The following is a 42,962-nucleotide window of genomic DNA, read 5'->3' on the forward strand; positions in this document are numbered from 1 at the left end:
GCCCCGGCGCCCGCCCCGCCCGCCGCCCGGCCCCGGCCCGCTCCGCGGCACCCAAGGTGCTGCGCCTCGGCAGTCCACGCCCCCGGCTGCGGATGATCAGCCTGGCGCTGACCCTCGTGCTGATCGCGTTCGTGGTCAGACTGCTCCAGGTGCAGGCCGTCGACGCCAGCGAGTACGCGGCCAAGGCGGGGCAGAACCGCTACGTCGGCCACGTCCTGGCCGCCGAGCGCGGCGGCATCACCGACCGCAACGGCGTCGCCCTCGCCACCAGCGTGGACGCCTACGACCTCACCGCCGACCCGACGATGTTCGACCGCGAGCACCTGAAGATCGACGATGGTCCCGAGCAGGCCGCTGCCCTCCTCGCGCCGATCCTCGGCGTGGACCAGGAGGCGCTGCTCAAGAAGCTCCGCCCGGCCAACAAGGCGCTGCGCTACGTCCTGCTGGCCCGCCGCCAGACCCCGCAGGTCTGGACCCAGATCAAGGAGCTGCGCAGCGCGCTCGCCCAGAAGGCCAACAGTGACTCGTCCACCGTCAACGTGCTGGCCGGGGTCTTCGCCGACCCCAGCAGCAAGCGCGTCTACCCCAACGGCGACCTCGCCGCCGGGATACTGGGCTGGGTCAACGACGAGGGCAAGGGCGGCGGCGGCATCGAGCAGCAGCTCAACGGGCGGCTCTCGGGCAAGGACGGCAAGATCCGCTACGCCCAGTCCGGCGGTCGCCTGGTGCCCACCGCAGGGTCCACCGAGACGCCCGCGGTGCCCGGCAACGACGTCGAGCTGACGATCGACCGCGACATCCAGTGGGCCGCCCAGAACGCCATCAGCGAGCAGGTCGCGAAGTCGAAGGCGGACCGGGGCTACGTCATCGTCCAGGACACCCGCACCGGCCAGATCCTCGCCATGGCGGACTCGCCCGGCTTCGACCCGAACGACCTCTCCAAGGCCGACCCCGCGGCCCTCGGCAACGCGGCCCTCCAGGACGCCTACGAGCCCGGCTCCACCGCCAAGGTCATGTCCATGGCCGCCGTGCTGGAGCAGAACGTCGCCACCCCGCAGACGCACGTCGTGGTGCCCAACCGGCTGCACCGCGGCGACCGCCTCTTCAAGGACGACATCGACCACCCGACCTGGAACCTGACGCTCAACGGCGTCCTCGCCAAGTCCAGCAACATCGGCACCATCCTGGCCACGGGACAGCTCGGCAAGACCCAGCCCGAGGCCAACAAGGTCCTCTACAGCTACCTGCGCAAGTTCGGCCTCGGCGACTACACCGGGCTCGGCTTCCCCGGCGAGACCAAGGGCATCCTGGCCCCGCCGGACACCTGGTCGACCTCGCAGCAGTACACGATTCCTTTCGGCCAGGGCGTGTCCATCAACGCGCTCCAGGCGGCCTCCGTCTACTCCACCATCGCCAACGGCGGCGTCCGGGTCGCGCCCACCCTGGTGCGCGGCGAGAAGGGGCCCGACGGGCGCTTCACCCCGGCCGCCGAGCCGGAGAAGACCAGGGTGGTCAGCGAGAAGACGGCCAGGACCGTCGCCAGGATGCTGGAGTCCGTCGTCGACGACGAGCAGGGCACCGGCACCAAGGCCCGCATCCCCGGCTACCGGGTGGCGGGCAAGACCGGTACGGCCAACCGTGTGGATCCGGCCACCGGCAAGTACCGCGGCTACACCTCGTCGTTCGCCGGGTTCGCCCCCGCCGACAAACCGCGGATCACCGTCTACTGCGCCATCCAGAACGCCACCGAGGGCGGGTACTTCGGCGGCCAGATCTGCGGACCCATCTACAAGGAGGTGATGGAGTTCGCGCTCAAGACCCTCCAGGTCCCGCCCACCGGGGCCAAGGCAGCGAGCCTGCCCGTCACCTTCACGCCCTGATCAGCGCGACCAGTCAGGAACGATCCGTGACCATGATCACCCCCGACCCGGGGAACCGGGCGGGCACCGGCCCCTCGCTTCGCTCACCGGCGGGTCAGCCCGGTACGCTCACCGCCGTGCCACACGCTGATCACTCCCAAACCACCCAGAAGGGCGCTTCCGTGACCTATCCGGGACCGCCGCGACCGGTCCAGGTCTCCGCCACCTCCCTGGCGGAACTCGCCGATCAGCTGGCCGCCGCCGCGCCGGCCGGCGCCGCCGGGGTCACGGGCATCACCCATGACTCGCGCGCCGTGCGCCCCGGCGACCTGTACGCCGCCCTGCCGGGCGCCCGGCTGCACGGCGCCGACTTCGTCACCCAGGCCGCCGGACTCGGCGCGGTCGCCGTGCTGACCGACCCGACCGGCGCCGAGCGCGCCGCCGCCACCGGACTCCCCGTCCTGGTGGTCGACGACCCGCGGGCCGGGATGGGCGAACTGGCCGCCACCATCTACGGCCACCCGGGGCGCGACCTGCTCCAGATCGGCATCACCGGCACCTCGGGCAAGACCACCACCGCCTACCTCGTCGAGGGCGGTCTGAAGCGGGTCCGCAGCACCGGGCTGATCGGCACGGTCGAGATGCGCATCGGCGACGAGCGCATCAAGTCCGAGCGCACCACCCCCGAGGCCACCGACCTCCAGGCCCTCTTCGCGGTCATGCGCGAGCGCGGCGTCGAGGCGGTCGCCATGGAGGTCTCCAGCCACGCGCTGGTCCTGGGCCGGGTCGACGGCTGCGTCTTCGACGTCGCCGTCTTCACCAACCTCAGCCCGGAGCACATGGAGTTCCACTCCGACATGGAGGACTACTTCCAGGCGAAGGCGCAGCTGTTCACCCCCGCGCGCAGCAGGCTCGGCGTGGTCAACAGCGACGACGAGTACGGCCGGCGGCTCGCCAAGGAGTCCGGCGTCCCGGTCGTCACCTTCTCCGCCGAGGGGCACCCGGACGCCGACTGGCGCGCCGAGGACGTCCGGGTCGGCCCGATGGACGCCACCTTCACCGCGGTCGGCCCCGAGGGCGAGCGGATCACCGCGCGCTCGCCGCTGCCCGGCCCCTTCAACGTGGCCAACACCCTCGCCGCGATCGTCTCCCTGGCCGCCGCCGGGATCGACCCGCAGACCGCCGCCGACGGCGTCGCCGCGGTGCCCGGGGTGCCCGGCCGCCTGGAGCGGGTGGACGCCGGGCAGCCCTACCTCGCGGTGGTCGACTACGCCCACAAGACGGACGCCGTCGAATCCGTCCTGCGGGCCCTGCGCAAGGTCACCGAGGGGAGCCTGCACATCGTGCTCGGCTGCGGCGGTGACCGCGACACGACGAAACGCGAGCCGATGGGCGCCGCGGCCGCCCGGCTCGCCGACACCGCCGTGCTCACCTCGGACAACCCCCGCTCCGAGGACCCCCTCTCCATCCTCGCGGCCATGCTCAGGGGCGCCGCGTCGGTGCCCGCGCACGAGCGCGGCGAGGTGCAGGTCTTCGAGGACCGGGCCGCCGCCATCGCCGCGGCCGTCGCCAGGGCGCGGCCGGGGGACACCGTGCTCGTCGCGGGCAAGGGCCACGAACAGGGCCAGGACATCGCCGGGGTGGTGCGTCCCTTCGACGACCGCCAGGTGCTTCGCGAAGCTATCCAGCAGACCCAGGGATGAACTTGTGATCGCCCTCTCCCTCGCCGAGATCGCATCAGTCGTCGGCGGGCAGACGCACGACATACCGGATCCGTCCGTCCAGGTCACGGCCCAGGTCGTCCGGGACTCCCGCGAGGTGGTGCCCGGCAGCCTCTTCGTCGCCTTCACCGGCGAGCGGGTGGACGGCCACGACTTCGCCGAGCAGGTCGTCGGGGCGGGTGCCGTCGCCGTCCTGGGGTCCCGCCCGGTCGGCGTCCCGGCGATCGTCGTGGACGACGTCCAGGCCGCCCTCGGCGCCCTCGCCCGGCACGTCGTGCACCGCCTCGGCGCGACCGTCGTCGCCCTCACCGGCTCCGCGGGCAAGACCAGCACCAAGGACCTGATCGCGCAGGTGCTCCAGCGCGCGGCCCCCACGGTGTGGACGCCCGGATCCTTCAACAACGAGATCGGGCTGCCGCTGACCGCGCTCAGCGCCACCGACGAAACCCGGTTCCTGATCCTGGAGATGGGCGCCCGGGGCATCGGGCACATCCGCTACCTCACCGGTCTGACGCCCCCGAAGGTCGGCCTCGTCCTGAACGTCGGGACCGCCCACATCGGCGAGTTCGGCGGCCGGGAGCAGATCGCCGTCGCCAAGGGCGAGTTGGTGGAGTCGCTGCCGGCCGACGGCACCGCGATCCTCAACGCCGACGATCCGTTGGTCCGGGCCATGGCCTCCCGAACCCAGGCGAAGGTGCTCCTTTTCGGAGAGTCGGCCGAAGCGGACGTTCGCGGCGAGAACGTGCGACTCACGGACAGCGGACAGCCCGCCTTCAGGCTCCACACACCCTCCGGTGCAAGCGATGTGACCATGCGCCTGTACGGTGAGCACCACGTGTCGAACGCGCTCGCCGCGGCAGCCGTCGCCCATGAGCTGGGCATGTCCGTAACAGAGATCGCCACCGCGCTCTCCGAGGCGGGCTCCCTCTCCCGCTGGCGGATGGAGGTCACCGAGCGCCCGGACGGTGTGACGATCGTCAACGACGCCTACAACGCCAACCCCGAGTCCATGCGGGCGGCCCTGCGCGCGCTCGCGGCCATGGGCAGGGGACGGCGGACCTGGGCGGTGCTCGGCAAGATGGCCGAGCTGGGGGACGAGGCGCTCACCGAGCACGACGCGATCGGACGGCTCGCCGTCCGGCTCAATGTCGGGAAGCTCGTCGCGGTCGGGGGCAGGGAAGCGTCCTGGCTGCAACTGGGCGCATATAACGAGGGTTCGTGGGGTGAGGAGTCGGTGCACGTGTCCGACGCACAGGCGGCGGTCGACCTGGTGCGCAGCGAATTGCGCCCGGGAGACGTCGTACTCGTGAAGGCGTCCCGGTCGGTCGGTCTGGAGAGTGTGGCGCAGGCTCTCCTGCAGACCGGTGCCGAGGGTGAGGTCGCTGCCCGATGATGAAGCAGATCCTGTTCGCAGGAGTCATTGGTCTGTTCCTCACGCTGATCGGCACCCCGCTGCTGATCAAGCTGCTGGCCCGCAAGGGCTACGGGCAGTACATCCGCGACGACGGCCCGCGCGAGCACGCCAGCAAGCGCGGTACGCCGACGATGGGCGGTATCGCCTTCATCCTGGCGACCGTCGCCGCGTACTTCCTGTCCAAGGTGATCACCACCTGGACCACCGACAAGGCGGCCACCCCGACCTTCTCGGGCCTGCTGGTCCTCGGCCTCATGGTCGGCATGGGCATGGTCGGCTTCCTGGACGACTACATCAAGATCGTCAAGCGCCGCTCGCTCGGTCTGCGGGCCAAGGCCAAGATGGCCGGCCAGCTCACCGTCGGCATCGCCTTCGCGGTCCTCTCGCTCCAGTTCGCCGACGCCCGCGGCAACACCCCGGCCTCCACCAAGCTGTCGTTCATCACCGACTTCGGCTGGACGATCGGCCCGGTGCTGTTCGTGGTCTGGGCGCTGTTCATGATCCTCGCCATGTCCAACGGCGTGAACCTCACCGACGGCCTGGACGGCCTCGCCACCGGCGCCTCCGTCCTCGTCTTCGGCGCCTACACCTTCATCGGCGTCTGGCAGTACCAGGAGTCCTGCGCCAACGCGCAGACCCTCACCAACCCCAACGCCTGCTACGAGGTGCGCGATCCGCTCGACCTCGCGGTCGTCTCGGCCGCGCTGATGGGCTCCTGCCTCGGCTTCCTGTGGTGGAACACCTCGCCCGCCAAGATCTTCATGGGCGACACCGGTTCGCTGGCGCTCGGCGGTGTGGTCGCGGGCCTCGCGATCCTCTCCCGCACCGAGCTGCTCGTCGCCATCATCGGCGGCCTCTTCGTCCTCATCACCATGTCGGTCGTCATCCAGGTCGGCTCCTTCCGGCTCACCGGCAAGCGCGTCTTCCGGATGGCGCCACTCCAGCACCACTTCGAACTCAAGGGCTGGTCAGAAGTGCTCGTGGTGGTCCGGTTCTGGATCATCCAGGGCATCTGCATGATCGTCGGCCTCGGCCTCTTCTACGCGGGATGGGCAGCGGACAAGTGACCTCCTCGGTGTCCTACGGACCGCCGGAACTCCAGGGCAAGCACGTCACCGTCGCCGGGCTCGGCGTCTCCGGCGTCCCGGCGGCCAGGGCGCTGCACGCGCGCGGCGCGCGGGTCACGGTCGTCAACGACGGCGACGACGACCGGGCCCGCGCCCAGGCCGCCGAGCTGGAGGCGCTCGGCGTCACCGTCCGGCTCGGCGACGGCGCCACCCTCCCCGAGGGCACCGACCTCGTCGTCACCGCCCCCGGCTGGCAGCCCGGCAAACCGCTCTTCACGGCGGCCCGCGCGGCCGGGGTGGAGATCTGGGGCGACGTCGAGCTGGCCTGGCGGCTGCGCGGCCCCGGCGCCGCCCCCTGGCTCGCCGTCACCGGCACCAACGGCAAGACCACCACCGTCCAGATGCTGGCCTCGATCCTGGCAGCGGCGGGACTGCGCACGGCCGCCGTCGGCAACATCGGCGTCTCGCTGCTCGACGCGGTCCTCGCCGACGAGCCGTACGACGTCCTCGCCGTCGAACTCTCCAGCTACCAGCTGCACTGGGCGCCCTCGCTGCGCGCCGACTCGGCCGTCGTCCTCAACCTCGCCGCCGACCATCTCGACTGGCACGGCTCGATGGAGGCGTACGCCGCCGACAAGGGCCGTGTCTACGAGGGCAATCGGGTCGCCTGCGTCTACAACGCCGCCGACCCGGCCACCGAGGACCTGGTGCGCGCGGCGGACGTCGAGGAGGGCTGCCGGGCCGTCGGGTTCACCCTCGGGCCGCCCGCGCCGTCCCAACTCGGCGTCGTGGACGGCATCCTGGTCGACCGCGCCTTCGTCGAGAACCGTCAGAAGAACGCGCAGGAGCTCGCCGAGGTCTCCGACGTCCGGCCGCCCGCGCCGCACAACATCGCCAACGCGCTCGCCGCGGCCGCCCTCGCGCGGGCGTTCGGCGTGCCCGCCAGGGCCGTTCGGGACGGGCTCAGGAACTTCGCCCCGGACGCCCACCGCATCGCGCACGTGGCCGACGTGGACGAGGTGGCCTACGTCGACGACTCCAAGGCCACCAACACCCATGCGGCACAAGCCTCGTTGGCGGCCTACGAGTCCATCGTGTGGATCGCGGGCGGCCTCGCCAAGGGCGCGACCTTCGACGAACTGGTCGTCGCGTCCGCGAAGCGGCTGCGGGCGGTCTTGCTGATCGGCGCCGACCGGGCCCTGATCCGCGAAGCCCTGGCGCGACACGCCCCGGAAGTACCCGTCGTCGACCTCGACCGGACCGACACTGGGGCGATGCTCGCGGCCGTCCGCGAGGCGCGCCGGCTCGCGCAGCCGGGCGACACGGTGCTGCTGGCCCCGGCCTGCGCCTCGATGGACATGTTCGCCAACTACAACAAGCGCGGTGACGCGTTCGCGGAGGCCGTCCGCGGACTCGGCGCCTGACCCGGCCGCCTGCCGGGCGACCCTGGGAGGGACGCGTGGGATCGTCGAGGCCGACGTACAGCGGAGGACCCGATGCCCGGTAGCCGCACCGGACGGCCGCCCGTGCAGCGGGCCGCGCGACGGCCCGCCGCCGCCCGCAGGCCGCCGCGCGAGAACCCCGTGCGCCGGACGTACCTCAACGCCAGACGGGCCTGGGACCGGCCGCTGACGGCCTACTACCTGATCCTCGGCGGCAGTCTGCTGATCACCGTCCTCGGTCTGGTGATGGTCTACTCGGCCTCCCAGATCACGGCGTTGCAGATGTCCCTGCCCGGCTCCTACTTCTTCCGCAAGCAGCTCCTCGCCGCGGTGATCGGCGGCGTGCTGATGTTCGCGGCCTCCCGGATGCCGGTGAAGCTGCACCGCGGCCTCGCCTACCCGATCCTGGCGGGGTCCGTCTTCATGATGGCGCTGGTGCAGGTGCCCGGGATAGGGATGTCGGTCAACGGCAACCAGAACTGGATCTCCCTCGGCGGCTCCTTCCAGATCCAGCCCAGCGAGTTCGGCAAGCTGGCGCTCGTCCTGTGGGCCGCCGACCTGCTGGCCCGCAAGCAGGACAAGAACCTCCTCAACCAGTGGAAGCACATGCTGGTGCCGCTGGTCCCGGTCGCCTTCCTGCTGCTCGGACTGATCATGCTCGGCGGCGACATGGGCACCGCGATCATCCTCACGGCGATCCTCTTCGGACTGCTCTGGCTGGCCGGTGCGCCGACCCGGCTCTTCGCCGGAGTGCTGTCGGTCGCCGCCCTGCTCGGTGTGATCCTCATCAAGACCAGCCCCAACCGGATGGCCCGGCTCTCCTGCATCGGCGCCACCGAACCGCAGTCGGGCCCGGTCGACTGCTGGCAGGCCGTGCACGGCATCTACGCCCTGGCCTCCGGCGGGATCTTCGGCTCGGGGCTCGGCGCGAGTGTGGAAAAATGGGGTCAACTCCCCGAGGCCCACACGGACTTCATCTTCGCTGTCACCGGCGAGGAACTGGGTCTCGCGGGGACGCTGTCGGTGCTCGCCCTCTTCGCGGCTCTAGGCTATGCGGGTATCCGCGTGGCCGGACGCACGGAGGACCCCTTCGTCAGGTATGCCGCGGGAGGCGTGACGACGTGGATCACGGCGCAGGCCGTGATCAACATCGGTGCGGTGCTCGGCCTGCTGCCGATCGCCGGCGTCCCCCTCCCGCTGTTCTCCTACGGAGGATCCGCCCTGCTGCCGACCATGTTCGCCATCGGGTTGATGATCGCCTTCGCGCGTGACGAACCCGCTGCGCGGGCGGCGCTTTCCCTGCGGCAACCCCGCTTTGGTAGAAAGCGGGCGGGAGGCGCCAAGCTGGTGCGGGGGCCTCGGAGATGGAACACGATGCGACGGCGTGCCTCGGCGGCGCGTTCGTCCGGAGAGCGGTGAATTTCGGTGCATGTCGTACTCGCCGGTGGGGGGACCGCCGGCCACATCGAGCCCGCGCTCGCCCTCGCGGACGCCCTGCGCAGGCAGGACCCGACCGTGGGGATCACGGCCCTGGGCACGGAACGTGGTCTGGAGACGCAGCTCGTCCCGCAGCGGGGGTACGAACTCGCGCTGATCCCGGCCGTGCCGCTGCCCCGTAAGCCCACCCCCGAGCTGATCACCGTCCCGGGCCGGCTGCGCGGCACGATCAAGGCCACCGAGCAGATCCTGGAGCGCGTGAAGGCCGACGCCGTGGTCGGCTTCGGCGGCTACGTGGCGCTGCCCGGCTATCTGGCCGCCAAGCGGCTCGGGGTGCCGATCGTGATCCACGAGGCCAACGCGCGCCCCGGCCTGGCCAACAAGATCGGCTCGCGCTACGCGGCCCAGGTGGCCGTCTCCACGCCCGACAACAAGCTCAGGGGCGCCAGGTACATCGGCATCCCGCTGCGCCGCTCCATCGCCACCCTGGACCGCGCCGCGGCCCGTCCGGAGGCACGCGCGCAGTTCGGGCTCGACCCCAACCTGCCCACGCTGCTGGTCTCCGGCGGTTCGCAGGGCGCCCGGCGGCTCAACGAGGTGGTCCAGCAGGTCGCCCCGTGGCTCCAGCAGGCCGGTATCCAGATCCTGCACGCGGTCGGCCCGAAGAACGAACTGCCACACGTGCAGCAGATGCCGGGAATGCCCCCCTACATCCCGGTAAGTTACGTGGACCGGATGGACCTCGCGTACGCCGCGGCCGACATGATGCTCTGCCGCGCGGGCGCGATGACCGTCGCCGAACTCTCCGCCGTCGGGCTCCCGGCCGCCTACGTCCCGCTGCCCATCGGCAACGGCGAACAGCGGCTCAACGCCCAGCCGCTGGTGAAGGCGGGCGGCGGACTGCTGGTCGACGACGCGGAGCTGACGCCCGACTGGGTGCGCGGCAACGTCCTTCCCGTGCTCGCCGATCCGCACCGGCTGTACGAGATGTCCCGCGCCGCCGCCGAGTTCGGCCGACGGGACGCCGACGACCTGCTCGTCGGCATGGTGTACGAGGCGATCAACGCCCACCGTGCACAGCACTAGGAACGGCGCGGGGGCGCGGATCCCCGTCTAGGTGAAGGGCAGGGAGCGTGGCCGGACCGACCACCGCCGAACGCGGTGAACGCCAGCAGGAGTCGTCCGGCCCGCCCCTCGTCCGAAGGCTCGGGCCGCGACGGATCCGTACGATCATCATTCTTGCCCTCGGTGCCGCGCTCCTCGGGGCGGGCGTCGTCTGGGTGTTGTACGGATCGCAGTGGCTGCGCGTCGAACGCGTGTCGGTCTCCGGGACCGCGGTCCTGACCCCGGGTCAGGTGCGCGAGGCGGCCGACGTCCCGGTCGGGGCGCCTCTGGTCTCCGTCGACACCGACGTCATCCGGTCACGTCTCGTGCGCGAACTCACCCGCATCGACACGGTCGAGGTGGCGCGATCCTGGCCCCATGGAATCCGTCTGAAAGTCACCGAACGCGTGCCGGTCCTGACGGTCCAAAAGGGCGGAAAATTCGTCGAAGTGGACCGTGGCGGTGTGCGTTTCGCCACGGTCGACAAGGCGCCCGCGGGTGTTCCCGCACTGGAATTGACGCTCTCCCGCACCGCGTCGTCCGCGACCGGTATGCGCCGCTTCGGCGAGGACCGGCTGGTGCGCGAGGCGGTGCGGGTGGCGGGCTCGGTGCCCACTGCCGTGCGGCACGTCACCCGCACCGTCAAGGTGCTTTCCTACGACGACATCTCGCTGGTGCTGCGCGGCGGCAGGACCGTCGCGTGGGGAAGTGGCGAGAACAGTGCGGCGAAGGGGCGTACGCTCTCGGCTCTGATGAAAGCGGCCCCGGACGCCCGGCACTTCGACGTGAGCGTTCCCACCGCCCCGGCCTCGGCGACGAGTTGACGCACATTCGCCCAGGCCAGCACCCTGGTTGGGCAGCGCTATGGCTGATCACATAGGGTGAAAAGAAAAACGGGAGGTTCGGCGTGTTCGTTGAACGCGCGCCACTTGTCGACTTAGTGTCCTGTTCGGAAGAGTCCAGCGAACAGTCACACTGGTAACCCTAAACTTCAACGTTAGGGTTCGGGTCGGCGAAACGGACCGTCCCATTCGGCATCAGTCGTCGGATCGCATCCCCCGCGGGGCGACGACACGTAACTCGAGGCGAGAGGCCTTCGACGTGGCAGCACCGCAGAACTACCTCGCAGTCATCAAAGTCATCGGTGTCGGCGGCGGTGGTGTCAATGCCATCAACCGGATGATCGAGGTCGGTCTCAAGGGCGTCGAGTTCATCGCCATCAACACGGACGCGCAAGCTCTGTTGATGAGCGACGCCGACGTCAAGCTCGACGTCGGTCGCGAACTGACGCGCGGACTCGGCGCAGGCGCCAACCCGGCCGTCGGCCGCAAGGCCGCCGAGGACCACCGCGAGGAGATCGAGGAGGTCCTCAAGGGGGCCGACATGGTCTTCGTGACGGCAGGCGAGGGTGGTGGCACCGGCACCGGTGGCGCCCCCGTCGTGGCCAACATCGCGCGCTCCCTCGGCGCCCTGACCATCGGCGTGGTCACCCGCCCGTTCACCTTCGAGGGACGGCGCAGGGCCAACCAGGCCGAGGACGGCATCGCCGAACTCCGCGAAGAGGTCGACACCCTCATCGTCATCCCGAACGACCGGCTGCTGTCCATCTCGGACCGCCAGGTCTCGGTCCTCGACGCCTTCAAGTCGGCGGACCAGGTCCTGCTCTCCGGTGTCCAGGGCATCACCGACCTCATCACCACCCCCGGCCTGATCAACCTCGACTTCGCCGACGTCAAGTCCGTGATGTCCGAGGCCGGTTCGGCCCTCATGGGCATCGGCTCGGCCCGCGGCGACGACCGCGCGGTGGCCGCCGCCGAGATGGCGATCTCCTCGCCGCTCCTCGAGGCGTCCATCGACGGCGCCCGGGGTGTCCTGCTCTCCATCTCCGGCGGCTCCGACCTCGGCCTGTTCGAGATCAACGAGGCCGCCCAGCTGGTCAGCGAGGCCGCCCACCCGGAGGCCAACATCATCTTCGGCGCGGTCATCGACGACGCGCTCGGCGACGAGGTCCGGGTCACCGTCATCGCGGCCGGGTTCGACGGCGGCCAGCCGCCGGCCCGCCGGGACACCGTCCTCGGCTCGGCCTCGGGGTCCTCCCCGGCCCGCCGCGAGGAGCCCGCCCCGGCGCGGCAGCCCGAGAGCCGTCCGTCCTTCGGCTCGCTCGGCAGCGTCACGCCGAAGGAGGAGCCCGCGCCCGCCCCCGAGCCGGTCGTCGAACTCCCGGTCGCCCCGCCCGTCCCGCCGTCGCGCACCTACTCGGACAGCGCGGCCGAGGAGCTGGACGTGCCGGACTTCCTCAAGTGATAGGACGGCGCTCCGCCACGGGCACCGAGAACGGCGCGCACTTCGCCTTCACCGACAGGTGGGGCGGGGTGAGCGCCGTTCCGTACGAGGAGCTCAACCTCGGCGGCGCGGTCGGTGACGATCCGCGGGCCGTGCGGGCCAACCGCGCGAGCGCGGCGGCCTCCCTCGGCCTCGACGCCGGGCGCGTGGTGTGGATGAACCAGGTGCACGGCGCCGACGTCGCCGTCGTCGACGGACCCTGGGGCGAGCGCCCGGCCCCCGAGGTCGACGCCCTCGTCACCACCCGGCGCGGACTCGCCCTCGCGGTGCTCACCGCCGACTGCACGCCGGTCCTGCTGGCCGACCCGGTCGCCGGTGTCGTCTGCGCGGCCCACGCGGGGCGGCCCGGCATGGTCGCCGGGATCGTCCCGGCCGCTGTCCGGGCCATGACCGAACTCGGCGCCGATCCCGCCCGGATCGTCGCCCGCACCGGACCCGCCGTCTGCGGCCGGTGCTACGAAGTGCCCGAGGAGATGCGCGCCGACGTGGCGGCCGCCGAACCCGCGGCGCACGCCGAGACGAGCTGGGGCACTCCCGCGGTCGACGTGACCGCCGGGGTGCACGCGCAGCTCGAACGGCTCGGGGTGCGCGACCGGGAACGGTCGCCGGTGTGCACCCGCGAATCGGACGACCACTTCTCGTACCGCCGCGACCGCACCACCGGTCGGCTCGCGGGCTATGTCTGGCTGGACTGATGGGGCATGACGGACCGTAAGGACGAACTCGCCGGAAACCTGGCGAAGGTACGGCGGCGCATCGCCGCCGCGTGTGAGGCCGCCGGGCGTGAGCCGGCGGAGGTGACCCTCGTCGTCGTCACCAAGACCTATCCGGCGAGCGATGTGCGGCTGCTCGCCGGACTCGGGGTGCGGCACGTCGCCGAGAACCGCGACCAGGACGCCGCGCCCAAGGCCGCCGCCTGCGCCGACCTGCCGCTCAGCTGGCACTTCGTCGGCCAGTTGCAGACCAACAAGGTGCGCTCCGTGGTCGGTTACGCGGACGTCGTGCAGTCCGTCGACCGGGTCAGGCTGGTCACCGCGCTGTCGAAGGAGGCGGTGCGGGCGGGGCGCGAGACGGGCTGTCTGCTCCAGGTCGCGCTCGACGCCGGGGCCGACGGCCGGGGCGAGCGCGGTGGCGTGGCGCCGGGCGGGATCGGGGAGTTGGCCGACGCCGTCGCCGCGGCACCCGGGCTGCGGCTGGACGGGCTGATGACCGTCGCCCCGCTCTCCGGGGAGTTCGCGGGGCGGCAACGGGCGGCGTTCGGGCGGTTGATGGATTTGTCGACTGACCTGCGCAGAGCCCATCCGGCTGCGAACATGGTCTCCGCAGGGATGAGCGCGGACCTCGAGGACGCCGTTGCTGCCGGGGCGACACATGTGCGCGTCGGGAGCGCGGTACTCGGAGTCCGTGCCGGGCTCGGGTAACGTCGCCAGGAAGTCGGACCACAGCAGAAAATATGGTCATTCTCGCCGAAAGGCGGGCTTAACGACCACGTGGATCACGGGCACTTGGCAGTAGTCGGTCGATCCACCACAGAGCGGAGGACTCAGAGCATGGCCGGCGCGATGCGCAAGATGGCGGTCTACCTCGGCCTCGTGGAGGACGATGGGTACGACGGCCGGGGTTTCGACCCCGATGACGACTTCGAGCCCGAGCTCGACCCTGAGCTGGAGCGGGACCATCGACGGCACGAGCCGTCCCATCAGTCACATGCCGTACATCAGTCCCAAAGGGACGAAGAGGTGCGAACCGTCCAGCCGCAGGCGGCGCGTGAGCCGGTCGCCCGGTCCGCTTCGCTCGCCGCGGAATCCGGTCGTCCGGCGCGGATCGCGCCCGTGGCGTCCATCACACAAGAACGTGCCAGCCTGGAGAAGAACGCACCGGTGATCATGCCCAAGGTCGTGTCGGAACGAGAGCCGTACCGGATCACCACACTCCACCCGCGGACCTACAACGAGGCCCGTACCATCGGGGAACACTTCCGTGAGGGCACCCCGGTGATCATGAATCTGACCGAGATGGACGACACCGACGCGAAGCGACTTGTCGACTTTGCCGCCGGTCTTGTGTTCGGTCTGCACGGCAGCATCGAGCGGGTGACGCAGAAGGTGTTCCTGTTGTCGCCTGCTAACGTCGATGTCACGGCGGAGGACAAGGCCCGCATCGCAGAGGGCGGGTTCTTCAACCAGAGCTGAGACGCACCACCGGAAGTGGCACCAAGCGGTACAGCTAGTAACGAGCACGGGTAACAGGGGAGAGGGAAGCGCGAGTCATGAGCGTGGTTCTGGATGTCGTCTACATCGCGCTGATGTGCTTCCTCATCGTGCTCATCTTCCGGTTGGTCATGGACTATGTCTTCCAGTTCGCCCGCTCGTGGCAGCCCGGCAAGGCGATGGTGGTCGTTCTGGAGGCCACTTACACTGTCACTGATCCACCGCTCAAGCTTCTGCGGCGGGTCATCCCGCCGCTGCGTCTCGGGGGCGTGGCGCTCGACCTGTCCTTCTTCGTACTGATGATCATCGTCTACGTCCTGATCTCGATCGTGATCAGGCTGTGAGCGATGTGACCTACCGTCTTGCCGAATGCCGACGACTACGTTGAGGTGAAGAGATGCCGTTGACCCCCGAGGACGTGCGGAACAAGCAGTTCACGACCGTCCGCCTCCGAGAAGGCTATGACGAGGACGAGGTCGATGCCTTCCTCGATGAGGTCGAAGCCGAACTGACCCGGCTGCTCCGCGAGAACGAGGACCTGCGCGCCAAACTGGCCGCCGCGACGCGTGCCGCTGCCCAGAACCAGCAGAACATGCGCAAGCCTCCGGAGAACCAGGACCAGCAGCAGGGCGGCATGCCCCAGCAGGGTGGAATGCCTCCGCAGGGCGGCATGCCCCAGCAGGGCGGGATGCCGCCCCAGCAGCAGGGCATGCGCGGTCCCGGGGCTCCGGTCCCCGCCGGCATATCTGGCCCGCCGCAGCAGCAGATGGGCGGCCCCATGGGCGGCCCGCCCCAGCTGCCGAGCGGTGCGCCGCAACTGCCCGCGGGCCCCAGCGGCCAGGGTGGACCCCAGGGTCCCGGGCAGATGGGCCAGGGCCCGATGGGTCAAGGCCCCATGGGCCAGGGTCAGATGGGCCAGGGCGGTCCGATGGGCCAGGGCCCCATGGGTCAGAACCAGCTGGGTCAAGGCCCCATGGGCCAGGGCCAGATGGGGCAGGGCCAGCTCGGCCAGCCGCCCATGCAGCAGCAGATGGGCGGCCCGATGGGTGGCCCCATGGGCGGTCCGATGGGCGGCCCCGGTCAGGGTGGCCCCGGTGGCGACAGCGCCGCGCGCGTTCTCTCGCTCGCCCAGCAGACCGCCGACCAGGCGATCGCCGAGGCGCGCTCCGAGGCCAACAAGATCGTCGGCGAGGCCCGCAGCCGCGCCGAGGGTCTGGAGCGTGACGCCCGAGCCAAGGCCGACGCCCTGGAGCGGGACGCGCAGGAGAAGCACCGTGTCGCCATGGGCTCCCTGGAGTCCGCGCGCGCCACGCTGGAGCGCAAGGTCGAGGACCTGCGCGGCTTCGAGCGCGAGTACCGGACCCGCCTGAAGTCGTACCTGGAGTCGCAGCTGCGTCAGCTGGAGACCCAGGCCGACGACTCGCTGGCCCCGCCGCGCACCCCGGCCGCCGCCTCCCTGCCGCCGTCCCCGGCGCCTTCGATGGCTCCGGCCGGCGCGAGCGCCCCGTCCTACGGCGGCAACCCGAGCATGGGCGGTGGGCCCAGCCCCGCTGCGCCGTCCTACGGCGGTCAGCAGCAGATGTCCCCGGCGATGACCCAGCCCATGGCTCCGGTCCGCCCGCAGGGGCCGTCCCCGATGGGTCAGGCGCCGTCGCCGATGCGCGGGTTCCTGATCGACGAGGACGACAACTGACAGCCACGGCTACGCCTCAGGCGTCGGCAGCGTTCCACAGGGCGGGGCCCCGGATCTGATCCGGGGCCCCGCCCTGTTGCCGCCCGAAGGTCCGCGCACGCAGAGGGCCCGGCCTCCCCGCTGAGGGGAGACCGGGCCCTTCGGTGTGCCGCCGGGTTACGCCTTGCGGAGGCGGAAGACGAGGGAGAGGCCCTCGTCGGTGAACGGCTCGCCGTAGCCGCCGTCCGCCTCGCCCTGGGCGAAGTCGGGCGCCAGGACCTCGTCCGCGATCAGGCCCGCGTGCTCGGTCAGCGCCGCGATGACCGCCGGGTCGGTGGAGGTCCAGCGCAGGGCGATCCGGTCGGCCACGTCCAGGCCGCTGTTCTTGCGGGCCTCCTGGATCAGCCGGATCGCGTCCCGGGCCAGGCCCGCCCGGCGCAGCTCCTCGGTGATCTCCAGGTCGAGGGCGACCGTGGCACCGGAGTCGGACGCCACCGACCAGCCCTCGCGCGGGGTCTCCGTGATGATGACCTCGTCGGGGGCGAGCGCCACCGTCTCGCCGTCGACCTCGACCGTCGCCGTGCCCTCGCGCAGCGCCAGCGACAGGGCCGCCGCGTCGGTGTGCGCGATGGCCTTCGCGACGTCCTGGACGCGCTTGCCGAACCGCTTGCCCAGGGCGCGGAAGTTGGCCTTCGCCGTGGTGTCGACCAGGGAGCCGCCGACCTCGGAGAGGGACGCGAGCGACGTGACGTTCAGCTCCTCCGTGATCTGCGCGTGCAGGTCGCGGTGGAGGGCGTCGAAGCCGGTCGCCGCGATGAGCGCGCGGGAGAGCGGCTGACGGGTCTTCACCCCGGACTCGGCGCGGGTGGCGCGGCCCAGCTCGACCAGCCGCCGCACCAGCACCATCTGCTTCGACAGCTCGGGGTCGATCGCCGCGAGGTCCGCCTCCGGCCAGGTCGACAGGTGGACCGACTCCGGGGCGCCCGGGGTGACGGGCACGATCAGGTCCTGCCAGACCCGCTCGGTGATGAACGGGGTGAGCGGGGCCATCAGCCGGGTCACCGTCTCGACGACCTCGTGCAGGGTGCGCAGCGCCGCTTTGTCGCCCTGCCAGAAGCGGCGCCGGGAGCGGCGGACGTACCAGTTCGACAGGTCGTCGACGAACGCCGACAGGAGCTTGCCCGCCCGCTGGGTGTCGTACGACTCCAGGGACTCGGTCACCTGGTCGGTCAGCGCGTGCAGCTCCGACAGCAGCCAGCGGTCGAGCAGCGGGCGCTGCGCGGGCGCGGGGTCGGCCTCGCTGGGCGCCCAGCCGGAGGTGCGGGCGTACAGGGCCTGGAAGGCGACCGTGTTCCAGTAGGTCAGCAGCGTCTTGCGGACGACCTCCTGGATGGTGCCGTGGCCCACCCTGCGGGCCGCCCAGGGCGAACCTCCGGCCGCCATGAACCACCGGACGGCGTCGGCGCCGTGCTGGTCCATCAGCGGGATCGGCTGGAGGATGTTGCCCAGGTGCTTGGACATCTTCCGGCCGTCCTCGGCGAGGATGTGGCCGAGGCAGACGACGTTCTCGTAGCTGGACCGGTCGAAGACCAGCGTGCCGATCGCCATCAGCGTGTAGAACCAGCCGCGGGTCTGGTCGATGGCCTCGGAGATGAACTGCGCCGGGTAGCGGCTCTCGAACAGCTCCTTGTTCTTGTACGGGTAGCCCCACTGCGCGAACGGCATCGAACCCGAGTCGTACCAGGCGTCGATGACCTCGGGCACGCGCGTGGCCGTCTTCGCGCACTGCGGGCAGGCGAAGGTGACGGCGTCGATGAACGGGCGGTGCGGGTCGAGGTCCGACTGGTCGGTGCCGGTCAGCTCGGTCAGCTCGGCGCGGGACCCGACGCAGGTGAGGTGGTCGTCCTCGCAGCGCCAGATGGGCAGCGGGGTGCCCCAGTAGCGGTTGCGGGAGAGGGCCCAGTCGATGTTGTTGTTCAGCCAGTCGCCGTACCGGCCGTTCTTGACCGTGTCCGGGAACCAGTTCGTCTTCTCGTTCTCTTCGAGGAGACGGTCCTTGACGGCGGTGGTGCGGATGTACCAGGACGGCTGCGCGTAGTACAGGAGCGCGGTGTGGCAGCGCCAGCAGTGCGGGTAGCTGTGCTCGTAGGGCAGGTGCCGGAAGAGCAGGCCGCGCGCGTCGAGGTCGGCGGTGAGCTTCTCGTCCGCCTTCTTGAAGAAGACGCCGCCGACCAGCGGGAGTTCGTCCTCGAAGGTGCCGTCGGGGCGGACCGGGTTGACGACCGGCAGCCCGTAGGAACGGCAGACCTTGAGGTCGTCCTCGCCGAAGGCGGGGGACTGGTGGACCAGACCGGTGCCGTCCTCGGTGGTGACGTACTCGGCGTTGACGACGTAGTGCGCCGGGGCCGGGAACTCGACCAGCTCGAAGGGGCGCCGGTACGTCCAGCGCTCCATCTCGGCACCGGTGAAGGAGGCCCCGGTGGGCTCCCAGCCCTCGCCGAGCGCCTTGCCGACGAGGGGTTCGGCGACGACGAGCTTCTCGGTGCCGTCCGTCACGACCACGTAGCTGACGCCGGGGTGGGCGGCCACGGCGGTGTTGGAGACCAGCGTCCACGGGGTGGTCGTCCACACCAGGAGGGCGGCCTCGCCGGCCAGCGGGCCCGAGGTGAGCGGGAAGCGGACGTACACCGACGGGTCGACGACCGTCTCGTAGCCCTGGGCCAGCTCGTGGTCGGAGAGGCCGGTGCCGCAGCGGGGGCACCAGGGGGCGACGCGGTGGTCCTGGACCAGCAGGTCCTTCTTGAAGATCTCCTTCAGGGACCACCAGACGGACTCGATGTACTCGGGCTCCATGGTCACGTACGCCTCGTCGAGGTCGACCCAGTAGCCCATGCGGGTCGTCAGCTCGGAGAAGGCGTCGGTGTGCCGGAGCACGGAGGCGCGGCACTTCTCGTTGAACTCGGCGATGCCGTACGCCTCGATGTCCTTCTTGCCGGAGAAGCCCAGCTCCTTCTCCACCGCCAGCTCGACCGGCAGGCCGTGGCAGTCCCAGCCGGCCTTGCGGGCCACGTGGTGGCCGCGCATGGTGCGGAAGCGGGGGAAGACGTCCTTGAAGACGCGGGCCTCGATGTGGTGGGCACCCGGCATGCCGTTGGCGGTGGGCGGGCCCTCGTAGAAGACCCACTCGGGGCGTCCCTGGGACTGTTCCAGGCTCTTGGCGAAGATCTTCTGCTCGCGCCAGAAGTCGAGCACGGCGTGCTCGAGGGCGGGCAGATCCACCTGGGCGGGGACCTGGCGGTATGTCGGCGTTGTCATCAGCGGGCTTCCTCCGGCGGACTTGCTGCCTTCCGTCCGGAGGGACGAGAGCTGTGACGATCCCTGCGCCGCCTCGGCGCGCTCCCGCGGTACCACCCTCCTTGACCCTCCGGAGCCTTCCGTGCTCCGGTGAGCCCCCTCATTGGGGCGCGATGCCGGTTCTACTGACCCGCTGACGGGTGTTCCTCCGACGGCTCCGGGGTGATCTTCGCGTCGTGCCGGCCCCCGGGCTTCCACCGTCCCCGGGTCGCTCTGGGCTGCGTGCGGCGCTACTCGTCCCCATCCATGCTGCTCGCTCCGCCCAGTGTACGGCGCCGCGCGGACAGTGGCCGACCGGTTTTCCCGGGGCGGCGGACGGGGCGGTGGCGGGGGTCGGCGTGCCCCGAACGGCCGGGTACGACCGTTCGCATCCTGGGACGTCCCGTTCCGCGGATTACCCCGCGGGGAGCTGGGCACAACGGATGCAGGCTCGGTGGGCCCGGCGTGAGCCGGGCGAATCGGGCGATGTGACCCGTTGCCGCGGGAGGAAAGTCGATTTATCGTCCCAGCACGACGCGCGTGCAAGATCACAAAGTGTGAAGGGGCCGCGGCCATGGTGGCGAAGAAGACGGCAGCCGGGAGAGCCGCGGTGGAGAAGTCCGACGCCACCGCGGGCGGCGCGGGCGCGGCCGGGGGGCGCGCGGAGGAGGCTGCCGGGGGGTCAGCCGACCCCGGGGCTCGGAAGACCGCCACCGGGGCCGGGAGAAACGTCACGAAGAAGGCCGCGGCGAAGAAGGCCGTCCCCGGGAAGAAGGGCGTCGCCAAGAAGGCCGCCGTGAAGAAGACCGCGGAAACCAGGGCTGTCGCGAAGAAGACGGCAGCTGAGACCCCCGCGAGGAAGGCTGCGGGGACCAAGGCCCCAGGGACTAGGGCCGCCGGGAAGACCAAAGCGACCGAGACCGCCGCGAAGAAGACCGCGGGGACCAAGACCGCGGCTGCCGAGGCGGCGGGGACGGAGACCGGGGGGACCAGGACCGCGGCTGCGGAGGCCGTCGGGAAGAAGGCTGCGGGGGCCGAGGCCGCGGGGACATCGGCCTCCGCCGGGAAGAAGGGCGTGGCGCGGAAGGCCGGGACTTCCAAGGGGTCGGCGGCCAAGACCGGGACCTCCAAGGGGTCGGCGGCGAAGGGCGGGACCTCCAAGGGGTCGGCGGCCAAGACCGGGACCTCCAAGGGATCGGCGGCGAAGGGCGGGGCCTCCAAGCGGTCGGCGGCGAAGAACCGGGCCTCCACGGGCTCGGACGGGACAACCGGGGCCGGGGCCTCCACGGGCTCCGGCAGGGACGTTCCGGCGGAGAAGGGCGCGGTGGCGGGGAGAGCCGCCGCGGACGGTGGGGCCGGGGAGGGAACGGCGCGGGACAGGGCGGCCGGCGAGAGCACGGCCACGGCAGCGGGCGCGGCGAGGGCCGCGAAGCAGACGGGAGCCACGACGGTGGTTGCGAAGAAGACTCCGGGCACGGCCACGGCGGCCCAGACCGCCGTCCCCAAGGCGCGCGTCGTCACGGCGGAACCGGGCGAGCTGGCGGTACGGCCCGGTGAGGAGCCCTGGACGCCCGCCGAGGTCGAGGAGGCGCGCGCCGAGCTGCTCACCGAGGGGGCGCGGCTGCGGGCCGAGATCACCTCGTCCGAGAAGTCCCTCGCGGGCCTGATGCGCGACTCGGGGGACGGCGCCGGGGACGACGACGCGGACACCGGCACCAAGAACATCACGCGCGAGCACGAGATGGCGCTGGCCGCCAACGCCCGGGAGATGCTCCAGCAGACCGAGCACGCCCTGCAACGGCTGGACGCCGGGACCTACGGCCTCTGCGAGAACTGCGGCAACCCGATCGGCAAGGCCAGGATGCAGGCGTTCCCGCGGGCCACCCTGTGCGTCGAGTGCAAGCAGAAGCAGGAACGCCGGTACTGAGGCCCCGGCCCGGCGTGTCGTACCCTCGTCCTCAGTCAGGCACCTAGCTGAGGGACTCACGTGGCAGAGGCGGAGCGCATCATCGGTACGCCGGATATCCCCGAGACGGCGGGGGCCGAGCCGGAGCAGTCCGCGGCGCGGCCCAGGGGCAGGCGCCGGATCGCCGTGCTGTTCGCGGTCGCCGTCTTCGCCTACGCCCTCGACCTGGCCAGCAAGATGATCGTGGTCGCCAAGCTGGAGCACCACGCGCCCGTCGACGTCGTCGGGGAGTGGCTGCGGTTCGAGGCGATCCGCAACCCGGGCGCGGCCTTCGGGTTCGGGGAAGCCTTCACCGTGATCTTCACGATCATCGCGGCGACCGTCATCGTGGTGATCGCCCGGCTGGCCCGCAAGCTCTACAGCCTGCCCTGGGCGATCGCGCTCGGGCTGCTGCTCGGCGGTGCCCTCGGCAACCTCACCGACCGGATCTTCCGCTCGCCCGGCGTCTTCCAGGGCGCCGTCGTCGACTTCATCGCGCCCAAGGGGTTCGCCGTCTTCAACCTGGCCGACTCGGCGATCGTCTGCGGCGGCATCCTGATCGTGCTGCTGTCCTTCCGGGGCCTCGACCCGGACGGGACCGTCCACAAGGACTGAGCCGCCGCCCGCCGGTGCCCGGAGCCGCCCCGTGCGCGGGGTCCGGGCCGGGCGCGCGGTCGGGAGTGTCGGACCCGTCCGGCATACTCGACGGGTGAGCACCGTTCCCGATATCCGCAGCCTGCCCGTGCCCGACGGCCTGGAGGGCGAGCGCGTCGACGCCGCCATCTCCCGCATGTTCGGCTTCTCCCGCACCAAGGCGGCCGAGCTGGCCGCGGCGGGCAAGGTGCAGGTCGACGGCGCCGCGGTCGGCAAGTCCGAGCGGGTCCACGGCGGGGCCTGGCTCGAGGTCGAGATGCCCCAGGCGCCCGCGCCCGTGCAGATCGTCGCCGAGCCCGTCGAGGGCATGGAGATCGTGCACGACGACGACGACGTCGTGGTCATCGTGAAGCCGGTCGGTGTCGCCGCCCACCCGTCGCCCGGCTGGACCGGCACGACCGTCATCGGCGGCCTCGCGGCGGCCGGGTACCGCATCTCCACCTCGGGCGCCGCCGAGCGCCAGGGCATCGTGCACCGCCTCGACGTCGGCACGTCGGGGCTGATGGTGGTCGCGAAGTCGGAGCGCGCGTACACGTCGCTGAAGCGCCAGTTCAAGGAGCGCACGGTCGACAAGCGCTACCACACGCTCGTCCAGGGCCACCCCGACCCGACCAGCGGCACCATCGACGCCCCCATCGGCCGCCACCCGCAGCACGACTACAAGTGGGCCGTCACCGCCGAGGGCAAGCCGTCCGTCACGCACTACGACCTCATCGAGGCGTTCCGCTCCGCCTCCCTCCTGGACGTGAAGCTGGAGACCGGGCGCACCCACCAGATCCGCGTCCACATGTCCGCCCACCGCCACCCCTGCGTCGGCGACCTCACCTACGGCGCCGACCCGACGTTCGCCAAGCGGCTCGGCCTGACGAGGCAGTGGCTGCACGCCATGCGGCTCGGTTTCGAGCACCCCGGGGACGGCGAGTGGGTGGAGTTCGCCAGCGACTACCCGGCCGACCTCCAGCAGGCCCTCGACCGCGTCCGTGAGGAGACCTACGCGTGAGCGGGAGCGCGTACACCGTGCGGATCGTCGGCGACCTCGCCGACCGCGAGGCCGCCTTCGCGGTGCGCAAGGAGGTCTTCGTCGGCGAGCAGGGCGTGCCCGAGGACCTGGAGTACGACGCGTTCGACGAGCCGGGCGCCGACGCCGTCCACCTGCTCGCCGTGCGGGACGACGGGCTGCCGCTGGGCACCGGGCGGCTGCTGTACGGGCCCACAGCGGCCGACCGGACCGGCGGTGACACGACCGTGGGCTCCCTGGGGCGGCTCGCGGTGACCGCGCACGCGCGCGGGCTCGGCGTGGGGGTCGCGCTGGTGCGGGCCATCGAGGACGTGGCACGCGCGCGGGGGCTCACCGCCGTCGATCTGCACGCGCAGACCCGGGCGCTCGGCTTCTACGAGGGGCTCGGCTACGAGGCGTACGGGCCCGAGTACCCGGAGGCGGGAATCCCGCACCGGGCCATGCGGCGCGCGCTGTAGCCGGGGGCCTGACCGCTCGCGGCGGGGCTGACGTGGCAGTCTTGGACCGCCGCCCCTCGTCGATCTTGCCGGAGCGCTGACCGTGGACCAGCTCGCCCTGTTGTTCGTGCTGCTGCTCGGGGCCCTGGTGAGCGTCCCGGTGGGCGACCGGTTCGGGCTGCCTGCGCCGGTGCTGATGACGCTCCTCGGCATCGTGCTCGCCGTCCTGGACTTCGTCCCCAACGTCGACATCCCGCCCGAGCTGATCCTGCCCGCGCTGCTGCCCCCGCTGCTCTACGCGGCCGTGCGGCGGACCTCGTGGCGGCAGTTCACGGCCAACCTCCGGCCGATCTTCCTGCTCGCCGTCGCGCTGGTGTTCGTCACCACGCTGTGCGTGGCGTTCGTCGCGCACGCGATCGTGCCGGGGCTGCCGGTCGCCGCCGCCGTCGCGCTCGGGGCGCTGGTCGCGCCGCCCGACCCGGTCGCGGCCACCGCCGTCGCCGGTCAGCTCGGACTGCCCCGCCGCCTGGTCTCCATCCTGGAGGGCGAGGGCCTCTTCAACGACGTGACGGCGATCGTGCTCTACCACGTGGCGATCGCCGCCGCCGTGAGCGGTTCGTTCGGGCTCGGCGAGGCCGCGTTCGAGCTGGTGCTCTCCGCGGTGGTCGCCGTCGCCATGGGGCTCGCGCTCGGCTGGGGCGCGAACAAGCTGATGGACCTGCTGGAGGACCCGACGCTCCAGATCGGGCTGACGCTCCTCGTGCCGTACGTGTCGTACGTCCTCGCCGAGGAGCTGCACGGCTCCGGGGTGCTCGCCGTGCTCACCACCGCGCTCTTCCTCGCCGAGTACGCCACCGACGCCGACGACGTGATGACCCGGCTGGCCGGGCACACCTTCTGGGACATCGTCGACACCCTGGTCACCGGGGTCGCGTTCGGGCTGATCGGGCTCGAACTGCACAACGCGCTGCGGACGGCGGCCGGGCACTGGGCCGAGATGCTCGGCTGGGCGGCGGCCGTCGTGGGCGTGGTGGTGCTGGTGCGGCTCGTGTGGCTGCTCCCGGCGACCTGGCTGACGAAACGGCTGCACGCCAAGCGGGACATCGAGGAGGAGATCCCGATGAGCTGGCGGGAGACCGTCGTCATGTGGTGGGCCGGGATGCGCGGGGTGGCGTCCGTGGCGCTGGCCCTCGCGATCCCGCTGACCGTGGACGACGGCTCCAAGTTCCCCGACCGGGACGAGATCGTCTTCATCGCGTTCGGCGTGATCATGGCGACGCTGGTGCTCCAGGGGCTGACCCTGCCGTGGCTGGTGAAGCGGCTGGGGGTGCGGGCCGACACCGGGCGCGAGCAGGAGTTCGAACGGGAGCTGGCGGTGCGGGCGGCGAAGGCCGCGAAGGGGCGGCTCAAGGAGATCGAGGCGGTCGAGGAGCTGCCGGACGAGCTGTCCGAGCAGATGCTGCGGCGGGCCTTCGAGATCGGGGTGCGGATCAGCCCCGACATGGGCGAGGAGGAGCGCCGGGAGGCGCACGAGCAGCGGGTGCGGCGGCTGAAGCGGGTGCGGCGCATCCAGGGCGAGATGCTGAGCGCGGCCCGGCACGAGGTGCTGGCGGCGCGCAGCGAGCCCGGCGCCGATCCGGAGATCGTCGACCGGGTGCTGCGCCATCTCGACGTGCGGAGCCTGAAGTGACGGTTCGCCCGCGCCCCGCCCGCCGCCGGATTGCCGGGGCGTGACCGGCGCCCGGGTGGGGCCGCGGAGAACGGCTCCCACCCGGTGCGGCGGGTCGGTCCGGGGCGGACGGGCGGATCGCAGGTCAGGGGCGATGGGCGGATCAGTTCAGGGTGGCCGGGCGGGCCGACCCGAGGCGGACGGGCGGACCGGCCCAGGGTGTACCGGTGGATCAGTTCAAGGTGGACGGGCGGATCGGCCCAGGGTGTACCGGCGGATCAGTTCAAGGTGGACGGGCGGATCGGCCCAGGGTGTACCGGCGGATCAGTTCAAGGTGGACGGGCGGATCGGCTCGCGGGTGCGGTGGTGCGGGGGGTCCTGCTGCGGGACCGGGGGGTGGTCCGCCGGGGGCAGCACCGACTCGGCCGTGTTGACCCGGGGGAGGGCGTACGGGTGGTGGTCGGTCAGCCAGCGCAGCATCTGCTCGCGGACCGTGACCCGCACCGTCCAGATGTCGTCCGCGTCCTTCGCCGTGACCAGGGCCCTGACCTGCATGGTGTTGGGCGTCGAGTCCGTGACGACGATGCCGCACTGCCGTCCGTCCCAGGCGGCGCAGCCGCGCAGGATGTCCTTGAGCCGCTCGCGCATCAGGTCGAGGGGCGCCGAGTGGTCCAGGTGCCAGTAGACGATCCCGGTCATCTGGGCGCTGCCGCGCGACCAGTTCTCGAACGGCTTCGACGTGAAGTACGACACCGGCATGGTGATGCGGCGCTCGTCCCAGGTGCGCACGGTCAGGAAGGTCAGCGTGATCTCCTCGACGGTGCCCCACTCGCCGTCCACCACCACGGTGTCGCCGAGCCGCACCATGTCGCCGAAGGCGATCTGCAGGCCCGCGAAGAGGTTGCTCAGGGTGGACTGCGCGGCGACACCGGCGACGATGCCGAGGACACCGGCGGAGGCCAGCAGCGAGGCGCCGGCCGCGCGCATCTCCGGGAACGTCAGCAGCATCGCGGCGATCGCGACCACACCGACTATGGCCGTCACCACCCGCATGATCAGCGAGACCTGGGTGCGCACCCGGCGGACCCGGGCCGCGTCATGGTGGGCGCGCGCGTAGCGGCTGTACGACGTCTCCACGACGGCTGCCGCGATCCGCACCACCAGCCAGGCGGCCGAGCCGATCAGGATCAGCGAGAGGGTACGGCCGACGGCCACCCGGTGCCCCTGCACCAGCCGTGCCAGGTCGTACGACCCTCTCAGCAGGGCCGTGCACAGCACGAGTTGGTAGGGGACGCGGGCCCGTCGCAGCAGACCCCACAGCGGGGTCTCGCCGTGGCGGGCGTCGGCCTTGCGCAGCAGCAGGTCGGTGGCCCAGCCGATGAGCAGGGTCAGCACGACGGAGCCACCGATGACGATCAGTGGTCGGAGTACGTTCTCCATGGCAGGGAACCTAACCGGACCCGGGGGCCGATGAACATGTGACTTCGGACGCGGTCGGGGAACGTGCGCGCGACGACGCGGGTCAGGTGGCGCGGGTCACGGTGGTGCCGGGTGCCGGGTGCCGGGTGCCGGGTGCGGGGTGCGGGGTGCGGGTCACGGGCGTTGTCGGTGGTCGCCGTGGTCGCTGTGGTCGCCTTGGTCGGCCGGCCGGGGCGTTGTCAGTGGTGGCTGGCACGATGGGGTCATGGACATCATGCTCTTCCACTCGATCTACGGACTGCGGCCCGCGGTGCGGCAGGCCGCCGACCGGCTGCGCGCGGCCGGGCACGAGGTGTGGACCCCCGACCTGTTCGACGGCCGCACCTTCACGACCGTCGAGGAGGGCATGGAGTTCAACGACGGCATCGGCCGCGAGGAGCTGCTGAAGCGGGCCGTCCTGGCCGCCGCGCCGTACTCGGGACGCGGCCTGGTGTACGCCGGGTTCTCGCTCGGCGCGTCCGTGGCGCAGACCCTCGCCCTGGGCGACGAGAAGGCGCGCGGTCTGCTGCTCCTGCACGGCACCTCGGACATCGCGCCGAACGCCTCCGCGCCGGACCTCGCGGTCCAGCTCCACGTGGCCGAGCCGGACGCGTTCGAGACCGACGACTGGCTGAGCGCCTGGTACCTCCAGATGGGCCGCACGGGCGCCGACGTCGAGGTGTACCGCTACCCCGGCGCCGGTCACCTCTACACCGACCCCGACCTGCCCGACCACGACGCGGAGGCCGCCGAGGCCACCTGGCGGGTGGCGCTCGGCTTCCTCGACTCCCTCTGAGCCGGTCGGCCGGTTCCTGCCCCGGCCCCTAGACCGGGTCGTACGTCCGCTCCACCCGCTGGGTGCCGCTGCGGGTGCGGTACGAGCGGGCCCAGGCCGAGGTGGCGTCGGGGTCCGTGCGGTCGGAGAGCACGTAGTAGTCCATCTGCGCGCGGGCCGCGGTGATGTCCAGGACGCCGTAGCCGTGCCGGTCCGTGTCGACCCAGTGCACATGCCGGTTGGCGGCCCGGATGACCGGCGCGGCCAGCGCGGAGACGGTCCCCTCGGGGACCCGCACGATGTCGTCGAGGTTGTCCGAGGTCATCGAGGTGACGACGAACTCGGTCGCCGCCGACGGGGAGAGCGGGTACGTGCCCGCGTCCACCGGGACGTCGTTGGCCCACGCCATGTGGATGTCCCCGGTGAGGAAGACGGTGTTGCCGATGGCGTGGGTCCGCAGGTGGGCGAGGAGTTCGCGCCGGTCGTCGGTGTAGCCGTCCCACTGGTCGGTGTTGACGGCGAGTCCCTCGCGGGGCAGTCCGAGCAGCCGCGCGAGCGGGCCCAGCAGGTCGGCGGTGAGCGAGCCGACGGCGAACGGCGAGATCATCACCGAGTTGCCGACCAGCCGCCAGGTGGAGTCGGAGCGGGCGAGCCCGGCCTTCAGCCAGTCGAGCTGGACCCGCCCGGTGATGGTGCGCTCCGGGTCGTCGACCGCGCCCGAGCCGGTGCCCGCCTGCTGGGAGCGGAAGGAGCGCAGGTCGAGCAGGGACAGCTCGGCCAGCCTGCCGAAGCGCAGGCGCCGGTAGGTGGTGCCCTCGACCGCCGGGCGGACCGGCATCCACTCGAAGTACGCCTGCTTGGCCGCCGCCTGACGGTCGGTCCAGGCGCCCTCGGCCCCCTCGGTGTGGTTGACCGCGCCGCCCGACCAGGCGTTGTCGGCGAACTCGTGGTCGTCCCAGATCGCCACGACCGGCGCGGCCGCGTGCAGGGCCCGGAGATCGGGGTCGGTCTTGTGGCGGCCGTGCCGGGCGCGGTAGTCGGCGAGCGTGAGGATCTCGTGCGCCGGTTCGTGCGCTCGGACGACGGTGCCGCGGGTGCCGTACTCGCCCGTGGCGTACTCGTAGAGGTAGTCGCCCAGGTGGAGCCAGCCGTCCAGGTCGCCGCGGGCCGCGAGGTGGCGGTAGGCGGAGAAGTGGCCCGCCTCCCAGTTGGCGCAGGAGACCACGCCGAAGCGCAGGCCGGGCACGGTGGCGTCGGCGGCGGGCGCGGTGCGGGTGCGGCCGACGGGGGAGTCGGCGCCGTCCGCGGTGAAGCGGAACCAGTGGTCGGTGGCCGGGGCGAGGCCGCGGATGTCGGCCTTGACGGTGTGGTCGCGGGCCGCGCCGGTGGTCAGGGACCCCCGCGCGACGACGTTCGTCAAAGCCCTGTCGGTGGCGACGACCCAGCTCACCTCGGTGTCGGGGCCGAGCCCCGAGCCGGGCACGGCCTCGGCGGTCGGGGTGACCCGGGTCCACAGCAGGATCCCGTCGGGCAGCGGGTCGCCCGAGGCGACGCCGTGCAGGAACCGGGGCGCCCCGGTCGCTGCGGCGCGGGCGGGCAGGGCGGCGGCGAGCGGCGCGGCCAGGACGGCGGTGGCGGCCGCCGCCCTGACGACGGCGCGGCGGCCGGGGAACTGCGGTGCGGTGCCCTCGGCGGGCGGGGTGGTGCGCGCGGGTGAGCTGTGTCGGCTGGTCACGACCGATCAGGTTACTGACCGGTACGGTCCGGAGCGGGCGAACCGTCGAAAGTTCGCCCGCTCTTCGGCCGCGGGACGCCGGGGACCGGCTTCCGCGCGCCTGCCGGATCCGCCCTCGAGGCCCGGACCGTGTCCGCCGTCAGCCCTTGAGGGCCGCGTCGATCGCGGTGGTGAACTGCTCGACCGTCATCGGCGGGTTGCCGCTGCTGTCCGCGGAGAGCTTCTTGCCGTCCATCACGAAGCTCGGGGTGCCGGTCACGCCGTCCTTGTTGGTGTCGAACGTCTTCGACATGGCGAGCGCCCAGGCGTCGTAGGTGCCCTTCTTCACCGCGTTCTGGAACGTGGCGTTGTCCTTCAGGGTGGGCACCGTCTGCGCCACCTTGATCAGGTAGTCGGCGTCCTTGAACTTGTCCGTGGACTCGTCCGGGTGGAACTTCTTCGAGTAGAGCGCGGTCTTGTACTCCAGGAACGCGGTGTCGCTCACGTTCAGCGCGGCGCCCAGGGCGGCCATCGCGCTCTTGGAGCCCTCGCCGCGCGAACCTATCTGGCCCTTGCCGAGCGAGTCGCCGTCCAGGAAGGTGCCGCCGACGAACTGCATCTTGAACTTGCCGTCCTCGACGTCCTTGTCCAGGGTCGAGCCGACGGTCTGCTCGAACTGGGCGCAGATCGGGCAGCGCGGGTCCTCGTAGACCTTCAGGGTCTTCTTGGCGCTCGCCTTGCCGATGACGACGGTCGTGCCGTCCTTGCCGGTGGTGTTGGCCGGGGCGACGACCTTCTCGTCCTTGACGGCCTCCCAGTGCGACGGCTTGTTCGCCTGGACGACCGCGTAACCTATGCCGCCGGCCGCCGCGAGGACGGCGACGACCGCGCCCGCCACCACGGCCTGGCGCTTGACCCTGGCGCGCTTGGCCTGGCGCTCGCGCTCCAGGCGCAGCCGCTCACGGGCCGCCGTCTTCGCCGTCTGGCTGTTCCGCTTGCTCATGTCTGTGATCTCCAAGGGGGACGCGCGCCGCTGCGCGCGGGATACGTGCGGGGGAGGGGTCGTGCCCGGTGCTGTTCGAGGGAACGTCTGTGCGGTTCGAGTGAACGTCACTGCTGTTCAGGCGAACATCGCCGTTCTTCAGGCGAACGAGGGGGAGCACGGCGGTCCACGCCGTCCCAGGGAGTGCGCGAACAGGCGGACGCGGGCCGCCGTCACGCGGTGCGCGGCCCGCCGGGGCCGGGCGAGGGAGCGGGCCGGGCGGACGGTCACCGAGGCCACCGCGAGCAGCAGCGGCCGGAACGTCGTCACGGCGACCGCCCGCAGCACCTGGCCGAGCGCCCGCTCACCGCGCCGCAGCCAGGCCGCGGCCAGCAGCCCGACCGCGATGTGCGCGCCCAGCAGCAGCCAGGGCGCGGCCGGGTCGGCGTGCGCCAGCAGCGCGGCGAGCCGGTCGGGTCCGGCGCCGGTGACCCGGGCCAGCGGGGTGCCGACCTCGGCGCGGCTGCCGCACAGCACGTCGAAGCCGACGGAGCGCAGCGGTCCGGCGACCGGGCCGCCCGCACGCCCGTAGCAGACGTGCTGGCCGGTGGTGAAGACCGTGTCGGCGGCCAGCTCCAGGGGGATCAGCAGCCCGGCGATCCGGGCGAAGCCGCGCTCGCGGCCCGCCAGCGCGAAGGCGACCGCGAAGACGGCGACCGCGACGGCGGCCACCGTGTTCAGCGGCAGCGGGACCCGCGACAGCAGCACGTGCGACGCGCTGCTGAGGGTCACGACGAGTGCCGTGAACAGCGCCGCGCGGACGGCTCGTATCGGGGTCCCGGACATGTCCATAGCGTGGAGAGTGTGTCACGTGGTGCTGTAAGGGACCCCTAAAGGGTCCCTGTGAGCATCCGGACCGTCACAGACCCGGGATCCGGCCGTTGCGGAACAGGTCGACGAAGATCTGGTGGTCGGCCCGCGCGCGGGCGCCGTAGGCGTGTGCGAAGTCGGTCATCAGGTCGGGGAAGCCGTCCTCGTCGGCGGCGATCGCCGCGTCGATGGCCCGCTCGGTGGAGAACGGCACCAGGGACTCGCCGGACTGGTCGTCGGCCGCCGCGTGCATGGCGGCGGTGGCCCGGCCGAGGTCGGCGACGACCGTGGCGATCTCCTCCGGGTCGTCGATGTCGCCCCAGTCCAGGTCGACCGCGTACGGCGACACCTCGGCGACGAGCTGCCCCGCGCCGCCCAGCTCCGTCCAGCCGAGCCAGGGGTCGGCGTGCGCCTGGAGGGCGCGCTGGGAGATCACCGTGCGGTGGCCCTCGTGCTGGAAGTAGTCCCGCACGCGGCGGTCGGTGAGGTGCCGGGAGACGGCCGGGGTCTGCGCCTGCTTGATGTAGATCACCACGTCGTTCTCCAGGGCGTCGCTCGACCCCTCCAGGAGGATGTTGTACGACGGCAGCCCGGCCGACCCGATGCCGATGCCGCGCCGCCCGACCACGTCCTTGACCCGGTAGGAGTCGGGGCGGGCCAGGGAGGTGTCCGGCAGGGTCTCCAGATAGCCGTCGAAGGCGGCGAGGACCTTGTAGCGGGTGGCCGCGTCCAGCTCGACGGAGCCGCCGCCGGGCGCGAAGCGGCGCTCGAAGTCGCGGATCTCCGTCATCGACTCCAGCAGCGAGAAGCGGGTCAGCGAGCGGGCGTCGCGCAGCGCGTCGAGGAGCGGGCCCTGTGCGGTGTCCAGGGTGAAGGGCGGCACCTCGTCGCTCTTGGCGCCGGTGGCCAGCGCGTGGATCCGCTCGCGGTACGCGCCCGCGTACACCTCGACCAGCTCGGTGATCTGGTCGTCGCTGAGCGCCTTCGCGTAGCCGACCAGCGCGATCGAGGCGGCGAAGCGCTTCAGGTCCCAGGTGAAGGGGCCGACGTACGCCTCGTCGAAGTCGTTGACGTTGAAGACCAGACGGCCGTTGGAGTCCATGTACGTGCCGAAGTTCTCCGCGTGCAGATCGCCGTGGATCCACACCCGCGAGGTCCGCTCGTCCAGGAAGGGGCCGCCCCGCCGCTCCGCCTCCAGGTCGTGGTAGAAGAGGCACGCCGTGCCCCGGTAGAACGCGAACGCGGAGGCCGCCATCTTGCGGAACTTCACGCGGAACGCGGCCGGGTCGGCGGCCAGGAGCTCGCCGAAGGCGGTGTCGAAGACGGCGAGGATCTCCTCGCCGCGCTGCTCGTCGTCGAGCGGGGTGACCGACATCGCGGGGTGCCTCCTGGTGCAGGGTCTGAACGACGGCGCTTCTGCCGCGTCCAACGGCCGGGAGGCCGCGGAAGTGCCCGCGGCTCCCGTGGTGAAGGTACGTGGGGAAGCCGCAGGAGTGTCAGTGGCGAGGCATAGACTTCGACGTTGTCCCCCGGACCTTCCGCAGTCCCGTCGCCGACCGTTTCCCCTGGAGGCCGCACCGTGTCGAAGCCGCCGTTCACGCACCTGCACGTCCACACCCAGTACTCGCTGCTGGACGGTGCCGCGCGGCTGAAGGACATGTTCGACGCCTGCAACGAGATGGGCATGACGCACATCGCCATGTCCGACCACGGCAACCTGCACGGGGCGTACGACTTCTTCCACACCGCGAAGAAGGCCGGGGTCACGCCGATCATCGGGATCGAGGCCTACGTGGCGCCCGAGTCGCGGCGCAACAAGCGCAAGATCCAGTGGGGCCAGCCGCACCAGAAGCGCGACGACGTCTCCGGCTCCGGCGGGTACACGCACAAGACGATCTGGGCCGCGAACGCGACGGGCCTGCACAACCTCTTCCGGCTCTCCTCGGACGCGTACGCCGAGGGCTGGCTCCAGAAGTGGCCCCGGATGGACAAGGAGACCATCTCCCAGTGGTCCGAGGGGCTCATCGCCTCCACCGGCTGCCCCTCGGGCGAGCTGCAGACCCGGCTGCGCCTCGGCCAGTTCGACGAGGCCCTGAAGTCGGCCGCCGAGTACCAGGACATCTTCGGCAAGGACCGGTACTTCCTGGAGCTGATGGACCACGGCATCGAGATCGAGCACCGGGTCCGCGACGGCCTCCTGGAGATCGGCAAGAAGCTCGGCATCCCGCCCCTGGTGACGAACGACTCGCACTACACGTACGCGCACGAGGCGACCGCGCACGACGCCCTGCTCTGCATCCAGACCGGCAAGAACCTCTCCGACCCCGACCGCTTCCGCTTCGACGGCACCGGCTACTACCTGAAGTCCACGGACGAGATGTACGCCGTCGACTCCTCGGACGCCTGGCAGGAAGGCTGCCGCAACACCCTCCTGGTCGCCGAACAGGTCGACACCAGCGGGATGTTCGAGGCCAAGAACCTGATGCCGAAGTTCGACATCCCGGACGGCTTCACCGAGGTCACCTGGTTCCAGGAGGAGGTCCGCCGCGGCATGGAGCGCCGCTTCCCCGGCGGCGTCCCCGACGACCGGCAGAAGCAGGCCGAGTACGAGATGGACGTCATCATCCAGATGGGGTTCCCCGGCTACTTCCTCGTCGTCGCCGACTTCATCATGTGGGCCAAGAAGAACGGCATCGCGGTGGGCCCGGGGCGCGGCTCGGCCGCCGGTTCGATCGTCGCCTACGCCATGGGCATCACCGACCTCGACCCGATCCCGCACGGCCTGATCTTCGAGCGGTTCCTCAACCCCGAGCGCGTCTCCATGCCCGACGTCGACATCGACTTCGACGAGCGCAGGCGCGTCGAGGTGATCCGGTACGTGACGGAGAAGTACGGCGCCGACAAGGTCGCCATGATCGGCACCTACGGCAAGATCAAGGCCAAGAACGCGATCAAGGACTCCGCGCGCGTGCTGGGCTACCCGTACGCCATGGGCGACCGGCTCACCAAGGCGATGCCCGCCGACGTCCTCGGCAAGGGCATCGACCTCAACGGCATCACCGACTCCTCGCACCCCCGCTACAGCGAGGCGGGCGAGATCCGCGCGATGTACGAGAACGAGCCGGACGTCAAGAAGGTCATCGACACCGCCAAGGGCGTCGAGGGCCTCGTCCGGCAGATGGGCGTCCACGCCGCCGGCGTCATCATGTCCAGCGAGCCCATCGTCGACCACGCCCCGATCTGGGTCCGCCACACCGACGGCGTCACCATCACGCAGTGGGACTACCCGCAGTGCGAGTCGCTCGGCCTGCTCAAGATGGACTTCCTGGGCCTGCGCAACCTCACGATCATGGACGACGCCGTCAAGATGGTGAAGTCCAACAAGGGCATCGACCTCGACCTGCTCGCCCTGCCGCTCGACGACCCCAAGACCTTCGAACTGCTCCAGCGCGGCGACACCCTGGGCGTCTTCCAGTTCGACGGCGGCCCCATGCGCTCCCTGCTGCGCCTGATGAAGCCCGACAACTTCGAAGACATCTCCGCCGTCTCCGCGCTCTACCGTCCCGGCCCGATGGGCATGGACTCGCACACCAACTACGCGCTGCGCAAGAACAAGCTCCAGGAGATCACCCCGATCCACAAGGAGCTGGAGGAGCCCCTGGAGGAGGTCCTGGCCGTCACCTACGGCCTGATCGTCTACCAGGAGCAGGTGCAGAAGGCCGCGCAGATCATCGCGGGCTACTCGCTCGGCGAGGCCGACATCCTGCGCCGCGTGATGGGCAAGAAGAAGCCCGACGAACTCGCCAAGAACTTCGTGCTGTTCCAGGCGGGCGCCCAGAAGAAGGGCTTCAGCGACGAGGCGATCCAGGCCCTGTGGGACGTGCTGGTGCCGTTCGCCGGATACGCCTTCAACAAGGCGCACTCGGCCGCCTACGGACTGGTCTCCTACTGGACCGCCTACCTCAAGGCGAACTACCCGGCCGAGTACATGGCCGGTCTGCTGACGTCCGTCAAGGACGACAAGGACAAGTCGGCGATCTACCTCAACGAGTGCCGCCGCATGGGCATCAAGGTGCTCCCGCCGAACGTCAACGAGTCGATGTCGAACTTCGCGGCCCAGGGCGACGACGTGATCCTCTTCGGCCTCTCCGCCGTCCGCAACGTCGGTACGAACGTGGTCGAGTCGATCATCCGCAGCCGCAAGGCCAAGGGGAAGTACGGCTCGTTCCCCGACTACCTCGACAAGGTCGAGGCCGTCGCCTGCAACAAGCGCACCACGGAGTCGCTCATCAAGGCCGGTGCCTTCGACTCGATGGGGCACACCCGCAAGGGGCTCACCGCCCAGTACGAGCCGATGATCGACAACGTGGTCGCGGTCAAGCGCAAGGAGGCCGAGGGGCAGTTCGACCTCTTCGGCGGCATGGGCGAGGAGCAGAACGACGAGCCCGGCTTCGGCCTCGACGTCGTCTTCACCGACGACGAGTGGGAGAAGACCTATCTCCTCGCGCAGGAGCGGGAGATGCTCGGCCTCTACGTCTCCGACCACCCGCTGTTCGGCCTGGAGCACGTGCTGTCCGACAAGGCCGACGCCGGCATCTCCCAGCTCACCGGCGGTGAGCACGCGGACGGCGCGGTGGTCACCATCGGCGGCATCATCTCGGGCCTCCAGCGCAAGATGACCAAGCAGGGCAACGCCTGGGCGATCGCCACCGTCGAGGACCTCGCCGGTTCCATCGAGTGCATGTTCTTCCCCGCCACCTACCAGCTCGTCTCGACCCAACTCGTCGAGGACGCCGTGGTGTTCGTCAAGGGCAGGCTCGACAAGCGGGAGGACGTGCCGCGCCTGGTCGCGATGGAGCTCCAGGTCCCCGACCTGTCCAACGCGGGCACCAACGCGCCCGTGATCCTCACCATCCCGGCCACCCGCGTCACCCCGCCGATGATCAGCCGTCTCGGCGAGATCCTCACCCACCACCGGGGCGACAGCGAGGTCCGGATCCGGCTCCAGGGGCCCACCAAGACCACCGTGCTGCGCCTCGACCGGCACCGGGTCAAGCCCGACCCCGCGCTCTTCGGCGACCTGAAGGTGCTGCTCGGACCGGCCTGCCTGGCCGGCTGACCGGCCCGCGACCGACGCGAGGGGCGCACCCGTCACGGGTGCGCCCCTCGCGTCGGTCCGGAGCGGTTTCGCCCGCGGACCGGTGAACGGGCCCGCGCGCGGAGGTCAGTTGTGGCCGAAGCGCTTCTGCTTGCCCTTGCGGGCCATGTCCGCCGGGGTCGCCTGGCTGATGCGCTGCTCCGCCCGCGCCTCCATGGAGGACTCCTGCGCGTGCTCCCGGCCGCGCTCGGACTGCGGCTGCTTGCGGTCCTGCTTCTTGTTCTTGGCCATGGTGATCTGCCTCCCGCGGGGGACTAGGGGCCAGGTCCGGGATCAGATTCACATAGGCTGACGGAGAACGCATTTCGGATAATTACCGTCTGTGACAGGGGCGGTCGGAGCGTGTCGGCCGGAAACGCCACGCCGAAGATCGAGTTCGGGCCGTTAACCTCCGCGCGGTCGGGCAGACTCGAAGACAAGCCCGAAGCAACCTCCCGGAAAGAGGGTGGACCGCGTGGACCGCTGCATCGTCCTGGTGGACGCCGGGTATCTGCTGGGCGCCGCCGCGAGCCTCCTCGCCGGAGAACCCTCGCGCTCACGCATCACCGTCGACCACGCCGCCCTCATCCAGGGCCTGCGCGAGCGCGCCGAGTCCGACACCGAGCGCCCGCTGTTGCGCATCTACTGGTTCGACGGCGCCCCCGACCGCGTCCCGCAGCCCGAGCACCGCCGACTGCGCGTGATGCCCCGGGTCACCGTCCGGCTCGGCGCCCTGACCCGCAGTGACGGGCGGTGGGCGCAGAAGGGCGTGGACGCCGCGATGCACGCCGAGCTGACCGAGCTGGCCCGCAACCGCGCCTGCTCCGACATCGTCCTGGTGACCGGCGACGGCGACCTGCTGCCGGGGATGATGGCCGCCAAGGAGCACGGCGTCGCCGTCCACCTGTGGGCCGTCCAGGCCGCCGACGGGGACTACAACCAGTCCGAGGACCTGGTCGCCGAGGCCGACGAGCGGCGCGTCCTGGACCGCGCCTGGATCACCCGGGCCGTCCGCGCCAAGGAGATCGGCGGGATCTGCGCGCCGCCGCCGGTGCCGCGCCCCGAGATCGCCGCGATCCTCTCCGCGCCGCTGCCCGAGTCCGGGCCGCCCGCCGCCCCCGAGCAGCGGCCCGCCGAGGACACCGAGCACGCCCAGGCCGCCGCCCCCGCCGGAACCGGCCCCCAGGAGCGGGTCCCGGCGCCCAAGGGCGTGCCGACCCCCAAGGACCTGGCCGCCCTGCGCGGACCCGGCAGCCAGCCCGCCCCGCACCCGCCGAACGCGACCCTGCGCTGGTCCTCCGACAAAGGGTGGGTCGACCGGCCCGTCTCGGAGCCGCCGGACGCGGCCTCCATGCCGACCCTCGCCCAGCTGACCACCGCCGAACAGCGCTGGGCGGACCGCGAGGAGGACATCACCACGGTCGGCGGTGACCCCTTCGAGGTCGGACAGGTCTTCGCCCGGCGCTGGATGGGACGCCTCGGCGACCAGAGCCACCTGCAGAAGCTCAGCGGCATGTACCCGCGGGTCCCGCACCGGGTCGACGGCGAACTGCTGCGCTACGCCGCCAGGTTCGGCCTGCTCGCGCACAAGGACGACCAGATCGACGAGCACGACCGCTACGCCATCCGGGCCGGGTTCTGGCGCGAGATCGACGTGCGGACGGCGGCGGAGCACTCGCCCGCGGGGGAGTGAGACGGCGACCGGCGGGACCGACCCGGGAGCGGCCCCGGCCGCCGGACCCCGTACCCTCGTCCCTTGTGAGTACGCGCGCGGCACAGGCACTTCGGCACGGGGGCGATGTCGTGTGCGCGGTGCGCGGACTGACCAAGACCTATCCCGCCGTGCGCGCCCGGCGCGGTACCCCCGGCACCCCGCCGGTCCGGGCCACCGACGACGTGCGGCTGGAGATCGGGCGCGGTGAGATCTTCGGGCTGCTCGGGCCCAACGGGGCGGGCAAGTCCACCCTGGTGCGGCAGATCACCGGCCTGATGCGGCCGGACTCCGGGGACGTCGAGATCCTCGGCCACGACATCGTCCGCCACCCCGAGCGCGCCTCCCGCATCCTCGCCTTCCTCGGCCAGGAGTCGACCGCCCTCGACGAGCTGACGGTCTCCCTCGCCGCCGAGACCACCGGGCGGCTGCGCGGCCTCGACGCCCGCTCCGCGCGGGCCGAACGGGACGCCGTCCTCGACGAACTCGGCCTCACCGCGCTCGCCGCACGCCCGCTGAAGAAGCTCTCCGGCGGTCAGCGGCGGCTCGCCTGCGTCGCCTCGGCGCTGGTGGGGGAGCGGCCGCTGCTGATCCTCGACGAGCCGACCACCGGCATGGACCCGGTGGCCAGGCGGGCGGTCTGGGCCGCCGTCGACCGCCGTCGCGCCGAACGCGGCACCACCGTGCTGCTCGTCACCCACAACGTCATCGAGGCCGAGACCGTCCTCGACCGGGTCGCCGTCCTCGACCAGGGCCGGGTCATCGCCTGCGACACCCCCGGCGGCCTCAAGGAGCAGGTGGCCGGGGAGGTCCGGGTCGACCTGGTGTGGCGGGAGAAGGCGCCGCTGCACGTCCCGGAGGTCGCCGCGCTCCAGGAGCGCGCCGTCGAGTCGGGCCGCCGCTGGACGCTGCGGCTCGGGCCCGACGAGGCCCGCGCGGTCGTCGCGACCGTGACCGGCGGCAGCGCCTTCGCCGCCCTGGACGACTTCACCCTCGCCACCCCCAGCCTGGAGGACGTGTACCTGGCGCTGGGCGGCGCGGTGCGGCAGGGGCTGGTGAAGGCGTGAGCACACGGGCCGCCGCGTCCGTACAGGACAGGGCCACTGCCGGAAGAGTCCCGCGACAGAAGGGGAGCAGCGCGACGTGAGTGTCGTATCCGCCGATGTCCTGCCGGGCGGTGCCCTGGCCGTGGAGGACGCGCCCCCGGGCGCGGCCGAGCTGGGGCCCAGGGCGCGCCTGTGGCCGTCCATGGCCGCCGTCTACCGGGCCCAGCTCTCGCGGGCCCGGGTCGCGCGGATCCCGCTGCTGTTCGTGGCGACCTTCCAGTCCGTCGGCATCATGATCCTGATGCGCGGGGTGGTCGACGGCGGCGGCGAGGCCGAGGCCGTCGTCGCGGGCTCCTCGGTGCTGGTCGTCGCGTTCGTCGCGCTGAACCTGCTCGCCCAGTACTTCGGCCAGCTCCGCGCCAGCGGCGGCCTCGACCACTACGCGACGCTGCCGGTGCCGCCGGCCGCGGTGGTGCTCGGGGCGGCGGGCGCCTACGCCTCGTTCACGGTGCCGGGGACGGTGGTGACGGCGGTCTTCGGCAGCGTGCTGTTCGGGCTGCCGATGACGCACCTGTGGGTGCTCGTCGCGGTGATCCCGCTGGCCGGTGCCGCCCTCGCCGGGCTCGGCGCGGCCCTCGGGCTGCTCGCGCCCCGGCCCGAACTGGCCACCCTGCTCGGTCAGTTGGGCATGTCCGCGGCGCTGCTGCTGGGCGTGCTGCCCGCCGACCGGATGCCCGGGGCGGTGCGCTTCGCCCGCGACCTGCTGCCGTCGACGTACGGCGTCGAGGCGTTCGCGCGCACCTTCGGACCGCACCCCGACTGGGCCTTCGTCCTCGGTGACCTGGCCGTCTGCGGCGCCGTCGGGGTCGTCTCGCTCGCCGTCGCCACCTGGGCCTACCGCCGGGCCGCCGTCCGGTGACGCGCGGCACAGCCGGGCCTGGCACGATGTCAGGGTGACCGCACCGTTGACTCCTCCTCCGCACGAACAGCCCCCGCACGACGGGTGGCAGCTTCCGGCCGCCGGGCAGGAGGCCCAGGCCCCCGGGCCGGAGGCCCACGGCTCGCACCCCGCGGTGTACGGGGGGTACGGGCAGGACGGGCCCGGCACGCGCGCCGAGATCGTCGAGGGCGTCGTCGCGCTGGTCGCGACCACGGTCGGCGGGGTGCTGCTCGGGCTGCTGTGGTGGTGGCTGGCGCCGCACGTGCCGCTGGTCGGCGAGGTGTCGGGCAAGAGCTGGGTGGTCTACCTCCAGGACAGCGAGGGCGAGCAGGCCATCGGCGTCGACGGAACGTTCACCCTGCTGGGGCTCGCCTACGGCGCGGTGTGCGGTCTCGCGGTGTTCCTGGCGCGTCGGCGCGGCGGGGTGCCGCTGGTGGTCGGGCTCGGCGCCGGGGCGCTCCTGGCCGGTCTGCTGGCCTGGCGGCTCGGGATCTGGCTCGGTCCGGACCAGGACGTGATCGCCCACGCGAAGGCCGTCGGCAAGGGCGTCACCTTCTCGGCGCCGCTGAAGCTGGGCACCATGGGCGCGCTGCTGGCCGCGCCGCTCGCCGCGCTGCTGGTGCACCTCGGCCTGACCGCGCTCTTCGGACCCCGTGACCCCGACCCCTACCAGGAGCACGGCCCCTACCCGAAGGACCCGTACGGGGCGCCGCTGACCTAGGGCCGGCGGCGGCGCCGGGCGTGGTCGGCGACCGTGCGGGCCCGGTCCCCGGGCCGGGTGTCAGACCCTGCCGACCGGGGCCAGGACGGCCGTCGTGAGGGTGGCCAGGTCGGCCGGGGACAGCTCGACCTCCAGGCCGCGGCGGCCCGCCGAGACGCAGATCGTGGCGTGGGCGGCGGCCGAGGCGTCCAGGACCGTCGGCAGGGCCCTGCGCTGGCCCAGCGGCGAGATCCCGCCCCGCACGTACCCGGTGGTGCGTTCGGCGAGCGCCGGGTCCGCCATCGCGGCCCGCTTCCCGCCGACCGCGGCGGCCAGCGCCTTCAGGTCGAGCTGGCCCGCCACCGGGACCACCGCCACCGTCAGCGCGCCGTCCACGTCCGCGACGAGCGTCTTGAAGACCCGCTCGGGGGAGACCCCCATCGCCTCGGCCGCCTCCTCGCCGTACGAGGGGTGCGCGGGGTCGTGCTCGTAGGCGTGCAGCGTGTACGGCACGCCCGCGGCGGTCAGGGCGACCGTCGCGGGCGTGCCGCCGGTCTGCTGCTTCTTGGACTTCTTCGCCATCGGGTCTCAGTTCAGGCTGGTCCTGCCGCGCGTCAGGTCCGACGCGGGCAGGGACGGCAGGTTGCGGATGATCGCCGTCTCGGAACGGAGCAGCTCCAGTTCGTCGCGGAGCCGGGAGGCGGTGTCCGGGGTCTGCAGCAGGCGCTGCTTGGTCGGGGTGTCGAGCATCATGGCGGCCGCGACCAGGTAGGAGACCACGGACGGCTCGTCCGGCAGCTCGGTGCCCGCGGCCAGCGAGCGCTCCCGGGCGCCCGCGAGGCGCTTCTGGTACTGCCGGAAGGCCCGCAGGACCCCCTCGGCCAGGGCGCCCGCCTCGTCGCCCGGCTCCTCGGTCAGCTCCTCGACCTCGGCGGTCAGGAACGGTCCGGAGGCGTCGACGGAGAGCAGCCGCACCCGGGTGGTGCCGGTCGCCAGCACCTCGAAGGTGCCGTCCTCGCGCTCCCGGATCGTCGCCGCGTCCGCCACGCAGCCCACGGTGTGGAACGACGCGGCGGGGTCGGCGCCGAACCCGGCGGCGGGGCCGTGATCGACCGGCGCGGTCGGGTCGGGCATGCCGGGGGCGCTGGGGGCCACCTCGTGGCCGTCGCGGATCGCCACGACGACGAACCGGCGCGGTTCGTCCTCGGGCGTCTTCAGCAGATCGCGCATCATGGCGCGATAGCGCTCCTCGAAGACGTTGAGCGGAAGCACCAAGCCCGGGAACAGCGCCGAGTTCAGGGGGAAGAGCGGGAGCCGGTGGGTGGTCACGGCGCAGAAGCCTAATGCTCGCCGGGGTGCCCGTGTCGGCCGCGCTCGCTCCGTGGCGGACCAGGAGGGGGCGTGAGCCAGGCCGCGCGGACCTCGTCGCGGGTCCGCAGGAAGAGTCCCAGCGGGTCGTCCGAGAGCTGTTCCCACGGGTACGAGGTGGCGTACGGGCCGATCAGCCGGGCCTGTGCGAAGGCGTCGCGCCAGCGGCCGAGGCGCACCAGGACCAGCATCAGCTGGTTGCGCAGCGCGGCGGGTCCCGGGTCGGCCTCGGGGAAGCGCGCGGAGAGCGCGATCGCCCGGTCGGCCGCCTCGTCCAGCCTGCGGCGGGGGAGTTCGGGGCCGCAGTCGTCGGTGAGGTAGGCGAGGACCGCGTGCAGCGGGAGCGCCTGGACGAGGGAGGCGGCGGGCGCGTCCTGGGCGGCGCGCTCGGCGAAGTCCAGGCACGCGGTGTGGGAGCCGTGATAGGCGGTGCCGAGGTAGCGCAGGGCGGCCACGTGGCAGCCGTAGTGGTGCGGGGCGCGGCGCACGGCCGCCTCCCACAGCTCCTCGAAGTACTTGTGCCCGGCGCCCGAACCGCGGGCGTGGTCCAGGGCGACGCGCCACGGCACCGGGTCCCGGTCGTCGCCGCGGGCGGCGGCCGTGATCAGCGGGCTCACCTCGCGCAGCAGCTCCGCCCTGGCCGGTGAGGGCCAGGCCCGGTCGACGGCGAGCTGGGCGCGGACGGTCAGCAGGTCGGGGTCGTGCGGGGCGGTGGCCGACCAGCGCAGGAACCACTCGTCGCGGGAGCGGGCGAAGGCGGCGAGGCGCCGTACCCAGCCGTCCCGGTGCTCCCAGTCGGTGCCGCGGCGGGTGGCGCCGAGCAGGGCGGACGCCGGGCCGTGCTCGCCGCGCGCGGCGGCGACCAGGGCGGGGCCGAGCCGGTCGTCGGGCACGTCGAGCAGCACGTCGTCGTCCGCGGGCAGTCCGAGGCCGCCG

At 71.9% G+C, this 42,962-nt stretch carries 35 protein-coding genes; 25 read left to right on the forward strand and 10 right to left on the reverse strand.

What is annotated here, in order from left to right; genetic code table 11:
• The 14 genes from GA0115242_RS23980 to GA0115242_RS24050 all read left to right on the forward strand — a co-directional run.
• Positions 1-1,880: peptidoglycan D,D-transpeptidase FtsI family protein (locus GA0115242_RS23980; protein ID WP_237549273.1), on the forward strand; the 1,880-nt coding region annotated here is incomplete at its 5' end.
• A 26-nt stretch (positions 1,881-1,906) separates the two neighbouring features.
• On the forward strand, positions 1,907-3,562 hold the full coding sequence (locus GA0115242_RS23985) for a UDP-N-acetylmuramoyl-L-alanyl-D-glutamate--2,6-diaminopimelate ligase (RefSeq protein ID WP_176729900.1): 1,656 nt from the start codon (positions 1,907-1,909) through the stop codon (positions 3,560-3,562).
• 4 nt (positions 3,563-3,566) lie between these two features.
• Complete coding sequence (gene murF, locus GA0115242_RS23990) at positions 3,567-4,973, forward strand: UDP-N-acetylmuramoyl-tripeptide--D-alanyl-D-alanine ligase (RefSeq protein WP_093831810.1); 1,407 nt, start codon at positions 3,567-3,569, stop codon at positions 4,971-4,973.
• The gene (gene mraY / locus GA0115242_RS23995; protein WP_093831812.1) at positions 4,973-6,061 is read left to right on the forward strand and encodes a phospho-N-acetylmuramoyl-pentapeptide-transferase; all 1,089 of its coding nucleotides are present in this window, start codon (positions 4,973-4,975) and stop codon (positions 6,059-6,061) included. Before murF ends, mraY begins: the two co-directional genes overlap by 1 nt.
• Complete coding sequence (gene murD / locus GA0115242_RS24000; protein ID WP_093831814.1) at positions 6,043-7,485, forward strand: UDP-N-acetylmuramoyl-L-alanine--D-glutamate ligase; 1,443 nt, start codon at positions 6,043-6,045, stop codon at positions 7,483-7,485. The genes mraY and murD overlap by 19 nt, the downstream gene beginning before the upstream one ends.
• Before the next feature lie 72 nt (positions 7,486-7,557).
• The gene (gene ftsW / locus GA0115242_RS24005; protein WP_093831816.1) at positions 7,558-8,922 is read left to right on the forward strand and encodes a putative lipid II flippase FtsW; all 1,365 of its coding nucleotides are present in this window, start codon (positions 7,558-7,560) and stop codon (positions 8,920-8,922) included.
• A 6-nt stretch (positions 8,923-8,928) separates the two neighbouring features.
• Positions 8,929-10,026 (forward strand): undecaprenyldiphospho-muramoylpentapeptide beta-N-acetylglucosaminyltransferase, encoded by a 1,098-nt coding sequence (gene murG / locus GA0115242_RS24010; protein ID WP_093831818.1) that lies wholly within the window; start codon positions 8,929-8,931, stop codon positions 10,024-10,026.
• Between the two features lie 47 nt (positions 10,027-10,073).
• Entirely contained in the window at positions 10,074-10,868 is a 795-nt protein-coding gene (locus GA0115242_RS24015; RefSeq protein ID WP_093831820.1) for a cell division protein FtsQ/DivIB, read from the forward strand.
• Between the two features lie 277 nt (positions 10,869-11,145).
• Positions 11,146-12,348 (forward strand): cell division protein FtsZ, encoded by a 1,203-nt coding sequence (gene ftsZ, locus GA0115242_RS24025; protein WP_093831822.1) that lies wholly within the window; start codon positions 11,146-11,148, stop codon positions 12,346-12,348.
• Positions 12,345-13,082, forward strand: coding sequence for a peptidoglycan editing factor PgeF (pgeF, locus tag GA0115242_RS24030; protein WP_093831824.1), 738 nt, complete (start codon positions 12,345-12,347; stop codon positions 13,080-13,082). The genes ftsZ and pgeF overlap by 4 nt, the downstream gene beginning before the upstream one ends.
• 6 nt (positions 13,083-13,088) lie before the next feature.
• On the forward strand, positions 13,089-13,808 hold the full coding sequence (locus GA0115242_RS24035) for a YggS family pyridoxal phosphate-dependent enzyme (protein ID WP_093831826.1): 720 nt from the start codon (positions 13,089-13,091) through the stop codon (positions 13,806-13,808).
• A gap of 129 nt (positions 13,809-13,937) precedes the next feature.
• Positions 13,938-14,579: a cell division protein SepF gene (locus tag GA0115242_RS24040; RefSeq protein WP_093831828.1), complete on the forward strand. Its 642-nt coding sequence runs from the start codon at positions 13,938-13,940 to the stop codon at positions 14,577-14,579.
• 77 nt (positions 14,580-14,656) lie between these two features.
• Positions 14,657-14,941, forward strand: coding sequence for a YggT family protein (locus GA0115242_RS24045; RefSeq protein ID WP_093831830.1), 285 nt, complete (start codon positions 14,657-14,659; stop codon positions 14,939-14,941).
• Positions 14,942-14,994: 53 nt separating this feature from the next.
• Positions 14,995-16,290 (forward strand): DivIVA domain-containing protein, encoded by a 1,296-nt coding sequence (locus GA0115242_RS24050; RefSeq protein WP_093831832.1) that lies wholly within the window; start codon positions 14,995-14,997, stop codon positions 16,288-16,290.
• Positions 16,291-16,446: 156 nt separating this feature from the next.
• On the opposite strand, the gene ileS is transcribed toward GA0115242_RS24050, so the two are convergent.
• Positions 16,447-19,584 carry an isoleucine--tRNA ligase gene (gene ileS, locus GA0115242_RS24055; RefSeq protein WP_093831834.1) on the reverse strand — a complete coding sequence of 1,046 codons (3,138 nt, stop codon included), beginning with the start codon at positions 19,582-19,584 and terminating at the stop codon, positions 16,447-16,449.
• Positions 19,585-20,176: 592 nt separating this feature from the next.
• Here ileS and GA0115242_RS24060 point away from each other — a divergent pair.
• From GA0115242_RS24060 to GA0115242_RS24080, 5 genes are all read left to right on the forward strand, one after another.
• Positions 20,177-21,529: a TraR/DksA family transcriptional regulator gene (locus tag GA0115242_RS24060; RefSeq protein ID WP_093831836.1), complete on the forward strand. Its 1,353-nt coding sequence runs from the start codon at positions 20,177-20,179 to the stop codon at positions 21,527-21,529.
• Between the two features lie 60 nt (positions 21,530-21,589).
• The gene (gene lspA, locus GA0115242_RS24065; RefSeq protein ID WP_093831838.1) at positions 21,590-22,162 is read left to right on the forward strand and encodes a signal peptidase II; all 573 of its coding nucleotides are present in this window, start codon (positions 21,590-21,592) and stop codon (positions 22,160-22,162) included.
• A gap of 94 nt (positions 22,163-22,256) precedes the next feature.
• Positions 22,257-23,201, forward strand: a complete 945-nt coding sequence (locus tag GA0115242_RS24070) for an RluA family pseudouridine synthase (RefSeq protein ID WP_093831840.1) — start codon at positions 22,257-22,259, stop codon at positions 23,199-23,201.
• Positions 23,198-23,677, forward strand: coding sequence for a GNAT family N-acetyltransferase (locus GA0115242_RS24075; RefSeq protein ID WP_093831842.1), 480 nt, complete (start codon positions 23,198-23,200; stop codon positions 23,675-23,677). The genes GA0115242_RS24070 and GA0115242_RS24075 overlap by 4 nt, the downstream gene beginning before the upstream one ends.
• Before the next feature lie 82 nt (positions 23,678-23,759).
• On the forward strand, positions 23,760-25,346 hold the full coding sequence (locus GA0115242_RS24080; protein ID WP_093831844.1) for a Na+/H+ antiporter: 1,587 nt from the start codon (positions 23,760-23,762) through the stop codon (positions 25,344-25,346).
• A 303-nt stretch (positions 25,347-25,649) separates the two neighbouring features.
• Here GA0115242_RS24080 and GA0115242_RS24085 read toward each other — a convergent pair whose 3' ends face one another.
• Positions 25,650-26,765 carry a mechanosensitive ion channel family protein gene (locus GA0115242_RS24085; protein ID WP_093831846.1) on the reverse strand — a complete coding sequence of 372 codons (1,116 nt, stop codon included), beginning with the start codon at positions 26,763-26,765 and terminating at the stop codon, positions 25,650-25,652.
• Positions 26,766-27,009: 244 nt separating this feature from the next.
• On the opposite strand from GA0115242_RS24085, the gene GA0115242_RS24090 reads away from it, so the two are divergent.
• The gene (locus GA0115242_RS24090) at positions 27,010-27,579 is read left to right on the forward strand and encodes a dienelactone hydrolase family protein (protein ID WP_093831848.1); all 570 of its coding nucleotides are present in this window, start codon (positions 27,010-27,012) and stop codon (positions 27,577-27,579) included.
• Positions 27,580-27,607: 28 nt separating this feature from the next.
• Here GA0115242_RS24090 and GA0115242_RS24095 read toward each other — a convergent pair whose 3' ends face one another.
• From GA0115242_RS24095 to GA0115242_RS24110, 4 genes are all read right to left on the reverse strand, one after another.
• The gene (locus GA0115242_RS24095) at positions 27,608-29,293 is read right to left on the reverse strand and encodes an alkaline phosphatase D family protein (RefSeq protein ID WP_093831850.1); all 1,686 of its coding nucleotides are present in this window, start codon (positions 29,291-29,293) and stop codon (positions 27,608-27,610) included.
• A 139-nt stretch (positions 29,294-29,432) separates the two neighbouring features.
• Entirely contained in the window at positions 29,433-30,275 is an 843-nt protein-coding gene (locus GA0115242_RS24100) for a thioredoxin domain-containing protein (RefSeq protein ID WP_093831852.1), read from the reverse strand.
• A gap of 138 nt (positions 30,276-30,413) precedes the next feature.
• Complete coding sequence (locus tag GA0115242_RS24105; RefSeq protein ID WP_093831854.1) at positions 30,414-31,106, reverse strand: hypothetical protein; 693 nt, start codon at positions 31,104-31,106, stop codon at positions 30,414-30,416.
• 67 nt (positions 31,107-31,173) lie between these two features.
• Complete coding sequence (locus GA0115242_RS24110) at positions 31,174-32,499, reverse strand: DUF2252 domain-containing protein (protein WP_093831856.1); 1,326 nt, start codon at positions 32,497-32,499, stop codon at positions 31,174-31,176.
• Between the two features lie 204 nt (positions 32,500-32,703).
• Here GA0115242_RS24110 and dnaE point away from each other — a divergent pair, with 204 nt between their 5' ends.
• Positions 32,704-36,243: a DNA polymerase III subunit alpha gene (dnaE, locus tag GA0115242_RS24115; protein ID WP_093831858.1), complete on the forward strand. Its 3,540-nt coding sequence runs from the start codon at positions 32,704-32,706 to the stop codon at positions 36,241-36,243.
• 105 nt (positions 36,244-36,348) lie between these two features.
• On the opposite strand, the gene GA0115242_RS40870 is transcribed toward dnaE, so the two are convergent.
• On the reverse strand, positions 36,349-36,513 hold the full coding sequence (locus tag GA0115242_RS40870; RefSeq protein ID WP_093831860.1) for a hypothetical protein: 165 nt from the start codon (positions 36,511-36,513) through the stop codon (positions 36,349-36,351).
• 223 nt (positions 36,514-36,736) lie between these two features.
• Here GA0115242_RS40870 and GA0115242_RS24125 point away from each other — a divergent pair, with 223 nt between their 5' ends.
• From GA0115242_RS24125 to GA0115242_RS24140, 4 genes are all read left to right on the forward strand, one after another.
• Positions 36,737-37,954, forward strand: coding sequence for an NYN domain-containing protein (locus GA0115242_RS24125; protein WP_093831876.1), 1,218 nt, complete (start codon positions 36,737-36,739; stop codon positions 37,952-37,954).
• A 110-nt stretch (positions 37,955-38,064) separates the two neighbouring features.
• On the forward strand, positions 38,065-39,039 hold the full coding sequence (locus GA0115242_RS24130) for an ABC transporter ATP-binding protein (protein ID WP_093831862.1): 975 nt from the start codon (positions 38,065-38,067) through the stop codon (positions 39,037-39,039).
• A 76-nt stretch (positions 39,040-39,115) separates the two neighbouring features.
• Entirely contained in the window at positions 39,116-39,937 is an 822-nt protein-coding gene (locus tag GA0115242_RS24135) for an ABC transporter permease (protein WP_093831864.1), read from the forward strand.
• 34 nt (positions 39,938-39,971) lie between these two features.
• On the forward strand, positions 39,972-40,679 hold the full coding sequence (locus GA0115242_RS24140; RefSeq protein WP_093831866.1) for an AAA family ATPase: 708 nt from the start codon (positions 39,972-39,974) through the stop codon (positions 40,677-40,679).
• A gap of 60 nt (positions 40,680-40,739) precedes the next feature.
• On the opposite strand, the gene ybaK is transcribed toward GA0115242_RS24140, so the two are convergent.
• The 3 genes from ybaK to GA0115242_RS24155 form a co-directional block, all read right to left on the reverse strand.
• Complete coding sequence (gene ybaK / locus GA0115242_RS24145) at positions 40,740-41,240, reverse strand: Cys-tRNA(Pro) deacylase (RefSeq protein WP_093831868.1); 501 nt, start codon at positions 41,238-41,240, stop codon at positions 40,740-40,742.
• Positions 41,241-41,246: 6 nt separating this feature from the next.
• Complete coding sequence (locus GA0115242_RS24150) at positions 41,247-41,987, reverse strand: LON peptidase substrate-binding domain-containing protein (RefSeq protein WP_093831870.1); 741 nt, start codon at positions 41,985-41,987, stop codon at positions 41,247-41,249.
• An 11-nt stretch (positions 41,988-41,998) separates the two neighbouring features.
• On the reverse strand, positions 41,999-42,962 hold a 964-nt coding region (locus tag GA0115242_RS24155; protein ID WP_093831872.1), incomplete at its 5' end, for a hypothetical protein.

The organism is Streptomyces sp. SolWspMP-5a-2 (genome assembly GCF_900091845.1).
GTDB lineage: Bacteria > Actinomycetota > Actinomycetes > Streptomycetales > Streptomycetaceae > Streptomyces > Streptomyces doudnae.

Bases quoted from the DNA above. Each gene is read 5' to 3' on its own strand.
- mraY (WP_093831812.1), top strand. From the start codon at position 4,973: ATGAAGCAGATCCTGTTCGCAGGAGTCATTGGTCTGTTCCTCACGCTG.
- murD (WP_093831814.1), top strand. From the start codon at position 6,043: ATGGGCAGCGGACAAGTGACCTCCTCGGTGTCCTACGGACCGCCGGAA.
- ftsW (WP_093831816.1), top strand. From the start codon at position 7,558: ATGCCCGGTAGCCGCACCGGACGGCCGCCCGTGCAGCGGGCCGCGCGA.
- GA0115242_RS24035 (WP_093831826.1), top strand. From the start codon at position 13,089: ATGACGGACCGTAAGGACGAACTCGCCGGAAACCTGGCGAAGGTACGG.
- GA0115242_RS24040 (WP_093831828.1), top strand. From the start codon at position 13,938: ATGGCCGGCGCGATGCGCAAGATGGCGGTCTACCTCGGCCTCGTGGAG.
- GA0115242_RS24045 (WP_093831830.1), top strand. From the start codon at position 14,657: ATGAGCGTGGTTCTGGATGTCGTCTACATCGCGCTGATGTGCTTCCTC.
- GA0115242_RS24050 (WP_093831832.1), top strand. From the start codon at position 14,995: ATGCCGTTGACCCCCGAGGACGTGCGGAACAAGCAGTTCACGACCGTC.
- ileS (WP_093831834.1), bottom strand. From the start codon at position 19,584: ATGACAACGCCGACATACCGCCAGGTCCCCGCCCAGGTGGATCTGCCC.
- GA0115242_RS24060 (WP_093831836.1), top strand. From the start codon at position 20,177: ATGGTGGCGAAGAAGACGGCAGCCGGGAGAGCCGCGGTGGAGAAGTCC.
- GA0115242_RS24085 (WP_093831846.1), bottom strand. From the start codon at position 26,765: ATGGAGAACGTACTCCGACCACTGATCGTCATCGGTGGCTCCGTCGTG.
- GA0115242_RS24090 (WP_093831848.1), top strand. From the start codon at position 27,010: ATGGACATCATGCTCTTCCACTCGATCTACGGACTGCGGCCCGCGGTG.
- GA0115242_RS24100 (WP_093831852.1), bottom strand. From the start codon at position 30,275: ATGAGCAAGCGGAACAGCCAGACGGCGAAGACGGCGGCCCGTGAGCGG.
- GA0115242_RS24105 (WP_093831854.1), bottom strand. From the start codon at position 31,106: ATGGACATGTCCGGGACCCCGATACGAGCCGTCCGCGCGGCGCTGTTC.
- GA0115242_RS24110 (WP_093831856.1), bottom strand. From the start codon at position 32,499: ATGTCGGTCACCCCGCTCGACGACGAGCAGCGCGGCGAGGAGATCCTC.
- GA0115242_RS40870 (WP_093831860.1), bottom strand. From the start codon at position 36,513: ATGGCCAAGAACAAGAAGCAGGACCGCAAGCAGCCGCAGTCCGAGCGC.
- ybaK (WP_093831868.1), bottom strand. From the start codon at position 41,240: ATGGCGAAGAAGTCCAAGAAGCAGCAGACCGGCGGCACGCCCGCGACG.